This is a genomic window from Pseudomonas sp. B21-047 (assembly GCF_024748775.1).
In the GTDB taxonomy this organism is placed as follows: Bacteria; Pseudomonadota; Gammaproteobacteria; order Pseudomonadales; family Pseudomonadaceae; genus Aquipseudomonas; species Aquipseudomonas capeferrum.
Map to the genome: position 1 here is coordinate 4,789,792 of NZ_CP087169.1, position 55,137 is coordinate 4,844,928.

The window sequence follows — 55,137 nt, forward strand, 5'->3', positions numbered from 1 at the left end:
TGCCAGCGGTGCAGCAGATCGGCCAGGCAATGGGATTCGCGGCTGGCCATCAGCACCACGCGTTTTTTCTGCGCCGAGTCGGTCACCCGCCAGGTCATGGAGAACTCTTCGGCGATCGGCGCGAACGCCTCGCGAAATGCCTCGATACCGAATGGCAGGGATTCGGCACGGATTTCATGACGCATGAAGAACCAACCACTCTGTTCATCGGAGTGGTGGCTGGCTTCGTTGATCCAGCCATTGTACAAGGCCAGGAAATTACTGACTTTCGCCACGATGCCAACACGGTCGGGGCAGGCGATCACCAGACGATAGGTGCGCATGAATGAGACTCCAGAACTTCGCAAAGGCGCTCATTCTAGCGGCCCGCCAGAAAAAACGCAGTATGGATTGCACGGCGCGTCTTGTGCGCACCTGCCCACACACACGGCAAGCCGCCGCGCATCGCCATGACAAAAAGCAGGGGCTTATGTAAATTTTTGTTCACGTGGAGAAATGTTGTCACAGCTTAATTAACAGTTAATTGCCCAATTCCATGTTTACTTGCGAGTATGGCCTGTCTATTATTGGCCCACACATTTCTGAACACGTATTAAAGGAACACTCCATGTCCCTGATTAACGAGTACCGCGCCACCGAAGAAGCCATCAAGGAACTTCAGGCCCGCCTGGCCAACCTGTCCCAGGATGACAAGCTGAAGCAAGAGCTGGAGTTCGAAGGCAAACTGCGCACGCTGATGGGCGAGTACTCCAAGTCGCTGCGTGATGTGATTGCCCTGCTCGACCCAGAGTCGAAACTGAGCAAAGCGCCACGTGGCGCGGTCAAGGTCACCGCCACTAAGCGTGCGCGCAAGGTCAAGCAATACAAGAACCCGCACAATGGTGAAGTGATCGAAACCAAAGGCGGCAACCACAAGACCCTGAAAGAATGGAAAGCCAAGTGGGGTGGTGACGTGGTTGAAAGCTGGGCGACCCTGCTGGACTGATAGTCCGCACGCTCACATTGCTTGACGCAACAAAAACGCCGGCTCGATGCCGGCGTTTTTGTTTGTCCGTTCAGGGCGCAATTGCAAATTGTGTCTTCAGTTTACCGGCGTGTTCCTGCCAGGCGTTCAATACCTGGCGGCCCGCCTCGTCGGCGCTTTCCCAGGCACGCTGGCGCGCCTGCTCGAAATCACCCAGGGTATTCGGCGCGCCCCACTGCGGGTCGCTCAGACGTTGCTGACAGAATGCATACCAGCGCTGGCGCTCTTCGCTATTCAAGGTGTCAGGGAAGTTGCGTGCCCGATAACGGAACAACAGTTCAGGCATGCGCGGGTCATCGAACATCCAGTGCCCCTGGCCCAACTGCGCGGGTTCCAGCGTGCGAACTTGCTCGCACAAACGGCGGTCGCGGTCCCCTAGAAAACCGTCATACAACTGTTGTTCAGGGTCTTCACTTGGCGTGAAATCATCGTTGCCATAAATGTGCGCCAGCTTGTCTTGCCAGTCCGCCTGTTGATTGGCCAATTGCTCGCCGCGCCATTGTAACAACGTCAAGTCCACACCCAAGCGCTGTTGATCGGCCGGGCGCAATACCGAGAGCGGTGCCAGCACCGGGCAACGGTTGATCTGCACCAATTTAAGCGGAACGGGTAATTCACCTTCGGCCAGATCTTCATGCCGGGTATACAAGCGCTGGCGAAGAACTTCGGCACTTTCCCGTATTAACGGTAGGGTTTCCTGATGGAGGTCGCAGACAATCAGGGCATTGCGATTGCGCGGGTGCCACGCCAGCGGCAGGACCACCCCCAGGTAATTACGCGCCGCCGAAAATCGCCCAGAGATATGGACCAGTGGCTGCAACAAACGAACCTGCTCCATCACTTTATGTTTGCTGCGCAACTGAAACAGCCACTCATACAACTTCGGTTGTTTTTGACGAATCAAGCGCGCCAGGGCAATAGTGGCCCGCACGTCGGAAAGTGCTTCGTGGGCATGGCCATGGTCGATGCCATTGGCTTTGCTGAGCAGTTCAAGGCGCAGGCTGGTGCGGCCATCCTGCTGCGGCCACTCGATGCCTTCAGGGCGCAGTGCATAGGCCGTGCGCACGATGTCGATCAGGTCCCAGCGGCTGTTGCCGCCCTGCCATTCACGGGCGTAAGGGTCAAAAAAGTTGCGGTACAGGCTGTAACGCGTCACCTCATCGTCGAAACGCAAGGTGTTGTAGCCGGCACCACAGGTGCCAGGGCGCGCCAGTTGCTCGTGCACGCGGGTCATGAACTCGGCTTCGCACAGCCCCTGGGCTTGCAGTTGCTGCGGGGTGATACCGGTTACCAGGCAGGCGGCCGGGTGCGGCAGGATGTCGTCGGAGGGGTTGCAAAAGAGGCTGATCGGTTCTTCGATCTCGTTGAGGTCGAAATCGGTGCGTACACCGGCCACCTGCAGTGGCCGGTCGCAGCGCGGGTTGATGCCAGTGGTTTCGTAGTCGTGCCAGAAAATGCTGGAGCTCACGGGGTCGTCCTGTATCAAGGTCGACCCGATTCTAGCGCGATTCTCGCGCGCCAAGGCTCAGGGGGGGGGGTCAGGCGGATGCGTTGGCGGGGCGGAAACTGAAATAGTCGCGCAACGAGCGGACGAATTCATCGTACTCGCGGGGCGCCTGCAGCAACATGAAGCCAGAATCGTAGTTGCCGGGCGTCTGGTCTTCGCGGCACCACAGGCAACTGGCGGTGAGGTTGATGAACTGATACCCGCCACCGGCCAGCGGCAAGCGCAGTTGCAGTTCGTAGTCTGGCCCGACCAGTACCGGCAGCTGGCTGATCAGCATCAGCCCATCTTCGGAGGCATTACCCAGCTGGCCGATCGCCTGATCGGTAAAACGGTTGAAGACCTTGAGAACGCAGGGCAACTGATGGCGTTCGATATGCCGCTTGTTGAACATGATCACAAGTGCAGTCCGTACCCGGTGCCAGGAATGCGAGGTACTGGCGGTTGTTGTAACAACTGAGTTACAGATTAGCGCAGCGCGCACGGTAAATCCCGTGAAATAAATCACACCTTCGCATTAACGCCAAGGGGTGGCCTTCACCGGGTTGGCCACGGCCGCTTCGGCACCGCGGTAATGGCCAAGCTGCTCCAGTGTTTGCAGGCGAGCCTGGGCACGGTACGCGTATTCGTTGCCGGGGTACTGCTGGATCAGGTACTCGTAGGTCTGCGCTGCATCCACGAACAACTTCTGGCGCTCCAGGCACTGGCCGCGTAGCAGCGACACCTCCGGGTGGACGAACGGTCGCGCGCGGCTGGTGCGGTCAACCTGCGACAGCTCCAGCATGACCCGCTGGCAATCGCCGCGGTCATAGGCACGGTAGGCGTTGTTCAAGTGGTGGTCCATGGACCAGCGGGTGCAGCCGACGGCGCTGGCCGCCAAGGCTAAAACGATCAGGGCTCGCATGGGGGGTCTCCTTTGATGCCAGTGTATCGGCCTTTGCCGATAAATCTTCACACCCTTTTGCAAGGATGGCCTGACCGTTCAAACGCCACCCTGCCTCGCTCGCAGGTAGTGCAACGGAACAATGACTACAGCGCGATTCAGGAGTAGCCTTTCGCTGCGCTTCACTATAGGAGTCTGTGCATGACCATCCGCCGTACCAAAATCGTCGCCACCCTTGGCCCCGCCAGCAACTCGCCGGAAGTGATCGAACAACTGATCCTTGCCGGCCTGGACGTGGCACGTCTGAACTTCTCCCACGGCACCCCGGACGAGCACAAAGCGCGCGCCCGCCTGATCCGTGACATCGCCGCCAAGAACGGCCGCCATGTCGCTTTGCTGGGCGACCTGCAAGGTCCGAAGATCCGCATCGCCAAGTTCAGCAACAAGCGCATTGAATTGAAGATCGGTGACACGTTCACCTTCTCCACCGCCCACCCGCTGACCGAAGGCAACCAGGACATCGTCGGTATCGACTACCCCGACTTGGTCAAGGACTGCGGCGTTGGTGACGAACTGCTGCTCGACGATGGCCGTGTGGTCATGCGCGTCGAGACCGCTACCGCTGATGCACTGCACTGCGTGGTGATCATCGGTGGCCCGCTGTCGGACCACAAAGGCATCAACCGCAAAGGTGGCGGCCTGACCGCGCCGGCCCTGACCGAAAAAGACAAGGCCGACATCAAGCTGGCCGCGGAAATGGACCTGGACTACCTGGCCGTATCGTTCCCGCGTGACGCCAGCGACATGGAATATGCCCGCAAGCTGCGTGACGAGTCCGGCGGCAGCGCCTGGCTGGTGGCCAAGATCGAGCGTGCCGAAGCCGTTGCCGACGACGAGACCCTCGACAAGCTGATCGCCGCCTCCGACGCAGTGATGGTTGCCCGAGGCGACCTGGGTGTGGAAATCGGCGACGCCGAGCTGATCGGCATCCAGAAAAAGATCATCCAGCACGCCCGCCGCAACAACAAGGCGGTGATCGTGGCGACCCAGATGATGGAGTCGATGATCCAGAACCCGATGCCGACCCGCGCTGAAGTGTCCGACGTGGCCAACGCCGTGCTCGACAACACCGATGCGGTGATGCTGTCGGCCGAAAGTGCTGCCGGTTCCTACCCGATCGAAGCCGTACAGGCCATGGCGCGGATTTGCCAAGGTGCCGAAAAGCACCCGACCAACCAGAAATCCAGCCACCGCCTGTACACCACCTTCGAGCGTTGCGACGAAAGCATCGCCCTGGCGGCCATGTACACCGCCAACCACTTCCCGGGCGTCAAGGCGATCATTGCCCTCACCGAAAGTGGCTACACCCCGCTGATCATGTCGCGCCTGCGTTCGCACGTGCCAATCTTCGCCCTGTCGCCGCACCGCGCTACCCAGGCTCGCGCCTCGATGTTCCGTGGTGTCTACCCGATCGCCTTCGACCCGGCTTCGCTGCCGGCCGACAAGGTGAGCCAGGCGGCGGTCGACGAACTGCTCAAGCGTGGCCTGGTGCAACAGGGTGACTGGGTGATCCTGACCAAGGGCGACAGCTACCACACCATCGGTGGCACCAACGGCATGAAGATCCTGCATGTCGGTGATCCGCTGGTCGGCTGATAGCCTTCCTGGGGGGGCCGCTCTGCGGCCCCTTCGCGGGGCAAGCCCGCTCCCACAGTTACCCTTCTGAACTCAGGCGCAGTCAGGTCCCTGTGGGAGCGGGCTTGCCCCGCGAAAGGGTCGGCATAGGCGCGCAACATTCCTCAGGCATGCTCGACAAACACATCGGCAAACACCTGGTTCCTCGGCACACCCGCAATAAACAGCCGCCGCGCAAACCGCTCGACACTCCCCGGCGAGCCACACAGCAGCGCGATGGTCTGCCGTGATGACGGCCGCAACGCCGCCAGCGCTTCATCCAGCTGCTCCGCCAGCACCTGCTCGACACGCACCCCGTCCATTGCCAGCAACGGCTCAGCCAGGTAATGCCCGGCGTGCTCACGCGCCACATGCAGCACCCTGATCTCACCCCGATGCCCCTGGCGCAGCGCCTCGCGCAAGATGCCCCACAATGGCGCAAGCCCCGTCCCGGCCGCCAGCAACCACAGCGCACGGTCCTGCCAGTCCGGGTCATAATGCAACGCCCCGCCCCTCAGCTCGCCCAGACGCAGTTCATCGCCAACCCGCAAGGCCCGGGCCTGGTCACAGAAAGCCCCTGGCCGCTGGCAATCGACATGAAACTCCAGCAAGGCGTCTTCACCCGGCAGGCTTGCCAAGGAATACGGTCGCGCGACCGCACCGTTCCACAGCACCAGATGCTGGCCGGCCTGATACCGCAGCGCCCGCTCCGGCCGCAGGCGCAAGCGCAACACATCGCCAAACCAGTCCAGTTCACACACCGTTGCGGGCACCCCTTCGAGCTGCGGGTCGTACACCGCCACGCGCAGGTCGTCCACCACCCGGCACTGGCAGGCCAGGCGCCAGCCCTGTGCGTGCTTGTCCAGCGCCAACGCCTCGGGCAGGGCATCCACCGGTTGCCCATCCAGGCAATGCACCAGGCAGGCGTGGCAACTGCCCGCACGGCAGCTGTAGGGCACATTCAAGCCTGCCTCGTTCAAGGCATCGAGCAGGTTACTGCCGGTGGGCACCGTCCAGCGGCGCTCGCCCACACAGAGTTCAGGCATGGTCATTACTTCCTTGGTCTACATCGCCACTCTAAGGCAAGCCGCTATCGGCAGCAAAAAGGATGCCCGCCGCACTGCCGACCATGGTCCAGACCACGCGCAGGTGTTTCGCACGGTGAGGCGCGCTATACTGCCGCGCCTTTTTACGTCGGCCTGACCTGCCGACGCCTTGCCAGGCGTTTCGACACACAGGTGTGCAGTGTCGGAAAGCCTTTACGAATGTTCCCGTCTTTAAGAGGAGCGCGCTGCATGACCGTGATCAAGCAAGACGACCTGATTCAGAGCGTCGCCGACGCCCTGCAATTCATTTCGTACTACCACCCCGTCGATTTCATCCAGGCGATGCACGAGGCCTACCTGCGTGAAGAGTCGCCTGCCGCGCGCGACTCCATCGCCCAGATCCTGATCAACTCGCGCATGTGCGCCACCGGCCACCGCCCGATCTGCCAGGACACCGGTATCGTCACCGTGTTCGTGCGTGTGGGCATGGACGTGCGCTGGGACGGCGCCACCCTGAGCGTCGACGACATGATCAACGAAGGTGTGCGTCGCGCCTACAACCTGCCTGAGAACGTCCTGCGCGCCTCGATCCTGGCCGACCCGGCCGGTGCCCGCAAGAACACCAAGGACAACACCCCGGCCGTCATCCACTACTCGATCGTCCCTGGCGACAAGGTCGAAGTCGATGTCGCAGCCAAAGGCGGTGGCTCGGAAAACAAGTCGAAGATGGCCATGCTCAACCCGTCCGACTCGATCGTCGACTGGGTGCTGAAGACCGTCCCGACCATGGGCGCCGGCTGGTGCCCACCTGGCATGCTCGGCATCGGCATCGGCGGCACCGCCGAAAAAGCTGCGGTCATGGCCAAGGAAGTGTTGATGGAGTCCATCGACATTCATGAACTCAAAGCCCGTGGCCCGCAGAACCGCATCGAAGAGATCCGCCTGGAGCTGTTCGACAAGGTCAACCAGCTGGGCATCGGCGCCCAGGGCCTGGGCGGCCTGACCACCGTGCTCGACGTCAAGATCATGGACTACCCGACCCACGCCGCCTCCCTGCCGGTGTGCATGATCCCGAACTGCGCCGCCACCCGTCACGCGCACTTCGTGCTCAACGGCAGCGGCCCGGCCGAGCTGGAAGCGCCATCGCTGGACGCCTACCCGGAAATCGTCTGGGAAGCTGGCCCAAGCGCCCGTCGCGTCGACCTCGACTCGATCACCCCGGAAGAAGTCGCCAGCTGGAAGCCAGGCGAGACCATCCTGCTCAACGGCAAGATGCTCACCGGCCGCGACGCCGCGCACAAGCGCATGGTCGAGATGCTCAACCGTGGCGAAGAACTGCCGGTCGACCTGAAAGGCCGCTTCATCTACTACGTCGGCCCGGTCGACCCGGTCGGTGACGAAGTGGTAGGCCCAGCCGGCCCGACCACTGCTACCCGCATGGACAAGTTCACCCGCCAGATCCTCGAGCAGACTGGCCTGCTGGGCATGATCGGCAAGTCCGAGCGTGGCCCGACCGCTATCGAAGCGATCAAGGACAACAAGGCCGTGTACCTGATGGCCGTCGGCGGCGCCGCCTACCTGGTGGCCCAGGCGATCCGCAAGTCCAAGGTCCTGGCGTTCGCCGAGCTGGGCATGGAAGCGATCTACGAGTTCGAAGTGAAGGACATGCCGGTCACTGTCGCGGTGGACAGCAACGGTGAGTCGGTGCACATCACCGGCCCCGCGCTGTGGCAGAGCAAGATCGCCGAAAGCCTGGCGGTTGAAGTGAAGTGATTCACCCTCCGGCCTGATCGAAAACGCCCGGCATCTGCCGGGCGTTTTCATTTACAGGCTGCGCTCGAACTGCGCTGGCCAGTCGCGCCGGGTAAACACCTGCCCCTGCTCCCTTACCCGCCGCACCGCCGCCAGGTCCACGTCACAGATCAGCCACTGGCTGCCGGCCGGGTCAAGCTCGGTACTCAGGGCCACCACTCCGTCCTTCGGCATGCCATGGTCCGGCGGCACAAACAACCCGGCGCGCCCAATGTTCTCATCCAGCGCCTGCGACCACGCGGCCAACCCCACCGTGGGGCTCTGCAACACGGCAATCTGGTTTTCCAGGGCCCGCGCCTGGGCACCAATGCGCACCCGGTGGTAACCGGCTTCGGTATCGGTGCAGCTCGGTGCCAGAATCAGGTCGGCGCCCCCTTCTGCCAGGCGCCGTGCCAGCATCGGGAATTCGTTGTCGTAGCAGATCAGAATGCCCAGCCGCCCCAGCTGGGTGTCGAACACCTTCAGGCCATCGCCCGGGGCAATGTCCCATTGTTCCCGCTCGAAGCGCGTCATCATCAGCTTGTCCTGATGCCCCAGTTCACCCTCGGGGCCAAACAGCCAGGCACGGTTGCGATAGCGGCCATCGCTGTCCTGCACCGGCAGGCTGCCGGGCTGCAGGTAGACGCCCCAGCGCCGGGCAATACGCTCGCACAGCGCTTTCCAAGGTTCGATCAAGGGCTGGATACCGGCGATAGAAGCCTTCAAATCACCCCGCTGCTGCGCAGGTAACAGCCCGCTGAGTACCAGGCCCGCGTACTCCGGCAACAGCAGCAGCTGAGCGCCGGCCTCGGCCGCTTCGGCGCACAGGCCCTGCAGATGATCGACGTAGGCATCCCAGGTCTTGTGCAGCTCGATGGCGTACTGGCAGGCCGCGAGGCGGATCATATCGGCAGTTCCTTGAGCCAGAACGACATGATCTTTTCAGACGATTCCTGTTCATCCAGGTCGCGCCAGGCGTAGTGGGTGCGCAACGAGGGGTCGTGCAGGAACCCACGATTGCGCCAGAACCCCTGCAAGGGCTTGTAGTGCGCCGGGCGCAGCGGGTGCACGCCCGGCCGTTCCACGGCACAGAAGGCGCAATAATCGAACTCGGCGAGTTTGTGGGCGTAGGACTCGCGCTCGATGAAAAAACGCACCCCCAGCCCTTGGCCACGGTATTCCGGCAGCACCACCGACTCACCGAAGTAGTACACGCTGGCCGGGTCACGCCCCTGGGCCAGGAACGGCTGCTGGAACTCGGCGGCAACGTCCACCAGCGGCAGGCTGGTGGCGGCACCCACCACCTGGCCGGCGTCCAGCGCCAGTACCACCAGGCTGCGCCCGGAGCGGGCATAGGTAGATAAGTAGTCGGCCTCGTACTCCGGCGTACCGTCGTACAAGTAGGGAAACTCGCGGAACACGGTCAAGCGCAGGCGAGCGAGGTCATCGATGTAAGGCGCGATAGCGGCGCCGTGCAACAGGCGGATTTCCATGCTTGGCGGTCGTTTTGTCGATGTGGATGACGCGCTCGGCTAAGCCGGGCTTGAGGGGAAACCCTATCATCCAAGCCAACGCACCGCCTTTTCCCAACACGACAGGAATTGTTCCATGACCGCTACCGAACTGGTAAATGCCTACTACGCCGCCTTCAATGCCGGTGACATGCCCGGCTTTCTCGCACTGCTGAACGAAGATGTGATCCACGACATCAACCAGGGCGAGCGGCAGATGGGCAAGGCCAGGTTTGCCGCGTTCATGGACAAGATGAACCGCTGCTACCGCGAGCGCCTGGCCGATATCGTGGTCATGCAGAATGCCGACGGCAGCCGCGCAGCCGCGGAGTTCACCGTGCATGGCGAGTACATCGCCGATGACGAAGGCCTGCCCGCGGCCAACGGGCAGACCTATGTGCTGTCGGCGGGGGCGTTCTTCTATATCCACTGCGGCAAGATTGCCCGGGTGACCAACTACTACAACCTCAATGACTGGGTCGAGCAGGTCGGCTGAATCTGCGTACGCTTTTGTAGGAGCGGCCGTGTAGATCAGGCGATACGTGTACCCAGCACCTTGAGGAAAGCCGCCAGCCAGGCCGGGTGGGCAGGCCATGCCGGCGCTGTCACCAGGTTGCCTTCCACATGCGCCTGGTCCACCGCGATATCGATGAACGTCCCGCCCGCCAAACGCACCTCCGGCGCACAGGCAGGGTAGGCACTGCATTCGCGACCTTCCAGCACACCCGCCGCTGCCAGCAACTGCGCGCCATGGCACACCGCCGCAATCGGTTTGCCTGCCTGGTCGAACGCCTTGACCAGCTCCAGCACCCGCTCATCCAGGCGCAAGTATTCCGGGGCACGGCCACCGGGGATCAGCAAGGCGTCATAGCTTTCGGCACGCACCCGCACAAAGTCATAGTTCAGGGCAAAGTTGTGCCCCGGCTTTTCGCTGTACGTCTGCTCACCCTCGAAATCATGGATCGCGGTGCGCACGGTCTGGCCCGCAAGCTTCTCGGGGCAGACAGCGTGCACCGTATGGCCAACCATGCTAAGGGCCTGGAACGGCACCATCGCTTCGTAATCCTCGACGTAGTCGCCAACCAGCATGAGAATTTTCTTCGCCGTCATCGCATCCACTCCTTCCATTGCTTGTGAACAGTCACTGCACGATAGTCGCTCTCAGTCACGCCGGTCGAGCAGGTTGACCACCAGACGGTCGAGCCAACCCCATACCCGCTGCTTCACCCGTCGCCACAGCGGCCTGGCGTTCCAGTGGTCGAGGTCGACCTCTTCGCTCAAGGCGAAGTCACGCTCGAAACTGGCCACCACGGCAGCGGTCAGCGGCGGGTCCAGGGCCTCGATATTGGCCTCAAGATTGAAACGCAGGTTCCAGTGGTCGAAGTTGCACGAACCAACGCTCACCCAGTCGTCCACCACGGCCATCTTCAAGTGCAGGAAACACGGCTGGTACTCGAAAATCTTTACCCCGGCGCGCAGCAGGCGCGGGTAGTAACGATGCCCGGCATAGCGCACCGAGGGGTGATCGGTGCGCGGCCCGGTCAGCAGCAGGCGCACGTCCAGGCCCTTGCTGGCCGCGCGGCGCAACGAGCGGCGCACACTCCAGGTCGGCAAGAAATAAGGCGTCGCCAGCCACACCCGCTGCTTGCCGCTGTTGAGCGCGCGCACCAGCGAATGCAGGATGTCCTGATGCTGCCGGGCGTCGGCATACGCTACCCGGCCCATGCCTTGCCCCTGCGCAGGCACCTTGGGCAGGCGCGGCAGGCCGAAACCTTCAGCTGGGCGCCAGGCGGTGCGCCGGTTGTTGGCGTGCCATTGGCGGTCGAACAGCAACTGCCAGTCGCTGACCACCGGCCCCTGCATCTGCACCATTACCTCGTGCCATTCGCTGGTAGCGCTGGCCGGCGTCCAGAACTCGTCGGTGACGCCCGTGCCCCCCACCACTGCCCAGCGCTCGTCCACCAGCAGCAGTTTGCGGTGATCGCGATACAGGTTGCGCAAGCCACGCTTCCAGCGCAGGCGGTTGTACCAGCGCAGGTACACGCCTGCTTCCAGCAGCCGCTGGCGCAGGGCACTGTTGAAGGCCAGCGAGCCATAGTCATCGAACAGGCAGCGTACCCGCACACCGCGCCGGGCGGCGTGCTCCAGCGCTGCGACGACCGCTTCGGCGCAGGCGCCAGCCTCGACCAGATACAGTTCGAGGTCGACCTGGAACTCGGCGCGGGTGATCGCCTCGAGCATGCGAGGGAAGAATTCGGGGCCGTCGATCAGCAGTTCGAACTGGTTGCCATCCCGCCAGGGGAAGACCGGCCCCGGCATGTCAGCGGGCGGTGAAGATCAGCACCGCATTGACCGGTACCGATGGGTTGATGGACTTGAGCCCGGCAAACTTGCGCAGGCTCTCCAGGCCCGGCATCAGGCCAAAATCCTCGGCGCGCAGTACCAGGGGCTCCAGGGTCACCACCTGGAAGCGCCGCTCGTCCAGCCGCGTGGCCAGCAGCAAGGCGTTGTAGCGGTGGGACTGGCCATGCAGGGTAACGGTCAGCGGCAGGCGCAGTTCGATTTGCGCACCGCTGGCCAGGTCGTTGATCGGGCGCAGGTCCAGTTGCGCCTTCACCGTCGCCTCGGCAAAACGCTCGACCTCGAACAGACCGTCGCGCATGCGTTCGTCGCGCAAAGGGATGCCGCTGCTCACCGAGTCCATCTCGATGCGCAGGCCGGCCGCGCCCTTGCGGTCTACCGTGCCATGCAGCACCAGGAAGCGATGGACTTCGGCGGTATCACCGTTCTTGCCGGTGATGAACGACAGGCGCGATGACTCGCCATCGAGGTGCCAGTTGGCGTGGGCGGGCAGGCATAGAGCCAGCAACAAGGCGGGCAGCAGGCGGGGCAACTTGAACATGACAGATCTCGTAAAACAAGACCGCAACCTTACCCGCCCGCCATCATGGCAGCAAGCGGCAGCCCACGCGTGCGCCCTGCCATGCGGCCTGGTTACGCCGGCCCAGGCCCTGGGCCGTGACCAGGCGCTGCGCACTGTTTTCCGCCAGCAGGCCAAGGGGCAGCCATTGCTTCACGTACCCCCGGCAATACGCCGGGTCAAACCCCATGACGAAGCGGCATGAGCAGTACTCCTTGGCCGAGTAGGCCGAAAGAATGCCCGGGAAGTCCGCCAACGCCTGACGTGCCTGCCAACCGCTCCATCCCAACGACACGCCAAGCAGCGCCAACAGCACCAGCAGCACCCGCCTCATGCGCCCTCCCCGGACAGCGCCGCCAGTACCCGTTCGAGCAGTTGGTCATGCTGGTAACTGTCGCCTCGGTCATCGGCATAGCGAACGATCACCAGCTTCTGCGTCGGCAACACGTACAGCGCCTGGCCCCAATGACCGAGCGCGGCGTAGGTGTCAGCCGGCGCATGCGGCCAGGGACGAGCCCCGCCTGGCGACGCGGTGTTGAGCCACCAGTGGCCGCCTGGGTTGGCCTCACCGGGTACAGCCTCGGCCTGGGCAAACGGCGTGCGGTTGAACGCCACCCATGTCGCAGGCACCAGTTGGCGCTCGCGCCAGCGCCCGTCGCGCTGCATCAGCAGGCCGATGCGCGCCAGGTCACGGGCAGTGAGGTACAGGTACGAAGACCCGACATAGCTCCCCGCGCCATCGCGCTCCCACACTGCGCTGTTGATGCCCAGCGGCGTGAACAGCGCCTGCCACGGGTAGTCGGCATACTGCCCGGCATCGAGCATGCCGCGCAGGGCCGCTGCCAACAGGTTGCTGTCGCCGCTGGAGTAGAGAAAGCGCTGCCCCGGTAGCTGCGCCGCAGGCCGCGCTGCGGTATAGGCCGCCATGTCCTCACGACCACGGGTGTAGAGCATGGCCACCACCGAGGAGTGCAACGGTGCGTATTCGTAGTCTTCCTGCCAGGCCAGGCCGCTGGCCCAGTGCAGCAGGTCTCCCAGGCGCACCTCTGGGTGTGCCTGCATCGGGGGGTAGAAGCGGGCTACCGGGTCCTGCAGCTGGAAACGCCCTTCGCCTTGGGCCACGCCCAGTAGCGTGGCCAGCACGCTCTTGCTCACCGACCAGGTAAGGTGCGCGGTGCTGGCGGTGGTGGGCGCGGCGTAGCGTTCATGCAGGATGCGGCCGTCGCGGATGATCAGCAGGGCGTCGGTGCGCAGGCTGCCGTCAGGGGGGAAGGCATAGGCGTCGACGGCTTGCCAGTCGATGGGGGTGGGGTCGGTTTGCCAGTCGGGGGCCGGCCAGTCTTCGGCCCAGGCTGGGGCCACTGCCAGGCTGAGGGTTGACAGTAGGGCTTTCAGGGTATCGAGCACTTGGGCCTCGGCGCCATGGGGCCGCTTTGCGGCCCCAGCATTCAATGGTTCACCGAGTCTGCCTGCCCTTCATGACAATCCCGCAGCCGCCCAGGCCTTGGCCAAACGTTTCTCCCGCGCTGCCGCCGCCAACGCCAACACCCCCTGATCACGCTGCCAGAGCTGCGCCCACTGCGCGGGCCCCGCCAGCAACGCCTCATCGATGTCGGCGCGCAGCGCCTGAAACTGGCCAAACAACCCCGCCAGCAGCAAATGGCAACCGACACTGTCGGCACACTGGCGGCTACCCTCGGCACAGCCGGCCAGTACGCCCAGCAAACGCAGACGCAACGCCTGCGGCCACGCACATTCCTGGCCGACGCCATACAGCCAGGCCGTCAACGCGGCGAGCACGTACAGGTCTTCCAGCGAGCGGAACGGTTTGACGTAAGCATCCCAGCCATCGCCTGCCAACAACTCGCAAGCCGCCTGCTCCAGGTGCAGGCGGCCATGGCCGACTTCGGGCATCAGCGGCAAGGTCGGCAACGCTTCCAGCGTCACGCCCGGCTCCCCCGGGTACACCACCGCCAGGTTCAGCCGCACTGCCTCGCCTGGCGCTTCGCTGCGCGCGGCCACCAGCAGCCACTCCGCCTCAAGGCCGGCGGTGACGAAATCCTTGCTGCCGCCAAGGCGCAAACCGTCGAGACGGGTGCGCATGTCTGCCGGCCGCACGCTGCGCCGTTCGGTCGCGCACAGTGCGCCGAGGCTGGGTGGCGCACTGGGCCAGAGCACTCGCAAGGCGGCCTGGTAGCCAACCAGAAACGCCAGGCCCGGTGTGGGCATGGCGCGCCCGCCAAGCACCGCCAGTTCGAACGGGGCTACCTGGCCAAGGCGCTCGAGCAGCGCGGCGTAGGTTTCACCCAGGGTGCCGGCCATAGGGAGACGCAGCGGGTCGTTGAGTCGTTGTAGCCAAGCCATCGCAGGATGCTCCTTGCTGGGGCGTGTGGGAGGGTGTCACGCAAGCATCACCAAAGATTCACAGGGGTGACACCCCGTCTACCTAGGCTGACTTTGCACAACAAAGCCGACCGGCCGCAACCCTTCATGGCTGGCTTATGGAGACTCGTAATGACTCGGATCGCTCACGCTGGCGACACCAGCACTGCACGCCGTCTGCAAGCCGAACGCCTGGTCGGCGCCACGGCCCTGCAGGAAGCCCAGGCCCTGCGCTACAAAGTGTTCAGTGCAGAATTCAAGGCCAAGCTCAAAGGTGCCGAACACGGCCTGGACATGGACGACTACGACCCGCACTGCCGCCATATCGGTGTGCGCGACCTGAGCACCGGCGAGCTGGTAGCCACCACCCGGTTGCTCGACCACCAGGCGGCCAGCAGCCTGGGCCGTTTCTACAGCGAAGAAGAGTTCAGCCTGCACGGCCTGGTGCAGTTGCAAGGGCCGATCCTGGAGCTGGGGCGCACCTGCGTGGCCGCCGACTACCGCAACGGCGGCACCATCGCCGTGCTCTGGGGCGAGCTCGCCGAAGTACTCAACGAAGGGCGCTACAGCTACCTGATGGGCTGCGCCAGCATCCCCATGCAGGACGGTGGCGTGCAGGCCCATGCGGTCATGCAGCGCCTGCGCGAGCGTTACCTGTGCACCGATCACCTACGTGCCGAGCCGAAAAACCCCCTGCCAAGCCTGGCCCTGCCCAACAACGTCATCGCCGAAATGCCACCGCTGCTCAAGGCCTACATGCGCCTGGGTGCGAAGATCTGCGGCGAGCCGTGCTGGGACGAAGACTTCCAGGTTGCCGACGTGTTCATCCTGCTCAAGCGCGACGACCTCTGCCCGCGCTACGCCCGCCACTTCAAGGCGGCGGTCTGATGCCCCAGCTGCGGGTACTGGCCCGCCTGACACGGCTGCTTCTGGTCCTGCTGCTCGGCATGCTGATGGCCAGCGTGATCGCACTTGGCGAACGCCTGGGCCTCAAAGCCTCCATCGAGCGCCGGCAACGTTGGAGCTGCCTGTTCATGAAGCACCTGGTGGCCGCCTTGCCGTTCAAGGTGCGGGTAATCGGCCAGTTGCCGCAGCGGCCGATGTTGTGGGTCAGCAACCACGTCTCCTGGGCCGACATCCCACTGCTCGGCATGCTGCAGCCGCTGTCTTTCCTGTCCAAGGCCGAAGTCCGTCACTGGCCGGTGGCCGGCTGGCTGGCAGAGAAAGCCGGCACGCTGTTCATCCGCCGCGGCGGTGGCGACAGCCAGCGTCTGCGCGAGCAAATCAGCACGCAACTGGGCGAAGCCCGGCCACTGTTGATCTTCCCGGAGGGTACTACCACCAACGGCCATGGCCTGCGAACGTTCCACGGCCGGCTACTGGCAGGCGCCATCGACCAGGGCGTGGCCGTTCAACCCGTGGCGATCCAGTACTTGCGCGATGGCGTGATCGACCCGATTGCGCCTTTCATTGGCGATGATGATCTGGTGTCGCACCTGCTGCGTCTGTTTGCCCAGCCGCGTGGCGAGGTGTGCATTCACCTGCTGCAACCGATTGCCAGCGCGCAGAAAGAGCGAGCGGTACTGGCCTTGCAGGCGCAGCAGGCCATTCATGGGGCGTTGTTCGGGGTTGAAGAGGAAGAGAGGGTGCCACAGCGGCAGGCGCGGGCTGCCTGATTGGCTTGGGCTGCCTGTACCCGCGAAGAGGCCGGGGCAGGCAATACATGACTAACTGCCCGGCACCCGCCCCACCGCCGCAAACGCCTGCAACTGTGGATAGAACTCACGAAAGTCCGCCAGCAACGGCTCATACAAGCGCTCCAGCTCCGGCATCACCCCGCTCATCCCCGCCGGCCGCGACAGCCGCCGCGCAATGCCGTTGAACACCTGCTCCAGCGTCGCAAAATCGCCATACGCCCCCAGCCAGTCATCCGCCGCCATGAACGGCGCAATGCGCGCCAGGCGCCCCGGCAACTCAGGTTCAGCCAGCAGCACCCGATAAAAATTGCCGGTGAACTGCGCCAACGGCTGCTCGGCATAATCCGCCCAATGCTGCGCCAGGCAGTGGTCGAAAAAACACATCGAGGACAATGCCGGCAAAGCGCCGTCGCTGTGCGGGGAAACGTGCCAACGCTGCCAGTACCACGGGATGGCGGTCGGTATAACTGTCGATGTGCCGGTGCAGGCGGATCGCCGCTTCCAGTGCCGGCGCAAAGCGCCCTTCCAGCGTGCCCTTGACGAAATCGCCATACAGGCTGCCGAGCAATTGCTGCGGCGCAGGGCCGCCCAGGTGCAGGTGTGCGAGGTAGTTCATGGCGCAAGTCTAGCACCGCCCAGGCCTATATCGTCATCACACGATATAGCAATTGGTGCTCAGCTCAGAACGTCTTCATATTTGTATATCGCGAAATACCGATTTACATTTCGCCCTACCGCGATTTACCGCTTCACCACGAGCCCCACCCCATGCCCCTCGATCTGGACGAAATAATAAAAGCCCTGGCCCACCCGGTACGGCGACAAATCCTCGACTGGCTGAAGGACCCGGCAACGCAGTTTCCTGACCAGCACCACAGCACCGAACACGGCGTCTGTGCCGGGCAGATCGACCAACGCTGCGGCCTGTCGCAGTCGACCGTCTCTGCGCACCTGGCCATCTTGCAGCGCGCCGGCCTGATCAACAGCCAGAAGATCGGCCAATGGCACTTCTTCAAACGCAATGAGGAGACCGTTCAGGCCTTCCTCGCACAGTTGAGCCGAGCGCTCTGAAAAGGAAACCGCATGACTACGCTCTTCGACCCGATCACGCTGGGCGACCTGCAACTGCCCAACCGCATCATCATGGCCCCGCTGACCCGCTGCCGCGCCGATGAAGGCCGGGTGCCAAACGCACTGATGGCCGAATACTACGTGCAGCGCGCCAGCGCCGGGCTGATCCTCAGCGAAGCGACTTCGGTCACGCCGATGGGGGTCGGCTACCCCGACACCCCAGGCATCTGGAACGATGAACAGGTGCGCGGCTGGAACAACGTCACCAAGGCCGTGCATGGCGCCGGCGGGCGCATATTCCTGCAACTGTGGCATGTCGGCCGCATTTCCCACCCCAGCTACCTGAACGGCGAGCTGCCCGTGGCACCCAGCGCAATCAAGCCCAAGGGCCATGTCAGCCTGGTGCGTCCGCTCACCGACTACCCCACACCGCGCGCACTGGAAACCGAAGAGATCGTCGACATTGTCGAGGCATACCGCAGCGGCGCCGAAAATGCCAAGGCCGCCGGTTTCGATGGTGTCGAGGTGCATGGCGCCAATGGCTACCTGCTCGACCAGTTCCTGCAAAGCAGCACCAACCAGCGCACCGACCGCTACGGTGGTTCGCTGGAAAACCGCGCACGTTTGCTGCTTGAGGTGACCGACGCCGCCATTGAAGTGTGGGGGGCAAACCGCGTGGGCGTGCACCTGGCGCCGCGTGCCGACTCACACGACATGGGCGACGCCGACCGGGCCGAGACCTTCACCTACGTCGCCCGTGAACTGGGCAAGCGCGGCATCGCCTTCATCTGCTCGCGGGAGAAAGACGCCGACGACAGCATCGGCCCACTGATCAAGCAAGCGTTCGGCGGCCCCTACATCGTCAACGAGCGTTTTGACAAAGCCAGTGCCAATGCCGCGTTGGCCAGCGGCAAGGCCGACGCCGTGGCGTTCGGCGTGCCATTCATCGCCAACCCAGACCTGCCGGCGCGCCTGGCGGCAGATGCCCCCTTGAACCCGGCACACCCGGAAACGTTCTACGGCAAGGGGCCGGTGGGGTACATCGATTACCCGCGCTTGTAAGCGGATCGGCCGCCGGGGCGCGTTGCCCCGGCGGTAAGGCTCAAGGCCGCGCGTTGATCTGCTGTTGCAGGTTCTGGACCTGGCTTTGCAACGTATTCAGGCTGCGGGTCATCTGCCCACGGAACGCATCGAACTCCTGCACCGAAGCACCGCTCGATGACGGCGCAGCAGCCGGGCGATTGTCGATCTGACTCTTCAACACCAGCATGTCCTGCTCCAGGTTCTGGATCGCCGCACTCGGGTTGCCCTGCTTCTTCAGCGCCGCCACATCGCTGCCCAGGCTCTTGAGCTGAGTATCCAGCTTGCCGCCATCCACCTGCGCCGCTTTCAAGGCGGCCACATCCGTGGTCAACGTCTTGAACTGGGCATCCAGCTTGCCGCCATCGACCTGGCTGGACTTCAGCGCAGCCAGTTCGCCATTCACCAGCTTCAACTGCGCCTGCAACTGGGTCTGCAGCTCAGTCACGGCTTTTTGCTGTTCACGGGTATCGGCCAGCACCTGCTCCAGACGCTTGCCCAGGTCACCGGTCTGCCCGGCCACCCCTTGCTGCAACTGGCGGATCTGCAGTTTCAAGGCCTCGCTGCCGGTCGTGACCGTCGATTCGCTGGCCGCCACCTTGCCGCTGATGGCCTGCAGCCGCCCGGCCGCCTCTTCGCTGATGCGGGCAAAGCTTTCCTGGGTCGCGACCAGTTGCTGCTCCATCAGCGATATCTGCTGAAAGCTCCACCAGCCCAACCCCACCAAGGCGATGAACGACGCCCCCAGCAGCGCCCACAAAGGCGCGGTGCTGGCCCCACGCTCGGCTTTCTGGCGATTGCGCACCACGTGCGCTGGCATCAGTTCGTCATCGTCGGGGGTGCCGGCCCTCAGGGTAGGCACATCATCGTAATCGTCGTGAGCATGGTTACGCATGGATACATTCAACCGCAGTAGTCGCAAAGAGGCACGAGTATAAACTGCAAGCGCGGCACGTTGATGACCATCATCAGCCTCAGCCGAACTTCAGGCCTTCGGGCTGGTGCTTCCACCAGGCGCAGAACTCGTCCAGTGCCGTCCACAGGCTGACCTTGGGCTGGTAGTCCAGGTATTGCCGGGCGCGGCTGATGTCCAGGGTGAAATCACGGCTCATCACCTGCATGCCCAGGCGCGACAAGGTCGGCTGCGGGCGCCCCGGCCACAGCATGCAGGCCGCCTCGTTCAACGCGGCCAGGCTGTAGGCCAGGCCATAGGAGCGGTAACGGGTAACCTGCGGCAGTTGCATCTGGCGCATCACGTAATTGACCACATCCCACAGTGGCAACGGCTGCCCATTGCTGATGTTGTAGGCCTGGCCCAGCGCGCGGTCGTCGGCGAACAAGGCGCTGAGCAATGCTTCGTTGAGGTTGTGCACGCTGGTGAAATCGACCTTGTTCAGGCCATTGCCGATGATTGCCACGCGGCCCTTGCGCTGCATCTGCATCAGCCGCGGGAAGATGCTGGCATCACCGGCACCGGTGACAAAGCGCGGGCGCAGCGCCAGCACCTCCAGGCCAAACTCCTGGGCACCGAACACCTTCTGCTCGGCCAGGTGCTTGGTCAGTGCGTAGTGATCATGAAAGCGCCGCGGCACCTGGTCTTCACGGATGTCCAGGCGCGAGCGGCCATTGAAGTAGATCGACGGCGACGACAGGTGCACCAGGCGCCGCACATGCTCCTTCAGGCAACCTTCGACCACGTTTTCGGTGACCACCACGTTGCCCTGGTGAAAGTCCTGGAAGCGCCCCCAGTTACCCACCGCACCCGCGCAATGCACCACCGCTTCGACGCCCTGGCACAGGCGCCGGGCCAGTTCGGCATCACCCAGGTCGCCAGGGATGAACTGCGCACCGCGCTTGACCAGGTGCTCGACACCTTCGGCACGTCGGCCGCTGACCCGCACGTCCAGGCCCTGCTCCAGCGCCAGGCGCGCAAAGCGCCCGCCGATGAAGCCGCTCGCGCCAGTGACCAGAATTCGCATGTAAGACTCCGCCTTGCCAGATTTCAGATGCAACTGACGCCAGCCGTGGCTACAACGGCACCAGCCATTGCCGTGCCGTGTGCCGCAGGTGATCGGTCAGTTGCGCGAGCAAGTGCCCGCCATTGCGCCAATGATGCCAGTACAGCGGCACATCGATGGGAGTATCGGCGCATATTTCCACCAATTGCCCGCTGGACAGTTGTTCGCGTGCCTGCAACTCAGGCACCAGCCCCCAGCCAAGCCCCGCTTCGGTCATGCGCAGAAAACCTTCGGACGACGGGCACAGGTGATGCAGGAAACCGCCTTCGATACCCAGCGATGCCAGGTAGCGGTGTTGCAGAAAGTCGTCCGGGCCATACACGATCGCCGGCGTGCGGGCCAGGCGCCTGCCCTCGAAACCCTGCGGGAAGTGCCGCGCCATGAACACCGGGCTGGCCAGCGCGCGATAACGCATCGCACCCAAAGGCAGGCTGCGCGCGCCGGCCACCGGCCGTTCGCTGCCACACAGGCAGGCCGCCACTTCGCCCGCCCGCATGCGTTTAAGGCCCACTTCCTGGTCTTCTACCACCAGGTCGGTGAGCAGGTTGTGCTCAGCGCAAAACGCGCCTACCGCGCCCGCCCACCAGGTGGCCAGGCTGTCGGCGTTCAGGGCAATGCGCAAACGCTCGGGCATGCCCTCCTCGTCCAGCGCCGGCACCTGGCGTTGCAAGTCGCGTTCGAGCAGGCGCACCTGCTGCACATGGTTGAGCAACTGGCGCCCGACCTCGGTCGGGCTCGGTGGCGTGGCACGCACCAGCACCGGCTGGCCGACCCGTGCTTCAAGCAGCTTGATGCGCTGGGAAATGGCCGATTGCGAAAGCCCCAGCACCTGCGCCGCGCGCTCGAAGCCGCCTTGCTCGATCACCGCCGCAAGGGCGGCTAGCAGCTTGTAGTCGAACATCGATTTCCCTAATGCCGGATCAGCTTTATTTGTTTTTCTTATACAGCGGCTTTATCCACAATGGCCAGCATCTTCTTTCGTTGAACAACGCCCGTGTCCCGTGGCGTCAGTGGAGTATCCCGCCATGTGGCAAAGTTATTTGAACGGCATGCTGGTGGCCTTCGGCCTGATCATGGCCATTGGCGCGCAGAACGCCTTCGTCCTCGCCCAGAGCCTGCGCCGCGAGCATCACTTGCCAGTGGCTGCCCTGTGCATCGTCTGCGACGCCCTGCTGGTGGCTGCCGGGGTATTCGGCCTGGCCACGGTACTGGCGCACAACCCGACACTGCTGGCCATCGCTCGCTGGGGCGGCGCGCTGTTCCTCTTGTGGTATGGCGCCAAGGCCTTGCGCAGCGCCTGTTCCAAGCAGAGCCTGCAGCATCAGCAAGGCCAGGGCGTGCGTTCGCGCCGCGCGGTGCTGCTCAGTGCCCTGGCGGTGACCTTGCTAAACCCCCATGTGTACCTCGACACGGTGCTGTTGATCGGCTCGCTCGGTGCCCAGCAGACGGTGCCTGGGGCCTACGTGGCGGGGGCGGCCAGTGCGTCGTTGCTGTGGTTCTCGAGCCTGGCGATCGGCGCGGCCTGGCTGGCACCGTGGCTGGCACGGCCAGCGACCTGGCGGATGCTCGACCTGATGGTGGCGGTGATGATGTTCGCGGTGGCGGCGCAGTTGATCTTTAGTTGAGTTTTGGGGGGCTTGTCACAGCAGGTTTGTCGCCTGTGAGATCGAGCGCCGCCCGCGCGGCGCATCGCGACGCAAGGCCGCTCCTACATTTGTTTCGGGCCAATTATTCCTGAGGCATGGCGCGCGGCCCCGTGGTGCCCGTCTCAATCTCGCGTCGGACAAACAAGGCGGTCGCGCGCAAATGCCACAGGCCTCACTGGCCCGAAAAAAATGTAGGAGCGAGCTGGCTCGCGATGCGCCGCGCGGGCGGCGCTCGTTCTCACAAGCGATGCGAGGGCTGCGGCGAACACCATTGGTCGGCAGCGCCCAACCGCTCTGGAACCTCTATTCCCTATGTTTGTTGCGTGGTTATGCGCCGGGCCCGGTGCTATGATCCAGCCCTTGCGTCGCAAAGAGTACAAACTCGCCGACGCTTATCGGGCCGCCCGTGATCGGCCTTGCGCAAACCGCAAATAGACCTGAATCAGGAGATCCACCATGGCTTTTGAATTGCCGCCGCTGCCGTACGCCCACGATGCCCTGCAGCCGCACATCTCCAAGGAAACCCTGGAGTATCACCACGACAAGCACCACAACACCTATGTCGTGAACCTGAACAACCTGGTCCCAGGCACCGAATTCGAAGGCAAGACCCTGGAAGAGATCGTCAAGACCTCTTCGGGTGGCATCTTCAACAACGCCGCTCAAGTCTGGAACCACACCTTCTACTGGAACTGCCTGGCCCCGAATGCCGGTGGTCAACCGACCGGTGCCCTGGCTGAAGCCATCAACGCCGCCTTCGGTTCCTTCGACAAGTTCAAGGAAGAGTTCACCAAGACTTCGGTTGGCACCTTCGGTTCCGGCTGGGGCTGGCTGGTGAAGAAAGCTGACGGTTCCCTGGCCCTGGCCAGCACCATCGGCGCCGGCAACCCGCTGACCAACGGCGACACCCCGCTGCTGACCTGCGACGTCTGGGAACACGCCTACTACATCGACTACCGTAACGTACGTCCGAAGTACGTCGAGGCGTTCTGGAACCTGGTCAACTGGGCATTCGTTGCCGAACAGTTCGAAGGCAACACCTTCAAGGCCTGATGTTTATTCAGCCTTGAACGAAGAACCCGGCCCTGGTGCCGGGTTTTTTTATGCGCAGGTCATGGCCTCTTGCTCAGCCAGGATTGCGCGCTAACATCAAACCTCTGGAAAGTTGATACAGCGCACTCAAGTTGCAGGGCCAGGCGACCGATATACTGCCAAGGACAACCCCGCTCCTCGCGCTGTGTCCGTGGCACACCGGCCGATAGTGTATTGGTTTCATTGATGGCAAAATGATGCCATGCGCATGGATTAAGGAAACCCCATTGAAGCTGGAATTGCGGAACAGCTTGTCGGTCAAGTTGCTCAGGGTCGTGCTGCTGTCGGCGCTCGCAGTGGGCGTCGTACTCAGTTGTGCGCAAATCGTCTATGACACCTACAAGACCCGCCTGGCTGTCAACAGCGATGCCCAGCGCATCCTCGACATGTTCCGCGACCCTTCGACCCAGGCGGTGTACAGCCTTGACCGGGAGATGGGCATGCAGGTCATGGAAGGCCTGTTCCAGGACGAATCGGTACGCATGGCATCCATCGGCCACCCCAACGAAACCATGCTGGCAGAAAAGTCCCGCCCGCTGCAGGACATGTCCATGCGCTGGCTGACCGACCTGATTCTCGGCCAGGAACGCACCTATACCACCCAACTGGTCGGCCGCGGCCCCTACAGCGAATACTACGGCGACCTGAGCATCACCCTCGACACCTCGTCCTATGGCGAAGACTTCCTGATCAATGCAGTGATCATCTTCATCTCCGGCGTGCTGCGTGCCCTGGCCATGGGCCTGGTGCTGTACCTGGTCTACCACTGGCTGTTGACCAAGCCGCTGTCGAAGATCATCGAGCACCTGACCCAGATCAACCCCGACCGCCCCAGCCAACACCAGATTCCCCTGCTCAAGGGCCACGAGAAAAACGAACTGGGGCTCTGGGTCAACACCGCCAACCAATTGCTGGCGTCCATCGAGCGCAACACCCACCTGCGCCATGAAGCCGAGAACAGCCTGCAACGCATGGCCCAGTACGACTTCCTCACCGGCCTGCCCAATCGCCAACAACTGCAGCAACAACTGGACAAGATCCTCGTCGATGGCGGCCGCCTGCAGCATCGCGTGGCGGTGCTGTGCGTGGGCCTGGACGACTTCAAGGGCATCAACGAGCAGTTCAGCTACCAGGTCGGTGACCAGTTGCTGCTGGCCCTGGCCGACCGCCTGCGGGCCCACAGTGGCCGTCTGGGGGCGCTGGCGCGGCTGGGGGGCGACCAGTTCGCCCTGGTCCAGGCCAATATCGAGCAACCTTATGAAGCGGCCGAACTGGCCCAGAGCATCCTCGACGACCTGGAAGTGCCGTTCGACCTCGACCACCATCAGATCCGCCTGCGCGCCACCATCGGCATCACCCTGTTCCCTGAAGACGGCGACAGTACCGAGAAGTTGCTGCAGAAAGCCGAACAGACCATGACCCTGGCCAAGGCCCGCTCGCGCAACCGCTACCAGTTCTACATCGCCAGCGTCGACAGCGAGATGCGCCGCCGCCGCGAGCTGGAAAAAGACCTGCGCGAAGCGCTGCCGCGCAATCAGCTGTACCTGGTGTACCAGCCGCAGATCAGCTACCGCGACCACCGCGTGGTCGGCGTCGAGGCCCTGCTGCGCTGGCAGCACCCGGAGCTGGGCATGGTCCCGCCCGACCAGTTCATCCCGCTGGCCGAGCAGAACGGCAACATCATCACCATCGGCGAATGGGTGCTCGACCAGGCGTGCCGGCAGCTGCGCGAATGGCACGACCTGGGCTTCAGCGACCTGCGCATGGCGGTCAACCTGTCGACCGTGCAACTGCACCACAGCGAGCTGCCGCGGGTGGTCAACAACCTGCTGCAAGCCTATCGCCTGCCACCGCGCAGCCTGGAGCTGGAAGTCACCGAGACCGGCCTGATGGAAGACATCAGCACGGCCGCCCAGCACCTGCTCAGCCTGCGCCGCTCCGGGGCACTGATCGCCATTGACGACTTCGGCACCGGCTACTCCTCGCTCAGCTACCTGAAGTCGTTGCCGCTGGACAAGATCAAGATCGACAAGAGCTTCGTCCAGGACCTGCTCGACGACGATGACGACGCCACCATCGTCCGTGCCATCATCCAGCTGGGCAAGAGCCTGGGCATGCAGGTAATCGCCGAAGGCGTTGAAACCGCCGAGCAGGAGACCTACATCATCGCCCAGGGTTGCCACGAGGGTCAGGGCTACCACTACAGCAAGCCACTGTCGGCCCGCGAGCTGACCAACTTCCTCAAGCAGGCCCAACGCAACCAGGTCTCGATGTTCTAGCCGCTGGCGCCCCCGGTTACAGGCCGTGACCGGCATTTACATGAATTGCGCGTTCGCCCCTTTACAGCAAATGCAAATCTTTCGCATGATGTTGCGGTTTCGCGTGCCACGCCGCACGGTCCAACCACACGACGCAGGGAAACCAACAATGATTCGAACGCCTCTGGCCTCCGCCAGTCTGCTGGCCATCGCCATCGCTCTCGCCGGTTGCGGCGAAAAAGATGACAAGGCTGCCGCTCCGCAAGCTCAGGCACCTGCTGCCGCCAGCACCCCCGCTGCGGCGCCTGGGGCTGTCGATGAAGTGGCTGGCAAGGCGGTGGTCAAGCACTACGCCGAACTGGTCTACGCCGTGTACAGCGACTCGCTGAGCACCGCCAAGGCCCTGCAGACCGCTGTCGACGCGTTCCTTGCTCAGCCCAACGACGAAACCCTGAAGGCCGCCAAGGAAGCCTGGTTCGCCTCGCGCGTGCCGTACCTGCAGAGCGAGGCCTTCCGCTTCGGCAACACCATCATCGATGACTGGGAAGGCCAGGTTAACGCATGGCCGCTGGACGAAGGCCTGATCGACTACGTCGACAAGAGCTACGAGCACGCCCTGGGCAACCCGGCCGCCAGCGCCAACATCATCGCCAACACGGAGATCCAGGTCGGCGAAGAGAAGGTCGACGTCAAGGACATCACCCCAGAGAAGCTGGCCAGCCTGAACGAGCTGGGCGGCTCCGAAGCCAACGTCGCCACCGGCTACCACGCCATCGAATTCCTGCTCTGGGGCCAGGACCTGAACGGCACCGGCCCGGGCGCCGGCAACCGCCCAGCCTCCGACTACCTGGAAGGCAACGGCGCCACCGGCGGCCACAACGACCGCCGTCGTGCCTACCTGAAAGCGGTCACCGACCTGCTGGTCAAGGACCTCGAAGAGATGGTCGGCAACTGGGCACCGAACGTCGCCGACAACTACCGCGCCAAGCTGGAAGCCGAGTCGGTCAACGACGGCCTGCGCAAGATGCTGTTCGGCATGGGCAGCCTCTCGCTGGGCGAACTGGCGGGCGAGCGCATGAAGGTCTCGCTGGAAGCCAACTCGCCTGAAGACGAGCACGACTGCTTCAGCGACAACACCCACTACTCGCACTTCTACGACGCCAAGGGCATCCGCAACGTCTACCTGGGCGAGTACACCCGCCCGGATGGCAGCAAGGTGACCGGCCCGAGCCTGTCGTCGCTGGTGGCCAAGGTTGACCCGGCCACCGACGCCACCCTGAAGGCCGACCTGGAAGCCACCGAAGCGAAGATCCAGGTGATCGTCGACCACGCCCTGAAGGGCGAGCACTACGACCAGCTGATCGCCGCCGACAATGCGGCCGGCAACCAGATCGTGCGTGATGCCATCGCCTCCCTGGTCAAGCAGACCGGTGCGATCGAGCAAGCCGCAGGCAAGCTGGGCATTACCAACCTGAACCCGGACACGGCCGATCACGAATTCTGATCCCTGCTGTAGCGGTTCTGAAGAAGGCGGCCCTCGGGTCGCCTTTTTTGTTTTGTCCTTCCTGACACTGATTTCATCCAGCAATTGCAAATTGCTCTTATTCAAACATCCCCACTTTGCTAAGCTTGCACGCCGGTTTTTCGCTCACGCCCAGGGTTCTAGATGTCCTCGTCGCTGTTCCGACTCTCTCCTCTGCTGCTGGCCTTTGCCCTCGGTGCCTGTGATGACGCCCCGCGTTTCACCCAGGCCGAGCCCGGCGAAGCGCTGTCGGGTGGCAAGGCGACGGTCCAGCGCAGTGATCGCAATGCCTACTCCCTGCCTTCGGCCAACCTCTCGCCCGAGCGGCGCCTGGACTTTGCCGTCGGCAACAGCTTCTTTCGCAACCCGTGGGTGATCGCCCCGTCCACCACCACCGCGCGCGATGGGCTCGGCCCGCTGTTCAACACCAATGCCTGCCAGAACTGCCACGTACGCGATGGCCGTGGCCACCCGCCAGCGCTCGATGACAGCAACGCGGTGTCGATGCTGGTGCGCCTGTCGATCCCCGACCAGCCTTACCTGGCCAAGGTGATCGAACGCCTGGGCGTGGTCCCCGAGCCGGTGTACGGCACCCAGCTGCAGGACATGGCCATCCCCGGGGTAGCACCGGAGGGCAAGGTGCGGGTGACCTACGTCAACCAGCCCGTCACCTTCAAGGACGGCCATCAGGTCGAGCTGCGCCGCCCAAGCCTGCAGATCACCCAGCTTGGCTACGGCGCGATGCACCCCGACACCCGTTTCTCGGCCCGCGTGGCGCCGCCGATGATCGGCCTTGGCCTGCTCGAAGCCATCCCCGAAGCCGATATCCTGGCCAACGAAGACCCGGACGACCGCAACCGCGACGGTATCCGTGGCCGTGCCAACCGGGTCTGGGACGACGCCCAGGGCAAAACCGTGGTTGGCCGCTTCGGCTGGAAAGCCGGGCAACCCAACGTCAACCAGCAGAACGTCCATGCGTTTGCCGGCGACATGGGCCTGACCACCACCCTGCAACCCAAGGACGACTGCACCGCGGCGCAAGTCGACTGCCTGGCCGCCCCCAACGGCGATGGCATCGGCGGCGAAAAGGAAGTCAGCGACAACATCCTGCGCCTGGTGACCTTCTACACCCGCAACCTGGCAGTGCCTGCCCGTCGCGACGTGGGTTCGCCGCAGGTGCTGGCGGGCAAGAACCTGTTCTTCCAGGCCGGTTGCCAAGGCTGCCATACCCCGCAATTCACCACCGCCGCAAACGCCGCAGAGCCTGAGCTGGCCGGCCAAGTGATCCGCCCCTACAGTGACCTGCTGTTGCATGACATGGGGCCGGGCCTGGCCGATGAACGCACCGAATTCGCCGCCAATGGCCAGGACTGGCGCACCCCGCCGCTGTGGGGCATAGGCCTGAGCGAAACGGTCAGTGGCCACAGCCAGTTCCTGCACGACGGCCGTGCCCGCAACCTGCTCGAAGCCGTGCTCTGGCACGGTGGCGAAGCGCAAGCGGCGCGCAACTTCGTACTCACCTTCAATGCCGAGCAGCGCGCCGCGTTGCTGGCTTTCCTGAATTCACTTTAAACGCGCAAGGAGCCGGGCATGTTCCGACCTAAACTGTTGTTCACCAGCCTCGCCGCACTCGCCCTCGGCGCCTGCTCGCCGCAGGACCCGCAAGCGGTGACCTCCGCCGCCATCGCCAAGCAGGTGATCCTGCCCACCTACAGCCGCTGGGTCGAAGCCGACCGCCAGCTGGCCGTCAGCGCCTTGGCCTATTGCGAAGGCAAGGCCAGCCTGGACACCGCCCGCGCCGACTTCCTTACTGCGCAAAAGGCCTGGGCCGAGCTGCAACCCTTGCTGGTCGGCCCACTGGCCGAAGGCAACCGTCCTTGGCAGGTGCAGTTCTGGCCCGACAAGAAGAACCTGGTCGGCCGCCAGGTCGAGCAACTGGTCAACGCCGACAAGCCCGTCGATGCCGCTACCCTGGGCAAGGCCAGCGTCGTGGTACGCGGCCTGTCGGCCTACGAGTACATCCTCTTCGACAGCAAGCCGGATGTTGCCACGCCTGAACAGAAGGCCCGCTACTGTCCATTGCTGGTGGCCATCGCCGACCACCAGAAGGCCCTGGCCGAAGAGATCCTCAAGGGCTGGAACAGCACCGACGGCATGCTCTCGCAGATGACCAAGTTCCCCAACCAGCGCTACGCCGACTCCCACGAGGCCATCGCCGATCTGCTGCGCGCACAGGTCACCGCCCTGGATACCCTGAAGAAAAAGCTTGGCGCCCCCATGGGCCGGCAGAGCAAGGGCATCGTCCAGCCGCTGCAGGCCGAAGCCTGGCGCAGCCATTCTTCGCTCAAAAGCCTGGAGGCCAGCCTGAAGGCTGCCCAGGCGGTCTGGGTCGGGGTCGACAACCAGGGCTTGCGCGGCCTGCTGGGCAGCGACCAGAAGGCCTTGGCGTGCAAGATCGACGAGGCTTACGCTACGTCCATCAAACTGCTGGCCGACAACCAGAAGACCCTCGGCGAGCTGCTGGCCGATGACGCCGGCAAGCAGACCCTCAACCAGATCTACGACAGCCTCAACGTCGTCCACCGCCTGCACGAAGGCGAGCTGGCCAAGGCGTTGAATATCCAGCTGGGCTTCAATGCCAACGACGGTGACTGATCATGCTGCGACGCCAGGCCCTCAAACTCGGTAGTGTATTGCTCAGCGCCCTGACACTGGGCGGCTGGAGCCTGTTGCGCAACAAAGGCGGCGAACCTCTGCTGCTCTCCGCGCGTGACGACGGCGATGGCAAGCATTATGCCGTCGGGTTTCGCCTGGACGGCACCCAGGTGTTCAGCACCCAGGTTGCCCAGCGTTGCCACGCCATCATCAACCACCCCGAGCTGCCCATCGCCCTGTTCGTCGCCCGTCGCCCAGGTACCGAAAGCTACCTGGTCGACCTGCGCGACGGGCGTCTGCTGCAAACCGTGACCTCGCAGCCCAACCGCCACTTCTATGGCCACGCGGTCATCCACAAGCATGGCGAGTGGCTGTACACCACCGAGAACGATACCCGCGACCCTGGGCGCGGCGTGCTCGGCGTCTACCGTTTCGAGGGCGAACGCCTGGTGCACAGTGGCGAGCTCTCGACCCACGGTATCGGCCCGCATGAAGTCGCCTGGCTACCAGACGGCGAGACACTGGTGGTGGCCAACGGCGGCATCCGCACCGAGGCCGAAAGCCGCGTGGAAATGAATCTCGACGCCATGCAACCGAGCCTGGTACTGATGCAGCGCGACGGCACCCTGCTGAGCAAGGAAACCCTCGCCCAGCAGATGAACAGCGTGCGTCACCTGGCTATTGGCGACGACGGCACCATCGCCGCCTGCCAGCAGTTCATGGGCGACGCCGATGAGACGGCCGAGCTGCTGGCCATCAAGCGCCCGGGCGAGCCATTCAAGGCCTTCCCGGTGCCGGAGCGGCAGTTGCAGGCCATGGCCCAGTACACCGCCAGCGTTGCCATTCACAGCGACTTGCGACTGGTGGCGCTGACGGCGCCGCGGGCCAACCGCTTGTTCGTCTGGGACCTGGACAGTGGCGCGGTGAAGCTGGATGCACCAATGCCCGATTGCGCTGGGGTGGGTGCGGTGAAAGATGGCTTTGTCGTGACCTCCGGGCAGGGGCGTTGCCGCTTTTACGATTGCCGCAAGGCCGAGCTGATCGGGCAACCGATGCAGCTGCCTTCCGGGTTCTGGGACAACCACCTGCACCTGGCCTGAGGTTCACCCGTGTAGGAGCGGCCTTGCCGGGGCGCCGGACCGGTCGGAAAGGGCTGCGCAGCGGCCCCAGCAATTTTTGCCTGTACGCTCAGATCCTGGGGCTGCTGCGCAGCCCTTTCCGACCGGTCCGGCGCCCCGGCAAGGCCGCTCCTACACAGAGGCGGTGCGAATACATCCCCCATCCTGCCAAAAACAGTCAATACTTGCCCCATCCACACGTGGGCAGGGTCGCCCGTTGTCGTGTCAAAACGAATAACAACCACGTATCCAAGGAACCGGACCTATGCTGCGCCGCCGCATGCTCATCATGTTGGCCGTCGTTCTGCTGATCGTGTTGGCCTTGGGGGGCTACAAGGCCTACTCGATCTACCAGCAGATCCAGGTGTTCACTGCCCCCAAACCGCCCATCACCGTGGCAGCGGCGCTGGCAGAAGAACGCCAGTGGCAAGAGCGCCTGCCCGCCGTCGGCAGCCTCAAGGCATTGCAAGGCGTCGAGCTGAGCCTTGAAGTCGAAGGCATCGTCAAAAGCCTGCACTTCGACTCCGGCCAGAAGGTCAAGGCCGGACAACTGCTGCTGCAACTCAACGACGACCAGGAAACCGCCCTGCTCGGCACCGCCCAGGCCGACCTGGGCCTGGCCAAGGTCGATTTCGGCCGGGGCAGCCAGCTGGTGGTCGACTCGGCCATTTCCCGTGGCGAGTACGATCGCCTCACCGCCCAGTACCGCCGTAATCAGGCAGTGGTCGATCAGCTCAAGGCCTCGAAGACCAAGAAAAGCATCAGTGCCCCCTTCAGCGGCACCATCGGCATCCGCCAGGTCGATGTCGGCGACTACCTGGCAGCCGGCACGGTGATCGCCACCCTGCAAGACCTGTCCAGCCTCTACGTCGACTTCAACGTGCCCGAACAGGCCCTGCCGCACCTGAGCCTTGGCCAGCAGGTGCTGCTGCAGGTGGCGGCCTACCCCGGCCAGACCTTCCCCGCCAGCCTCAGCGCCATCAACCCCAAGGTCGAGGAAACCACCCGCAACCTGCTGGCCCGCGCCACCCTGGCCAACCCTGACGGCAAGCTGCTGCCGGGCATGTTTGCCAACTTGCTGATCCTGTTGCCCGACCCGCAGCCGCGCGTGGTGGTGCCGGAAAGCGCCATCACCTACACCCTGTATGGCAACTCGGTGTATGTCGCCACGCCCAAGCAAGGCGAGGACGGCACCGCAGAGAAAACCGACGATGGCCAACCCCGGCTCAGCGCCGAGCAACGCACCGTGCAGACCGGCGAGCGCCGCGACGGCGTGGTGGTGGTCAGCAAGGGCCTGAAGGCTGGCGAGCAGGTGGTCACCGCCGGGCAGCTGAAACTGACCCCGGGCGCGGCGATCCGCATCGGCCAGGACAAGGCGCTCACGCCTGATCACGGCACCCCGCACAACGACTGACAGGAGGCAGGCATGGCGTTCACCGACCCGTTCATCCGCCGCCCGGTCCTGGCCAGCGTCGTCAGCCTGCTGATTTTGCTGCTGGGCTTTCAGGCCTGGAGCAAACTGCAGATCCGCCAGTACCCGCAGATGGAGAACGCCCTGATCACGGTGACCACCGCCTACCCGGGTGCCAACGCCGAAACCATCCAGGGCTATATCACCCAGCCCCTGCAGCAAAGCCTGGCCAGCGCTGAAGGCATCGACTACATGACCTCGGTGAGCCGGCAGAACTTCTCGATCATCTCTATCTATGCGCGCATCGGCGCCGACAGTGACCGTTTGTTCACCGAACTGCTGGCCAAGGCCAACGAGGTGCGCAACAAGCTGCCGCAAGACTCCGAAGACCCGGTGCTGAGCAAGGAGGCCGCCGATGCCTCGGCGCTGATGTACATCAGCTTCTACAGCAAGGAAATGAGCAACCCGCAGATCACCGACTACCTGTCACGGGTGATCCAGCCCAAGCTTGCCACCCTGCCGGGCATGGCCGAGGCCGAGATTCTCGGCAACCAGGTGTTCGCCATGCGCATCTGGATCGACCCGGTGAAGCTGGCCGGCTTCGGCCTCTCGGCAACCGACGTGACCAGCGCCGTGCGCCGCTACAACTTCCTCTCCGCTGCCGGCGAGGTGAAGGGCGAGTACGTGGTCACCAGCATCAATGCCAGCACCGAGCTCAAGTCTGCCGAGGCATTCGCCGCCCTGCCGGTCAAGACCAGTGGCGACAGCCGGGTGTTGCTGGGTGATGTGGCACGGGTCGAGATGGGCGCAGAAAACTACGACACGGTCAGCTCGTTCGACGGCATCCCCTCGGTGTACATCGGCATCAAGGCCACACCGGCCGCCAACCCGCTGGAAGTGATCAAGGAAGTCCGGCGCATCATGCCGGAGCTTGAGAGCCAGCTGCCCTCGGCGCTGAAGGTGTCGATTGCCTACGATGCCACGCTGTTCATCCAGGCCTCCATCGACGAAGTGATCAAGACCCTCGGCGAGGCGGTGCTGATTGTCATCGTCGTGGTGTTCCTGTTCCTCGGTGCCCTGCGCTCGGTGCTGATCCCGGTGGTGACCATCCCGTTGTCGATGATAGGCGTGCTGTTTTTCATGCAGATGATGGGCTACTCGCTCAACCTGTTGACCCTGTTGGCGATGGTGCTGGCGATCGGCCTGGTGGTGGACGACGCCATCGTCGTGGTGGAAAACATCCACCGGCACATGGAAGAAGGCAAATCGCCGTTCGATGCGGCGCTCGAAGGTGCCCGGGAAATCGCCATGCCGGTGGTCTCGATGACCATCACCCTGGCGGCGGTGTATGCCCCTATCGGCTTTTTGACCGGGCTTACAGGAGCGCTGTTCAAGGAGTTCGCGCTGACCCTGGCCGGTGCAGTGATCATCTCCGGCATCGTCGCGCTGACCCTTTCACCCATGATGTGCGCGCTGCTGCTGCGCCCGGAACAGAACGCCACAGGCCTTGCCCACCGCCTCGACCGGCTGTTCGAGCGCCTCAAGGTGCGCTACCAGCGCCTGCTGCACGCCACCCTGAACAGCCGGCCGGTGGTGCTGGTGTTCGCGGTGATCATCCTGTGCCTGATCCCGGTACTGCTCAAGTTCACCCAGAACGAGCTGGCGCCCAACGAGGACCAAGGGGTGATCTTCATGATCAGCAGCTCGCCGCAACCGGCCAACCTCGACTACCTCAATGCCTACACAGACCAGTTCACGCCGCTGTTCAAAGCCTTCCCCGAGTACTACTCGTCGTTTCAGATCAACGGCTTCAACGGTGTGCAGAGCGGCATCGGCGGCTTCCTGCTCAAGCCGTGGAACGAGCGCGAACGTACGCAGATGGAGCTGCTGCCGCTGGTGCAGGCCAAGCTTGAGGAAATCGGCGGCCTGCAGATCTTCGGCTTCAACCTGCCGTCGCTGCCCGGCACCGGTGAGGGCCTGCCGTTCCAGTTCGTGATCAACACCGCTGGGGATTATCCGGCACTGCTGGAAGTGGCCCAGCGCATCAAGGCGCGCGCCCAAGCGTCTGGCAAGTTCGCCTTCCTCGACATCGACTTGGCCTTCGACAAACCTGAGGTGGTGGTCGATATCGACCGCGCCAAAGCGGCGCAGATGGGGGTTTCGATGGATACCCTGGGCGGCACCCTGGCGACCTTGCTGGGCGAGGCGGAAATCAACCGTTTCACCCTGGAGGGCCGCAGCTACAAGGTGATTGCCCAGGTCGAGCGGCCGTACCGCGACAACCCCGGCTGGCTGAACAACTACTACGTGAAGAACGACCAGGGCCAGTTGCTGCCCCTGTCGACCCTGATTACCCTCAGCGACCGCGCCCGCCCGCGCCAGCTCAACCAGTTTCAGCAGTTGAACTCGGCGATCATCCAGGGCGTGCCCATGGTCAGCCTGGGCGAGGCCCTGCAGACCGTGCAGGCCATCGCCCGCGAAGAGGCCCCGGAAGGTTTCGCCTTCGACTATGCCGGGGTGGCACGCCAATACGTCCAGGAAGGCAGCGCCCTGTGGGTGACCTTCGGCCTGGCGCTGGCGATCATCTTCCTGGTGCTGGCCGCGCAATTCGAGAGCTTCCGTGACCCCCTGGTGATTCTGGTGACGGTGCCGTTGTCGATCTGCGGTGCGCTGCTGCCGCTGTTCCTGGGTATCTCCAGCATGAACATCTACACCCAGGTGGGGCTGGTGACCCTGATCGGGCTGATCAGCAAGCACGGTATTCTGATCGTCGAGTTCGCCAACCAGTTGCGCGAAGAAAAAGGCTTGAGCGTGCGCGAGGCGATCGAGGAAGCGGCAGCCATTCGCCTGCGGCCGGTGCTGATGACCACCGCGGCAATGGTGTTCGGCATGGTGCCGTTGATCCTGGCGACCGGTGCGGGGGCGGTGAGCCGGTTCGATATTGGGACGGTGATTGCGACCGGGATGTCGATCGGGACGCTGTTTACCTTGTTTGTGCTGCCTTGCATCTACACCTTGCTGGCACACAAGACCCAAGCCAAGGAAACATCGATCGCCTGAAGCGGCCCACAAAAAAAGCCAGAGGCCCCGCGATACGGGGCCTCTGGCTTTTTACACTCAACCAGGGTTCAGCCGAACGGCCGCAACCCCTGACGCAAGCCGAACAGGAACAGCAACAGGTCCTGATCTGGCTTGGCCTGCGCTTGCTGCTTTGCCACCCGCGGCAATGCGCACTGGTCCACCCTCTCGGCCTTGCTGAACACCATCGGCTTCGGCTCTTCCCAGGCGGCCACCGCCACGGTGGTCACGGCCAACCCGGCGACCAGGAACAAAGCTCGAGCGATTTCTAGTTTCATTGCTCTAACCCTTTGACAACGCTGCCAAACGCCATCTGGTAAAAGTAGAGCAATGTTTTCCATTCCGCATCATTCAACGACGAGTGGCGGCGCAGCTGACGCAGGTCGTTACCGGCCGCGCGCTGGCAGCTGATACGCCGCCGGCACTTCTCCAGGTCCAGCAGGGCGACTTCGACCCGCGCCTGTTCGCCCTCGCCGATGACCTTGATGAAGACATGCTTGCCATACAGGCAGCCGTGCTGCCAATGCCCCAGGTGCATGCGCGCCAGGTTATCGGCCAGGTCCTTGAGCATGCGCTCATGCACCACCTGCGGATAACGCTCGCGAGCACCTTCGGCATGCCAGGTGTCGAGTTCGATGAAGCCATCCAGCGCTTCGCTGACCAGCAGCGCCCGCCATTGATGATCGGCATCGCGCTCGGCACCACAAAAGACGATGCGCGGCACACGCACACCCAATTGCTCGAAGCTGTTGAGCGCATCGAGTTCACGCAATACGGTCGGCCGGCCAAAAGGGTGCAGCAAGCTGCGGTAGATGTGCCCGACCTGGCGCTTGGCATACAGCAATTTGCCGCTGGCGTCGTTGAGGCGCTGCACGCCACTCTCGCCACCCCGCCGCTGGTTGGGTTCCTCGACCCACTCACCCTGCTGGCGCCAGTAAAAATCGAACCGCGATTCCCCGTTCCGGGCTACAGCCATCAAACACTACCCCTTGCGCAATACATAGACTCGCCACATGGCATAGAACGGCAGGAAGTCCAAGCGTTCCTGAATTCTGAAGCCGGCTGCCTTGAATTCTTCTTCGACCGTATCCGCTGGTAACACGAAACGGTTCTGGTAATTGTCCTGCTCAGTCTTGGCGCTACGGCGCTGCTCGAGCTTTTTCCGGCGCCAGGCCTTGAAGTTGCCATCCACCCACAGCGACAGGATCACACTATCACGGCTAACCCGTTGAAATTCCGAAAGAATCGTCTTTCTGTGGGCGGCTTCGCCAATGTGGTGGAACAACCGCATGCAAAAAATGCTGTCGACCGAATTGTCCGGCAGGTCGATGGCGAACGCTGAAGTCTGCAAGGGCCGTACCCGTGCGACTACCTCTGGCGGTTGCGCAGCACAGGCTGTCTCGATCATCGCCTCGGAGTTGTCGGCACCGATGATCACCCGGTTGGGTTTTTCCGCCAGCAGCGGCCAGAAGCGCCCCGCACCGCAGGGCAGGTCCAGCACCAGGCCCGGCTCACCGGCCAAGGCCAGGGCGCGACGCGCCAACTGCTCGTCACGTTTGTGGGAAAGGCGACGTGCCAGGCCATCCTGATGCTTGAGAAAATATTCGCGCGCGTGTTCTTGGTCGTATTTCTCGGAAAATTCAAGCTTGATGGGGCTACGCATTGGGCATCTCCTGACTCCAGTACGCCCACTTTAGGAAAGCAAGCGTTGGAATCAGGTTATGCCAATGTGAAAAAAGTGTTAGTCCTTTCGAGAGGTATTACCAAACATTACCCAATGAGCGACGAAGGGTCACCCACCTCCACACTTTTGCTGAGGTCCACCTGGAAGCGGCAGCCGTGCGGCAAGGTCGATGTCAGGGTGACCCGCCAGCCCTGGTCGTCACAGATGCGCTGCACCAGTGACAGGCCCAAGCCCAGCCCTTCGCCCCGCCGTTCGGCGCCGCGCACGAAGGGTTTGAACATCGCCTCGCGCTGCTCTTCCGGAATGCCTACACCACTGTCTTCCACGCTGAACCCATTGGCTTCAAGGCTCAGGCGAATGTAACCGCTGTCGGTGTAGTGCGCGGCGTTACGCAGCAGGTTGCCCATCACCGACTGCAGGAAGGTGGCGTTGTACAGCACCGGGCTGGCGCTGACTCGACCATCGAAATAGAGGGTGAGCCCTTTCTGCTCGATGGTATCGCGCCACACGCCGGTGAGTTCGTCGGCCACCTCGCGCAGGGTTGCCTTCGAGGCCACGGCGCCCTCGTCGCGCTGGGCACGGGCCAGCATCAGGAAGGTCTTGACCAGTTCGCGCATCTCCTCGGTAGCCCGGGCGACCCGCTCGACCTGGCTGCGCGCACGCGGGTCCAGTGTCTGGTTCTCCATCAGCAGTTCGCACGACGTGGCCAGCACCATCAACGGCGTGCGCAGTTCGTGGCTGACGTCGCTGGTGAACAGACGCTCTCGGGTCAAGGCATCGCGCAGACGGCCCAGCGTGTCGTCGAAGGCAACGGCCAACTGGCCGACTTCGTCTGCCGCATAATCGGGCGCCAAGGGCGGCGCCAGGCCAAGCAGCTGGTCACGATGACGTACCTGACGCGCCAGGCGGATCACCGGCGCCATCACCCTGCGCGCCACCAGCCAGCCAAGGATGACGGCCAGCACCAGGCTGAGCAGAAAGCCCACGACCACCACAGCAAACAGCACGCGCTCGCGCTCTTCGAAATCGCTCTGATCCTGCAGTAGCACATAACGGCGCCCGTCGACGATCTCGACCATCGCGTGGTACGACAGCTGATCGCGAAACACCTCATGGAAGCCGCTGTCTAGATGGCGCAAGTCTTTGGGCAACTCGAAATCATCACGCCCGCCGCTGAAATAGAACAGCTGGTCAGGGCGCGGTCGATGGCTCCAGTCGCTCACGCTGTCCATGCGCAACAGGCGCTGCAGGTCGCCCCCCAGCACCGTGGAAATCAGCCGTTCTTCAACCAGGTGCACGGTGGCGACGATGCCGAAGGCGAAGGCCCCGGCGACCAGCGCACTCATCAACGCAAAGGCGATGATAATGCGCTGGGCAAGGCTTTGCTTAAACTCCATCGCGGCCCTCGGCGAGGCGATAGCCGACGCCATGGACGGTATGCAGCAGCGGTTTTTCGAACGGTTTGTCGATCACCTGACGCAACTGGTGCACATGGCTGCGCAGGCTGTCGCTGTCTGGGCAGTCGTCGCCCCACAGGGCTTCTTCAAGTACCTCGCGACGCAGCACGTGCGGGCTTTTCTGCATCAGCACGGCAAGCAGCTTGAGGCCGACCGGGTTGAGCTTGAGCAGGCGCCCCTGACGCGTGACTTCCAGGGTGTCGAGGTCGTAGCTGAGGTCGGCGACCTGCAAGGTGCGCCGGCCTCCGCCCTGGGCGCGGCGCAGCACCGCTTCGATGCGGGCGGCCAGCTCCGACAGGGCAAAGGGCTTGAGCAGGTAATCGTCGGCCCCGGAGCGGAAGCCTTGCAGGCGGTCGTCCAGTTGATCGCGGGCGGTGAGCATGATCACCGGGGTGTCACGCCGGGCATCTTCTCGCAGGCGCTTGCACAGGGTGTAGCCATCAATGCCGGGCAGCATGATGTCGAGCACGATCAGGTCGTAATGCTCGGTGGCCGCCAGGTGCAAACCTGACAGACCGTCCTGGGCGCAGTCGACGGTGTAGCCTTTCATGCCCAGGTAATCAGCCAGGTTGGCAAGGATATCGCGGTTGTCTTCAACCAATAGAATGCGCATCGGGGTCTCCTGTGCGGCGCTTCGCTGTGGTGCGCGGCAGGCGCAGCTTAAGGCCAATGCCTGCACTGTGCCACCCCCAGGCGAAATTCGCCGCCGTTGACAGTTTTTTCACTGATCCTTCACGGACACAGGATAGCGGCCACTCGATAATGCCCGATCTTTTTTGCGCCCTGGAGTCGTCATGCACGAACGTAGCCGCCCTCGCCCGATCAACCTCTGGGTGTACCTGGGCATCCCGCTGGTGACGGCAGTGGCCTTGGTCCTGCTTGAGCTGACCTCGGTCGACATGGACGTGGCCAACCTGTTCTTCGACCCGGCCGCCGGGCAATTCATCGGGCGCCACAGCTACTGGCTGGAGAACGTGCTGCATGACGGGGTCAAGCAGGCGGTGATCCTGCTGGGCTTGCTGGCGTTGCTGACATTTGCCCTGAGTTTCTTCTGGAAACGCTTGTTTGGCTGGCGCCGAGAACTGGGCTGCCTGGTGCTGGCGTTGAGTTTGTCCACAGCGTTCGTCACACCGCTTAAAAAGGTCACCCAGGTCCAGTGCCCGTGGAGCCTGAGCCAGTTCGGCGGCAAGGAAACCTACAGCAAGCTGCTGGAAGCGCGGCCCGCTACCGACAAGCCCGGGCTGTGCTGGCCAGGCGGGCATGCCGCGACCGGTTTTTGCCTGTTTGCGCTGTTCTTCGCGCTGCGCGACCGTCGCCCGCGACTGGCCCGGGTGGCATTGGTGGTGGCGGTGGTGGCCGGTTCAGTGTTGTCGGTTGGGCGGATGATGCAGGGCGCCCACTTTCTGTCGCACAACGTGTGGACGGCGGTGTTCTGCTGGTTGATCGGGTTGGGCTCGTACTACCTGGTTCTGTATCGGCGGGGCATGGTCGAGGCGCCTGCCGCTGAGCGCCGCGTTGCCTGAGTGAGGGGCCGCAGAAGAACGAAAAAGCCCCGGCTCTCGCGAGCCGGGGCTTTTTCATGCTGCTAGGGGGTAAGGCTGGCTTACATCATGCCGCCCATGCCACCCATGCCGCCCATGTCTGGCATACCACCGCCAGCTGGAGCGTCGCTCGGAGCATCAGCAATCATGGCTTCGGTGGTGATCATCAGACCGCCAATCGAAGCAGCAGCTTGCAGTGCCGAACGGGTGACCTTGGCTGGGTCCAGGATGCCCATCTCGATCATGTCGCCGTACTCACCGGTAGCAGCGTTGTAACCGAAGTTGCCCGAACCCTGCTTGACCTTGTCGGCCACAACGCTTGGCTCGTCGCCGGCGTTGGCAGTGATCTGACGCAGCGGCGATTCAACAGCGCGACGCAGCAGTGCGATACCGACGTTCTGGTCTTCGTTGTCACCTTTGAGGTCAACGATAGCGTTCAGAGCACGTACCAGGGCAACACCACCGCCAGGCACCACGCCTTCTTCAACGGCTGCACGGGTAGCGTGCAGGGCGTCTTCAACGCGTGCTTTCTTCTCTTTCATCTCGACTTCGGTGCCAGCACCGACCTTGATCACGGCAACACCGCCAGCCAGTTTGGCCAGACGCTCTTGCAGCTTCTCACGGTCGTAGTCCGAGGAAGTCTCTTCGATCTGGGCACGGATCTGCTTGACGCGTGCTTCGATCTCGGTGTCGGCGCCAGCGCCGTCGATGATGGTGGTGTTTTCCTTGGACAGGATGACGCGCTTGGCGTTACCCAGGTGCTCCAGGGTAGCGGTTTCCAGGGACAGGCCGATTTCTTCGGAGATGACCTGGCCGCCGGTCAGGACAGCGATGTCCTGCAGCATGGCCTTGCGACGGTCGCCGAAGCCCGGTGCCTTGACCGCAGCAACCTTGACGATGCCGCGCATGTTGTTGACTACCAGGGTAGCCAGCGCTTCGCCTTCAACGTCTTCTGCAACGATCAGCAGCGGACGGCCGGCTTTGGCAACGGCTTCCAGTACTGGCAGCAGCTCGCGGATGTTGGAGATCTTCTTGTCGACCAGCAGCAGCAGCGGGCCTTCCAGCTCGGCAACCATGGTGTCCGGCTTGTTGACGAAGTACGGCGACAGGTAGCCACGGTCGAACTGCATGCCTTCAACGACAGACAGTTCGTTTTCCAGGCCCGAGCCTTCTTCAACGGTGATCACGCCTTCTTTACCGACTTTTTCCATGGCTTCGGCGATGATTTCACCGATGGAGCTGTCGGAGTTGGCGGAGATGGTGCCTACCTGAGCGATGGCCTTGGAGTCGGCGCATGGCTTGGACAGGTTTTTCAGCTCGGCGACGACAGCGGCGGTAGCCTTGTCGATACCGCGCTTCAGGTCCATCGGGTTCATGCCGGCAGCGACGGCTTTCAGGCCTTCGTTGACGATGGACTGAGCCAGAACGGTAGCGGTGGTGGTGCCGTCACCGGCTGCATCGTTGGCCTTGGAAGCGACTTCCTTGACCAGCTGGGCGCCCATGTTCTCGAACGCGTCTTTCAGCTCGATCTCTTTGGCAACGGAAACGCCGTCCTTGGTGATGGTCGGTGCGCCGAAGCTCTTGGCCAGGACCACGTTGCGGCCTTTCGGGCCCAGGGTCGCTTTTACCGCGTCAGCCAGAACGTTGACACCAACCAGCATTTTCTTACGGGCGGAATCGCCGAATTTTACGTCTTTAGCAGCCATGATCGTTTAATCCTTGAAATGCTTTGGAATAACGGGAAGTCGGGGAAATCAGCCTTCGATAACGGCGAGAATCTCGTTCTCGGCCATTACCAGCAGGTCTTCGCCATCGACTTTCACGGTGTTGCTGCCCGAGTAAGGGCCGAAAACCACTTTGTCACCCACTTTCACGGCCAGCGCACGCACTTCGCCATTTTCCAGGATGCGACCGGTGCCGACGGCAACAATTTCGCCGCGGTTAGGTTTTTCAGCGGCCGAACCCGGCAGGACGATACCGCCAGCGGTTTTCGATTCTTCTTCGCTGCGACGGATGACTACGCGGTCATGCAGAGGACGAAGCTTCATTGTCGATCTCTCCCAAATTGTGGTTTTCATCGGCCGGTATCGACACCGGCGGGTTGATGCGGTCCGGCGTTGCCGGGGGTGGCCCGCGCAGGGCGGACCACCTGAGTCATGTCTGGTGTTGCCACCAGAAACCTTGCGGTGACCCATACATGAGGCCGCCATATGCAATTACAAGGCTTGATACGTAAAAATTTTCATCAAAGGCATAACGTGAAAACAACAGGGGCCGCGAAGCGGCCCCGGCAGGTTACTTGTCGCGACGCTCGTATTCGCCCTCGATCACATTCGGCCGGTGGCCGGCGTCACGAGGCGGCTGCGCCTGGAACGGATCGTCCTGAAACGCCCGCTGGCGCAGGGCCTGCTCCTCGGCACGCTGGCGCATCTTGCGCGCGGCCAGGTGACGGGTGAATGGCAACAGGCAAATCAGGCCCAGCACGTCACTGATGAAGCCCGGCAGCAACAGCAGGCCACCACCCACCGCCATCATCAAACCCTGGAACATGTCCTCAGCGGGCAGTTCGCCGCGCTGCAGGCTTTCACGGGCACGCAGTGCGGTGGCCAGCCCGGCCACCCGCATAACCAGCACACCCAGCGCGGAACCGGCGATGATCAGCAGCAGTGCGGGGAAAAACCCGATCGCCGCGCTGACCTTGACGAAGACGAACAGCTCCAGCACAGGAAACAGCAAAAACAGCAGTAGAAAAGCACGCATCAAAGATTCCTCGACGGAAGAGAACCTCCCAATAAGACCTCAGATGGATGCGCAAGCTTCCAATTTCAACCCTCGACTTCAGCCGCAACCGGCCACTGGTCGGCGTGCGCCAGCAAAACCAGGGCTTCGCGCACTTGTGTCGGCGTATTGCATGGGCTCGGGAACGCCAGCCAATGGACCGCCTGGCCAATGCGCAGGTGCATGCCCTCGCTGTCGATACCGACCATGTGCGCCGGCACAGAGCGTGGCAGCTCGGTCAGTTCGACGTAGTGGGCAATGGCCTTGGCGTGATCGCTGTTCATATGCTCGATCATGCTCGCCTCGGCCTTGCCCGCGAACGGGTTGGCCAAGGTCACCTGGTCAAGCCAGTGGATGGCGCCAAAACCACCGATGTAGCGGTGACGCACCGGCTGCAACACCCAGAAGTCGAAGTCGTGGGCCTTGTGGTAGTTGCCGGCGTCGGGGAAGTAGCGGTAGTAGCGCTCGGCGGCGGCTTCGATGGCAGCTTCGTCCACCAGCTTGTGCGCCTCGGCCATGACCGTCAGGCGGCCGACTGCCTGAACATCCTCTGCTTCGCGTTCACCAACCAGCAGCGAGCACTTGGGGTCTTTTTGCAGGTTGTGGGTGTGTTGGGCAATGCGGCTGATAAGGATCAGCGGGTTGCCCTGTGCATCCAGGCAATACGGCACGACCGAGCCGAAAGGGAAGCCGGGCATGGACTTGGAGTGGGTCGAGAGCACGCCGCGGTATTCCTTGAGCAGCAGTTCCCGGGCGGGGCGGATGGCATTGGTACTCACGAAGGGCGCTCCTGGCAGCGGACTGGATGGGTGACAAGATAAGCATTATCACCCGCCGCCGCCACAGGAGCCGCTGACGCCTACACGGATCGCGTCTTTACCAGGTCACGCCAAAGCCTGCGGTGTAACGGGTTTTGTCCAGGTCACTGTCACGTGTACCGCTGATGATGTCCTTCTCTGCCTTGAGGTTGAGCGAGGCCCATTCGGTGACCTTGTAGCGCAAGCCGATTTCGGCATCCAGCGAGTAGTTGGCCACGCTGCCCAGCGGCTTGGCGACTTCGCCATTGGTGAACAGCTGCACATTCTTGCCGATCAGGTAGCGGGTGTAGTCCCACTTGACCGCCGCGGCATAAAAGTTGTCCTTGGCGCCGTCCTGGTATTCGAAGTCGGTACGGTTGATCAGCGAACCCAGCGAGAACGCGCCCAGCTCGTCGTCCCAGAACTGGTAGCCCGGGCCGGTACCCACGGTGCGCTGGCGGGCCAGGTCCTCGATGCGGTCGCGCTTGTACTCCATGCGGCCCTGCCAGAACCACTTCTCGGTAATGAAGCGGTCAAGGGCGTACTCGGCACTCCAGTTGTCGGTGGTGGTGACGTCGTCCTTGGTCTCGCGGTTGTACTCGCCCTCGGCGTTGTGGCGCCAGCGGCCATGGCGGGCGGTGGTCTTGAAGCTGACGTCGTAGTCGTCGGTGTCATTCTCGGCACGCTTGTAGTCCAGGGCGACGTCGACGTTGCCTTTCCAGACCAGGTCCTCGACCACCGGCTTGGGCTTCATGATCTGCTCGATGCTGGCCAGGTCGACGGTCTTGGGCGCCTCGCCGTTGGCCAGGGTGACCTTGCCGGCTTCGGCGGCTTTCAACGACTTGGCCCGCTCCCCGCTGTAGGCATCCTGCTTGACCAGCATTTCCTGGTCGCTTTCCAGGGTCTGGACTTCTTTCCAGTCCAGCGCGATAGAGCCGCCATAGGGGGTCTCCAGCAGCAGCTTGCCGCCATCGAAGACTTTGATCTTGCCGCTCAGGCGGTCACCGTTCTTCATCCACACGGTGTCGGCAAACGCGGGCGCGGTGCACAGGGAGACAGCTAACAGGCACAACAGGGATCTAGAATACATAGGCGGACTACGGGTTCGATTCGTCGAAAAAGCCGGGCATTATCCAGATACGGACAACCAGAGCAAGGAAAGACCGAGCACATGCCGTTGAGTTCAACTCGCATTTGCCTCGCCGCTGGTCCGGTTTCATCCACAAGCCACGGGGTCACTGATGTCTGAGGCATACGGGCACACACTGGAAACACCACAAGCCCGACGAACGGCGCTGTATTCGGTGCTCGGGCAAGTGCCCGCGGGCAAGGTCGTCAGCTACGGCCAGCTTGCCGAGCTGGCCGGCCTTGGCCGCGCGGCACGTTGGGTTGGGCGCACCCTCGGGCAACTGCCAGGCGATACCCGCCTGCCCTGGCACCGGGTACTCGGTGCGGGCGGGCGCCTGAGCCTGGCATTGGGCACGCCGTCAGGCGACGAACAACGGGCGCGGTTGCGCGCAGAAGGCGTGAATGTAACCAATAATCGTGTGGATATGACGCGCCATGGCTGGCGCCCGATGGAGCACAGCGGTTAGAGTGCGCGCTTTGTTTTCGAAAACTTGAGGCAGATGTTGGCCCATGCCCCGTAAAACCTGGCGCGCTGCGCTTGCTGCCTATGCCAGCCCGTCAACCCTGGTACTGCTGCTGCTCGGCTTTGCCGCCGGCCTGCCCTACATGCTGGTGTTCTCGACCCTTTCGGTATGGCTGCGCGAAGCAGGTGTGGCCCGTGAGACCATTGGTTACGCGAGCCTGATCGGCCTGGCCTATGCCTTCAAATGGGTCTGGTCACCGCTGCTCGATCAATGGCGCCTGCCACTGCTTGGTGGCCTGGGGCGCCGCCGCTCATGGCTGCTGCTGTCCCAGGCGCTGGTGGTGGTCGGGTTGGTCGGCATGAGCCTGTGCGACCCGCAGCAACACCTGTCGTGGCTGATTGCCATGGCCGTGCTCGTGGCGTTTGCCTCGGCTACCCAGGACATCGCCGTTGATGCCTATCGCCTGGAAATTGCCGATGACCAGCGTCAGGCCGCGCTCGCCGCCAGCTACATGGCCGGCTACCGGGTAGCGGCCCTGCTGGCCACGGCAGGCGCGCTGTTCTTCGCCGAATGGTTCGGCTCCACCGGGTTCAGCTACCTGCACAAGGCCTGGGCCGGCACCTACATCATGTTCGCCCTGCTGATGCTGCCCGCGCTGTTCACCACCCTGGTCATGCGTGAACCCTCGGTGCCGCTGCGTACCCAGCTGTCGGCGGCGCGTTATGGCCTGGTCCACCAGCTGGCGTCGGTATTCGTGCTGATCTTGCTGTTGGTGTCGGTACCTGCCAGCTTCACCCAACTGTTCAATACCGACTGGGCCAGCGTGATTTTCGGTGACGCCACCCCGCTGGACCTGCTGCTGGAAGACCGCGCCTTCCTGCGCCTGATTCTGTACGTGCTGCTGACCTGGGCGTGCCTGTCGACCATGGGCCGTCGCGGCCTTGCCCCGGTGCTGACCCCGGTCAACGACTTCATTGCCCGCTACCGCTGGCAGGCCCTGCTGCTGCTGGGGCTGATCGCCACGTATCGCATGTCGGACACGGTCATGGGCGTGATGGCCAACGTGTTCTATATCGACATGGGCTTCACCAAGGACCAGATCGCCAGCGTCAGCAAGATCTTCGGCCTCATCATGACCTTGGTCGGTGCCGGTGTCGGCGGCCTGCTGATCGTGCGTTTCGGCATCATGCCGATCCTGTTCATCGGTGGCGTGGCCTCGGCGGCGACCAACATTCTGTTCCTGATGCTGGCCGACATGGGCCCGAACCTGGACATGCTGGTGGTCACCATCTCGCTGGACAACTTCAGCTCCGGCATGGCCACCTCGGCGTTCGTCGCCTACCTGTCTAGCCTGACCAACCTGAAGTTTTCGGCCACCCAGTACGCGCTGCTCAGCTCGATCATGCTGTTGCTGCCACGGCTGATCGGCGGCTACTCGGGGGTCATGGTGGAGAAGTTCGGTTACCACGACTTCTTCCTGATCACTGCCCTGCTGGGCGTGCCGACGCTGATTCTGATCGCCCTGCAGTGGCGTCAGGAAGCCGGGCCCGGCAAACCGGTGCCCGAGGAGAACCCAGCGGCCGAACGGCCCTGAGGGTACCTCGCCGCCTGTACCGGCCTCTTCGCGGGTGAACCCGCGCCCGCAGAGGCGGTACAGGCGACGAATGCTACTGGGCTACGGCGCCTTCCCCAGACCGCCCACCCACAACGAACCACAACGGCCAGAGCGCCAGCGCCCCCGCCACACTGGCCGCCAAGGCAAAGTGCAGCAAACTGGCACCCGCCCCGATCATCGCCATGACTGCGCCGCCCAGGCCCAGCAAGGCAATGGTGATCATCCCCAGCATGGCCGAGACCAGCCCTTTGCTCTGATCGCTGGCGAACAGCGTCATGCGGTACAGCACGGCGTTGGCCACCCCCAGCCCCAGGGCATACAGCGACATACCGGCCACCACGCTGGTCACGCTTGGCCAGTACCAAGTCGCCAGCACCATCAGCGACAGGCCCGCCAGGTAGGGCCACAATGCGCCACGCACCAGGGCTGGCAGCGAGTAACGGTCGGCAATACGGTTGATGATCAGGTTGCCGAGAATCAGCCCGCCAAACACCGGCAGCTGCCATAGCGCATATTCCATCGTGCTCAACCCTTCGTCATGGATGAGCAGCACCGGCGACAGGCCGATCCAGCCAATCAAGGGCAGGCCGACCAAGCCCAGGGCGGCGCTACCGGCGACAAAGCGACGGTTGGCCAGCAGCTGGCCGTAGCCAGACAACAACGGCAGCAAATGGATCGGCGTAAAGGGCAGCCGCGAACCGTCGCGCCGCTCCACGCCCAGTGTTTCCGGCATCAACCGGTACAACAGCACCCAGGCCAGCACCGCACCGATGGCGAAGGCCACGAACAGCCAGCGCCAGTCCAGCCATTGCAGCAGCAAGGTGCCCACCAGGGGGCCGAGCAGCGGCGAAAGCAGGGCAATGTTGGCCAGCAAGGCCATCATGCGCACTGCGTCGGCTTCGCTGAACGCCTCGTTCAAGGCCGGGTAGCTGACCGTGACGACAAAGCCCAGGCCAATGCCCTGCAACAGGCGCAGCAGGTTGAACAGGCCGATGTCGTGTACCCAGAACGTCGCCAGGCACGCCACGCCGAAGAACACGCAACCGCTCAACAGCAGCGGGCGGCGGCCGTAGCGGTCGGCCAGAGGGCCAATCAACCACTGCAGCACCACGCCACCGAGCAGGTACAGGTTCAGGGCGTGGGGGATGTATTCGGGGCTGGCATCGAGGTCGCCGACCACCACGGGCATGGCCGGCATCACAGCGTCGCTGGCCAGGTAGGTGAGCAACTCGAACAGGGCCAGGGTCAGGCCGAACAACAGGGCTCGGAGGGGGGTGATGTACAGCAGTGGTTTCATGGTGAATTTCAGCGGGAACAGGTGGGGTCAGCCTGTATGCCAGAAATGGCAGGGCTTGGCTGTGAACAAGTGTAATAGGCGCGGAAAAAGCTAGGGCCGCTGTGCGCCCCTTCGCGGGGCAAGCCCGCGAAGGGGCGCACAGCGGCCCCAGCGTTGAAGCGTTGCTTACTGCGTGGCCGTCTCCTGCACCACACGAATCACCCGCTGCGGAAACGGAATGTCGATACCCTCGGCCTTCAACCGGTCACGGGCATGCTCGTTGAGCATGAACATCACATCCCAGTAGTCCGAGGTCTTGGTCCAGATGCGCAGCGACACGGTGATCGAGCTGTCGCCCAGCGTCGAAACCACTGCCTGCGGCGCGGGGTCGGCCAGCACACGTGGGTCCTGGGCCAGTTCCAGCAGCACATTACGCGCCTTTTGCAGGTCGGCGTCGTAATCCACGCCCACGTCGAATACCACCTTGCGGGTCGGCTGGCGGTTGGTGTTGGTGATGATGCCGTTGGACAAGCTGCCGTTGGGCATGATCACCGTCTTGTTGTCACCCGTGCGCAGCACGGTGTGGAAGATCTGAATGCTATCCACGGTGCCACTGACACCCTGCGCCTCGATCCAGTCACCAATGCGGAACGGGCGGAACATCAAGATCAGCACGCCACCGGCGAAATTCGCCAGGCTGCCCTGCAAGGCCAGGCCGATGGCCAGGCCCGCGGCACCGATAGCGGCGACGAAGGAGGTGGTCTCGATGCCGATCATCGACGCCACGCTGACGAACAGCAGAATCTTCAGGATGATATTGGCCAGGGTGCTGATGAACCCCTGCAGCGCCAGGTCGGCGTTGCGCAGGCCGACCAGCTTGCCCAGGCGCGCGCTGAGCTTGTTGACGATCCACCAGCCGATGGCCAGGGTCAGCAACGCCAGGCACACCCGGCTGCCGTATTCCATGATCAAGGGGATCCAGGTCTGCGATTGGCGGACCAGCTGATCGACTTCAGCGTTCAAATCCATGTTCATCTCCTGATGCCGAACGGCATGTGCACGGTAAAACTGGCCGCGGGCATTTCCGCGGCCACGGCCCCCATGGACATCATTGCGCCATCGAGGTTCCTGGCAACGCCCCGATCAATCGCGGAAGTTGTTGAACTGCAGCGGCATGTCGAATTCCTTGGCGCGCAGGGCGGCGATCGCCTCTTGCAGGTCGTCACGCTTCTTGCCAGTGACACGCACCTGCTCACCCTGGATGGCGGCCTGAACCTTGAGCTTGGCATCCTTGATGTGAGCGACGATCTTCTTCGCCAGCTCCTTGTCGATGCCCTCGCGGAATTTGGCTTCCTGTTTCATTTCCTTGCCGGACGGGTAGGCGTCCTTGGTTTCCAGGCATTTGACGTCGATCTTGCGCTTGACCAGCGCACCGCGCAGGATCTCGATCATCGCCTCGAGCTGGAATTCGGCTTCGGCGGTCAGCAGCACGGTCTGGTCCTTGTCCTTGAACTCGAAGTTGCCTTTGCCCTTGAGGTCATAACGGCGGTCGAGTTCCTTGACGGCGTTGTCTACAGCGTTCTGCACTTCGTGCTTGTCCAGTTCCGATACCACGTCGAACGAAGGCATGGTTTTTCTCCAAAAATAAAAGCGCGCTCGGCCTGAAGATGGAGCACGCTGAGTTAGACGGTTAAAATGCGGACTCATTATAACGGGTTGCGAAACGCATATGAGCAGCACCTGGCATATTCTCGGCGCGGGTAGCCTGGGCAGCCTCTGGGCTTGCCGCCTGGCGCGCGCGGGCAAGGCGGTACGCTTGATCCTGCGCGACGCGCAACGACTGCAGGCCTATCAGCAGGTAGGCGGCCTGACGTTGCACGAACAGGACACCGCCAACCACTACGCGATCCCCGCCGAAACCGCCGAGGGCGACGGCCCGATCCACCGGCTGCTGGTGGCCTGCAAGGCGTATGACGCCGCACCGGCCATCGCGCGCCTGGCCCCCAGGCTGGCCGACGGCGCCGAGCTGGTGCTGCTGCAGAACGGCCTCGGCAGCCAGGACGAAGTCGCCGACCAGGTCCCCCATGCCCGTTGCATCTTCGCTTCCAGTACCGAAGGGGCTTTTCGCGAGGACGACTGGCAAGTGCGCTTCGCCGGCCATGGCTTCAACTGGCTGGGTGACCCGCTGAAGCCGGCGCTCCCGGAATGGTTCGATGACCTGCACGACGCCGGCATCCCGGCCGAATGGACCGTGGATATCCTCACCCGCCTGTGGCGCAAGCTCGCGCTCAATTGCGCGATCAACCCGCTGACGGTGCTGCACGAGTGCCGCAACGGCGGCCTGCTGGAGCACCTGGGCGAAGTGACTGCCCTGTGCGACGAGCTGGCCGAGCTGCTGCGTCGCTGTGGCCAACCCCAGGCTGCCGAGGACCTGGACGAAGAAGTGCAACGGGTGATCCTCGCCACCGCCGCCAACTACTCTTCCATGTATCAGGACGTGCGAGCCGGGCGGCGAACCGAGGTCCATTACCTGCTCGGCCACGCCTGCCGCGCCGCCGATCGCCATGGCCTGCAGCTACCGCAGCTGGAACGCCTGCACCGGCGCCTGGTCGATAACCTGCAGGCACGTGGCTTACCCAGCGCCTGACGCTGGCCCTTTCAACCGGAGACGGACATTGCCTTGCCCATGACCCTGCGCCAACGCCTGGAAAACCTCCCGGTCGGGCAGAAGCTGCTGGCGGCCCTGCTGGTGCTGCTGGTGACCATTCTGCTGGTGGCCAACCTGACCTTCATCAGCGCCGCCTACTGGATCACCCAGGAAAGCATGGCGCCCCAGGCCCTGCAGACCATCGGCCGGCTGGTGTCCAACCCACAGCTGGCGACCCGGGCAGGCGACACCCCGGAAACCGCCAGCGCCCTGCTCAAAGAGCTGGACAGCTACACGCCATTACGCGCGGCGGCGGTGTACGGCGGCGATGGCCGCATGCTGGCACAACTCCAGCACGGCGAACCGTTGGCGCTGCCCAGGCGCTTTCGCGACATCGACGGCTGGCGCCTGATGGAGTTTCGCAGCACGCAGCTGATCCGTATCCCTCGCGACGCCAACCCACCCGCACACCTGCTGCTGGTGGCCAGCAGCGAACTGCCCACCGCCTTCTACACCGGCACGCTCAGCGCCAGCCTGGGCATCCTGGTGTTCAGTATCCTGCTGTGGATCGTCGTGGCCCGGCAAATCAAGCGTTTGATCACCCAGCCGATCAACCAGCTCGAAGAACTCAGCCGCCAGGTCACCCGCGAAGAGAGCTACGCCCTGCGTGCCCGGCGCGGCAACGACGACGAAATCGGCAGCCTGGCCGAGGCGTTCAATACCATGCTCTCGCGCATCGAAGCCCGCGAGCAGCAGCTCAAGCGCACCCGCGATGAATTCCAGACCGCCTATGACCAGGCCCAGGGCCTGGCCGAAGAAACGCGTCACACCAACCGCAAGCTGGAGCTGGAAGTCCAGGTGCGCAGCAAGATCGAGAAAAAGCTCACAGGCTTCCAGAATTACCTCAACAGCATCATCGACTCCATGCCCTCGGCCCTGATCGCCCTCGACGAGCAGCTCTACGTCACCCAGTGGAACCACGAGGCCACCGTGCTCTCCGGGACGCCGCTGGACGAGGCCCTGAACCAGCCGATCTTCATCGCCTTCGAGCCGCTCAAGCCGTTCTTGCCGCAGCTCAAGGAAACCGTGGAAAAACACCGGGTGGCGAAAATCGAGCGCGTCACCTGGCCCAAGGGCGATGAACTGCGCCACTACGCCCTGACCTTCTATCCACTGATGGGCGGTGGCGGCCGCGGTGTGGTGATCCGGATCGACGACATCACCCAGCGCCTGTCCCTGGAAGAGATGATGGTGCAGTCAGAGAAAATGCTCTCGGTAGGTGGCTTGGCCGCCGGCATGGCCCACGAGATCAACAACCCGCTGGGGGCCATTTTGCATAATGTGCAGAATATCCGTCGGCGTCTGTCGCCGGAGTTACCGCGCAACCAGGAGCAGGCCGAAGAGCTGGGCATCGACCTGCCCACCGTCAACCGCTACCTGGACAGCCGCGAAGTACCGCAGCTGCTCGACGGGATTCAGCAGGCCGGTGCGCGGGCCGCCAAGATCGTCACCCACATGCTCAGTTTCAGCCGGCGCAGCAATCGCCAGCTGGCACCTTGCGACCTGCCGGCACTGATCGACCAGGCCTTGGAGATCGCCAGCAACGACTTCGACCTGGCCATCGGCTTCGACTTCAAGGGCCAGGCCATCGTGCGCCAGTTCGACCCACACCTCGGGCCGGTGCCGTGCACCGCCAACGAGCTGGAACAGGTGCTGCTCAACCTGCTGAAGAACGCTGCCCAGGCCATTCACCTGCGCCCGCAACCCAGCGAGCCTGGGCGCATCACCCTGCGCACCCGGCTCAACCCGCCCTGGGCCGAAATCCAAGTCGAGGACAACGGCGTGGGCATGCCCGAAGCCGTGCGCAAGCGCACCTTCGAGCCGTTTTTCACCACCAAGGAGATCGGCCAGGGCACCGGCCTGGGCCTTTCGGTCTCGTATTTCATCATCACCAACAACCACAAGGGGCAGATGGAGGTGCAGTCCACGCCCGGCCAGGGCACGTGCTTCACCCTGCGCCTGCCCCTCGGCCAGCCGGCAGCGACGGCACCGAACACCACGGAGGCATGACATGGGCTACCGCCTGTCGAAGATCTACACCCGCACTGGCGACCAGGGCGAAACCGGCCTGGGCGACGGCCGTCGGGTGCCCAAGGACCACCCACGCATCGAAGCGATTGGCGAGGTGGACAGCCTCAACAGCCAGCTGGGGCTGCTGCTGGCAGGGCTGGATGAGCAAGGGCTGGCTGAGGTCAGCGAGGTGCTGGCGCCTTGTCAGCACCGCTTGTTCGACCTCGGTGGCGAACTGGCGATGCCCAGTTACCAAGCCTTGAACCTGGCCGAAGTGCAGCGGCTGGAAGCGGCAATCGATGTCTGGAACGAGGAGCTGGGGCCGTTGAAGAACTTCATCCTGCCCAGTGGCTCGGCATTGGTGGCGCAGGCGCATGTGTGCCGTTGCCTGGCGCGCAGCGCAGAGCGCCGCTGCCAGCAGTTGAACGCAGTGGAACCACTGGAAGGGGTGGGGTTGGCGTATATCAATCGGCTGTCGGATCTATTGTTCGTGGCAGCGCGGATCATTGGCCGCCGGCAGGGGGTTGCCGAGGTGCTATGGCAACCCGCAGAAAAGCCTCAAAGCTGAGAGCGCCAAGGCAGGACAAGCCCACTCCCACAGGTACTGCGCGAACCTCGTGTGGGAGCGGGCTTGCCCCGCGAATGGGCCGCAAAGCGGCCCCAGTACTGGCGACTCAAATCTCAGGCCAGAACGCCCGAATCCCGGCAACGCCTTGCGCGCCGACTTCCCAAGCGCGCTCACGCTCACCCGGCCCGACACCACCCAGCAAGAACACCGGCCGGCTGAAGCCCGCAATCAACCGTTGCGCCTCATCCCAGCCCAGCGGCACGGCCTCGGGGTGCGTCTGCGTCGCCTGCACCGGCGACAGGGTGACGAAGTCGACCCCCATCTGTTCCGCCAGCGCCAGCTCTTCTGCACTGTGGCAGGACGCCGCCAACCAACGGTGCTCAGGGAATGGCCGCCCCTTGGCCGCATACTTGCGCAGCTGTGCGGCCGTCAGGTGCCAACCCGCAGACGGGAAATCGCCCAGCCACTCCAGCGGCCCCTTGAGCATCAGTTGGGCCTTGCCGCCACACAAGCCAACCGCATCCACCGCCACGTCGCGGTACTTGGGGTCGTACATGTCCGGCGCGCGCAACTGAATCAGGCGTATGCCGCTGGCGACCGCCTTCTGGATGCCCTTGAGCATCTCAGGCACTTCAAGGCCATCGGGGGTGATCAGATACTGGTCCGGCAGGCGCGCGGCGGCGACAATCGGCTTGTTGGCCTCGGGGAAGTCGTACTGCGGCAGTTCGCGTGGTGTTACCCAGGCCAACGGCTGGCCCTCGGCACCATGGGGCTCGCCGGTGAATGCCTCGACCTCGCGAACCTCCAGCAACACCTGTTTGTCCGGGTAATCGTGGCTGACCTTGATCAGCGCCCGTGAACGGGTCACTTCGATACCCAGCTCCTCACGAAGCTCGCGGGCCAGCGCCGCTTCGACGCTCTCGCCCTCTTCCACCTTGCCGCCCGGGAATTCCCAAAGGCCACCCTGGTGCTGGGTATCAGCCCGTCGCGCGATAAGAATGCGGCCATCGGCGCCGCGGATCACTGCGGCCACTACATGAATACGTTTCACCCTGCTCGCTCCGCCAGGCCAGCCTGTTGCCAGGCCTTGAAGGCCGGCCACTGGTAAATGGTCTCGATGTACGTTGCCGCCTCTGCAGGCACCTCAACGCGGTAGGTGCGCAAGCGCACAGCCACCGGGGCGAAGTAGGCGTCGGCCAAGGTCGGCTTGCCGAACAGGAACGGCCCACTGTCTTTGGCAACCAAGCGGCACTCGGACCACAGCGCGACGATACGGTCGATATCGACCTGCACGTCCAGCGGCACGTTCTCCAGGGCTTCATCACGGGCCAGGTCGAACGGCATCGCCCCGCGCAGGGCGAAGAAGCCACTGTGCATCTGCGCGCAGGCCGAACGGGCCTGAGCACGGGCAGCGACATCGGCAGGCCACAGCTGGGCCTCTGGGTGGCGTTCGTTGAGGTATTCGGCGATAGCCAGCGAGTCGGCGATCACACCGTGCTCGGTCTTGAGCAATGGCACCTTGCCGGTGGCCGAGTAAGCGAGCAGGCGTTGGCGGGTGTCGGGCTGGTTGAGTTTGATCAGGGTTTCTTCGTAGGCAACGCCAGCCAGCTCAAGGGCCAGGGCGCCGCGTAGCGACCAGGAGGAATGCAACTTGTCGCCGATGATCAGTTGGTAGCTCATGGTTCGGCTCCATTTGTCTGGGGTTATGGGGCCGCATGCGGCCCCACATGC

54 protein-coding genes and 1 pseudogene (1 of these 55 only partly in view) are annotated in these 55,137 nt (G+C 63.4%); 23 read left to right on the forward strand and 32 right to left on the reverse strand.

The features are described from left to right. Positions 1-323, reverse strand: the start of a protein-coding gene (gene purU, locus LOY26_RS21625) for a formyltetrahydrofolate deformylase (protein ID WP_033702772.1). It extends 529 nt beyond the left edge of the window; the window shows 323 of its 852 coding nt (coding positions 1-323); it begins with the start codon at positions 321-323; the stop codon falls past the left edge of the window. Between the two features lie 284 nt (positions 324-607). Between purU and mvaT the strand changes: the two genes are divergently transcribed. Beyond that, positions 608-985: a histone-like nucleoid-structuring protein MvaT gene (gene mvaT / locus LOY26_RS21630; RefSeq protein ID WP_033702773.1), complete on the forward strand. Its 378-nt coding sequence runs from the start codon at positions 608-610 to the stop codon at positions 983-985. A gap of 70 nt (positions 986-1,055) precedes the next feature. Here the strand turns inward: mvaT and sbcB are convergent, their stop codons facing one another. The 3 genes from sbcB to LOY26_RS21645 form a co-directional block, all read right to left on the reverse strand. Next, positions 1,056-2,492 carry an exodeoxyribonuclease I gene (sbcB, locus tag LOY26_RS21635; protein WP_186663400.1) on the reverse strand — a complete coding sequence of 479 codons (1,437 nt, stop codon included), beginning with the start codon at positions 2,490-2,492 and terminating at the stop codon, positions 1,056-1,058. A gap of 70 nt (positions 2,493-2,562) precedes the next feature. After that, positions 2,563-2,922: a PilZ domain-containing protein gene (locus LOY26_RS21640; protein WP_033702999.1), complete on the reverse strand. Its 360-nt coding sequence runs from the start codon at positions 2,920-2,922 to the stop codon at positions 2,563-2,565. Positions 2,923-3,045: 123 nt separating this feature from the next. Then, on the reverse strand, positions 3,046-3,432 hold the full coding sequence (locus LOY26_RS21645) for a tol-pal system YbgF family protein (protein ID WP_095064207.1): 387 nt from the start codon (positions 3,430-3,432) through the stop codon (positions 3,046-3,048). 180 nt (positions 3,433-3,612) lie between these two features. Between LOY26_RS21645 and pyk the strand changes: the two genes are divergently transcribed. Continuing rightward, complete coding sequence (gene pyk / locus LOY26_RS21650; RefSeq protein ID WP_258714076.1) at positions 3,613-5,067, forward strand: pyruvate kinase; 1,455 nt, start codon at positions 3,613-3,615, stop codon at positions 5,065-5,067. A 143-nt stretch (positions 5,068-5,210) separates the two neighbouring features. Here pyk and LOY26_RS21655 read toward each other — a convergent pair whose 3' ends face one another. Next, positions 5,211-6,131: an iron-sulfur-binding ferredoxin reductase gene (locus tag LOY26_RS21655; protein WP_156310244.1), complete on the reverse strand. Its 921-nt coding sequence runs from the start codon at positions 6,129-6,131 to the stop codon at positions 5,211-5,213. A 249-nt stretch (positions 6,132-6,380) separates the two neighbouring features. On the opposite strand from LOY26_RS21655, the gene LOY26_RS21660 reads away from it, so the two are divergent. Further along, positions 6,381-7,904 (forward strand): fumarate hydratase, encoded by a 1,524-nt coding sequence (locus tag LOY26_RS21660; protein ID WP_258714077.1) that lies wholly within the window; start codon positions 6,381-6,383, stop codon positions 7,902-7,904. A 51-nt stretch (positions 7,905-7,955) separates the two neighbouring features. On the opposite strand, the gene LOY26_RS21665 is transcribed toward LOY26_RS21660, so the two are convergent. Together LOY26_RS21665 and LOY26_RS21670 are read right to left on the reverse strand one after the other, a co-directional pair. Then, the gene (locus LOY26_RS21665; RefSeq protein WP_186659632.1) at positions 7,956-8,828 is read right to left on the reverse strand and encodes a carbon-nitrogen hydrolase family protein; all 873 of its coding nucleotides are present in this window, start codon (positions 8,826-8,828) and stop codon (positions 7,956-7,958) included. After that, on the reverse strand, positions 8,825-9,415 hold the full coding sequence (locus LOY26_RS21670) for a GNAT family N-acetyltransferase (RefSeq protein WP_186659634.1): 591 nt from the start codon (positions 9,413-9,415) through the stop codon (positions 8,825-8,827). Before LOY26_RS21670 ends, LOY26_RS21665 begins: the two co-directional genes overlap by 4 nt. Positions 9,416-9,530: 115 nt before the next feature. Between LOY26_RS21670 and LOY26_RS21675 the strand changes: the two genes are divergently transcribed. Beyond that, positions 9,531-9,929, forward strand: coding sequence for a nuclear transport factor 2 family protein (locus LOY26_RS21675; protein ID WP_033702781.1), 399 nt, complete (start codon positions 9,531-9,533; stop codon positions 9,927-9,929). 35 nt (positions 9,930-9,964) lie between these two features. Here the strand turns inward: LOY26_RS21675 and LOY26_RS21680 are convergent, their stop codons facing one another. The 6 genes from LOY26_RS21680 to LOY26_RS21705 form a co-directional block, all read right to left on the reverse strand. Further along, a complete protein-coding gene (locus LOY26_RS21680) occupies positions 9,965-10,543 on the reverse strand; it encodes a DJ-1/PfpI family protein (protein ID WP_033702782.1) in 579 nt (192 codons plus the stop codon). 51 nt (positions 10,544-10,594) lie between these two features. Continuing rightward, entirely contained in the window at positions 10,595-11,752 is a 1,158-nt protein-coding gene (locus tag LOY26_RS21685) for a phosphatidylserine/phosphatidylglycerophosphate/cardiolipin synthase family protein (protein WP_186659636.1), read from the reverse strand. Position 11,753: 1 nt separating this feature from the next. After that, the gene (locus LOY26_RS21690) at positions 11,754-12,335 is read right to left on the reverse strand and encodes a YceI family protein (RefSeq protein ID WP_033702784.1); all 582 of its coding nucleotides are present in this window, start codon (positions 12,333-12,335) and stop codon (positions 11,754-11,756) included. 43 nt (positions 12,336-12,378) lie between these two features. Then, the gene (locus tag LOY26_RS21695; RefSeq protein ID WP_186663396.1) at positions 12,379-12,687 is read right to left on the reverse strand and encodes an amidase; all 309 of its coding nucleotides are present in this window, start codon (positions 12,685-12,687) and stop codon (positions 12,379-12,381) included. Beyond that, positions 12,684-13,748: a serine hydrolase gene (locus LOY26_RS21700; protein ID WP_258714923.1), complete on the reverse strand. Its 1,065-nt coding sequence runs from the start codon at positions 13,746-13,748 to the stop codon at positions 12,684-12,686. The genes LOY26_RS21695 and LOY26_RS21700 overlap by 4 nt, the downstream gene beginning before the upstream one ends. Before the next feature lie 81 nt (positions 13,749-13,829). Next, positions 13,830-14,717 (reverse strand): acyl-CoA dehydrogenase, encoded by an 888-nt coding sequence (locus LOY26_RS21705; protein ID WP_186659641.1) that lies wholly within the window; start codon positions 14,715-14,717, stop codon positions 13,830-13,832. 150 nt (positions 14,718-14,867) lie between these two features. On the opposite strand from LOY26_RS21705, the gene olsB reads away from it, so the two are divergent. Further along, entirely contained in the window at positions 14,868-15,623 is a 756-nt protein-coding gene (gene olsB, locus LOY26_RS21710) for an L-ornithine N(alpha)-acyltransferase (RefSeq protein ID WP_258714078.1), read from the forward strand. Next, a complete protein-coding gene (locus LOY26_RS21715; protein WP_186659647.1) occupies positions 15,623-16,411 on the forward strand; it encodes a lysophospholipid acyltransferase family protein in 789 nt (262 codons plus the stop codon). The genes olsB and LOY26_RS21715 overlap by 1 nt, the downstream gene beginning before the upstream one ends. A gap of 51 nt (positions 16,412-16,462) precedes the next feature. Here LOY26_RS21715 and LOY26_RS21720 read toward each other — a convergent pair. Continuing rightward, positions 16,463-17,048: pseudogene (locus LOY26_RS21720) on the reverse strand (ACP phosphodiesterase). 152 nt (positions 17,049-17,200) lie between these two features. Between LOY26_RS21720 and LOY26_RS21725 the strand changes: the two are divergent. Together LOY26_RS21725 and LOY26_RS21730 are read left to right on the forward strand one after the other, a co-directional pair. After that, positions 17,201-17,503, forward strand: a complete 303-nt coding sequence (locus tag LOY26_RS21725) for a helix-turn-helix transcriptional regulator (RefSeq protein WP_033702790.1) — start codon at positions 17,201-17,203, stop codon at positions 17,501-17,503. A gap of 12 nt (positions 17,504-17,515) precedes the next feature. Then, on the forward strand, positions 17,516-18,565 hold the full coding sequence (locus tag LOY26_RS21730) for an alkene reductase (protein ID WP_186659652.1): 1,050 nt from the start codon (positions 17,516-17,518) through the stop codon (positions 18,563-18,565). 40 nt (positions 18,566-18,605) lie between these two features. Here LOY26_RS21730 and LOY26_RS21735 read toward each other — a convergent pair whose 3' ends face one another. The 3 genes from LOY26_RS21735 to LOY26_RS21745 form a co-directional block, all read right to left on the reverse strand. Next, positions 18,606-19,478 carry a hypothetical protein gene (locus tag LOY26_RS21735; protein WP_033702792.1) on the reverse strand — a complete coding sequence of 291 codons (873 nt, stop codon included), beginning with the start codon at positions 19,476-19,478 and terminating at the stop codon, positions 18,606-18,608. A 79-nt stretch (positions 19,479-19,557) separates the two neighbouring features. Next, entirely contained in the window at positions 19,558-20,562 is a 1,005-nt protein-coding gene (locus LOY26_RS21740; RefSeq protein WP_033702793.1) for an NAD(P)-dependent oxidoreductase, read from the reverse strand. Positions 20,563-20,611: 49 nt separating this feature from the next. Continuing rightward, positions 20,612-21,502 (reverse strand): LysR family transcriptional regulator ArgP, encoded by an 891-nt coding sequence (locus tag LOY26_RS21745; protein ID WP_033702794.1) that lies wholly within the window; start codon positions 21,500-21,502, stop codon positions 20,612-20,614. 124 nt (positions 21,503-21,626) lie between these two features. On the opposite strand from LOY26_RS21745, the gene LOY26_RS21750 reads away from it, so the two are divergent. The 9 genes from LOY26_RS21750 to LOY26_RS21790 all read left to right on the forward strand — a co-directional run bounded on the left by LOY26_RS21750 (position 21,627) and on the right by LOY26_RS21790 (position 35,363). Beyond that, complete coding sequence (locus LOY26_RS21750) at positions 21,627-22,226, forward strand: LysE/ArgO family amino acid transporter (protein WP_033702795.1); 600 nt, start codon at positions 21,627-21,629, stop codon at positions 22,224-22,226. 477 nt (positions 22,227-22,703) lie between these two features. Further along, positions 22,704-23,300, forward strand: a complete 597-nt coding sequence (locus tag LOY26_RS21755; RefSeq protein ID WP_095064204.1) for a superoxide dismutase — start codon at positions 22,704-22,706, stop codon at positions 23,298-23,300. Positions 23,301-23,566: 266 nt separating this feature from the next. After that, positions 23,567-25,618, forward strand: a complete 2,052-nt coding sequence (locus tag LOY26_RS21760) for a bifunctional diguanylate cyclase/phosphodiesterase (protein ID WP_186659660.1) — start codon at positions 23,567-23,569, stop codon at positions 25,616-25,618. A 148-nt stretch (positions 25,619-25,766) separates the two neighbouring features. After that, on the forward strand, positions 25,767-27,101 hold the full coding sequence (locus tag LOY26_RS21765) for an imelysin family protein (RefSeq protein ID WP_258714079.1): 1,335 nt from the start codon (positions 25,767-25,769) through the stop codon (positions 27,099-27,101). 162 nt (positions 27,102-27,263) lie between these two features. Then, on the forward strand, positions 27,264-28,691 hold the full coding sequence (locus LOY26_RS21770) for a di-heme oxidoredictase family protein (RefSeq protein ID WP_258714080.1): 1,428 nt from the start codon (positions 27,264-27,266) through the stop codon (positions 28,689-28,691). An 18-nt stretch (positions 28,692-28,709) separates the two neighbouring features. Continuing rightward, a complete protein-coding gene (locus LOY26_RS21775) occupies positions 28,710-29,774 on the forward strand; it encodes an imelysin family protein (protein ID WP_258714081.1) in 1,065 nt (354 codons plus the stop codon). Positions 29,775-29,776: 2 nt separating this feature from the next. Then, positions 29,777-30,874 carry a DUF1513 domain-containing protein gene (locus LOY26_RS21780; RefSeq protein ID WP_258714082.1) on the forward strand — a complete coding sequence of 366 codons (1,098 nt, stop codon included), beginning with the start codon at positions 29,777-29,779 and terminating at the stop codon, positions 30,872-30,874. Between the two features lie 283 nt (positions 30,875-31,157). After that, positions 31,158-32,306, forward strand: coding sequence for an efflux RND transporter periplasmic adaptor subunit (locus LOY26_RS21785; protein WP_186659664.1), 1,149 nt, complete (start codon positions 31,158-31,160; stop codon positions 32,304-32,306). A gap of 12 nt (positions 32,307-32,318) precedes the next feature. Then, complete coding sequence (locus LOY26_RS21790; protein ID WP_047582693.1) at positions 32,319-35,363, forward strand: multidrug efflux RND transporter permease subunit; 3,045 nt, start codon at positions 32,319-32,321, stop codon at positions 35,361-35,363. A 68-nt stretch (positions 35,364-35,431) separates the two neighbouring features. On the opposite strand, the gene LOY26_RS21795 is transcribed toward LOY26_RS21790, so the two are convergent. The 5 genes from LOY26_RS21795 to colR all read right to left on the reverse strand — a co-directional run bounded on the left by LOY26_RS21795 (position 35,432) and on the right by colR (position 39,135). Further along, positions 35,432-35,659 (reverse strand): hypothetical protein, encoded by a 228-nt coding sequence (locus tag LOY26_RS21795; RefSeq protein ID WP_186659666.1) that lies wholly within the window; start codon positions 35,657-35,659, stop codon positions 35,432-35,434. Further along, positions 35,656-36,357, reverse strand: a complete 702-nt coding sequence (locus LOY26_RS21800; RefSeq protein WP_033702805.1) for a lipopolysaccharide kinase InaA family protein — start codon at positions 36,355-36,357, stop codon at positions 35,656-35,658. The genes LOY26_RS21795 and LOY26_RS21800 overlap by 4 nt, the downstream gene beginning before the upstream one ends. Before the next feature lie 6 nt (positions 36,358-36,363). Next, on the reverse strand, positions 36,364-37,044 hold the full coding sequence (locus LOY26_RS21805) for a class I SAM-dependent methyltransferase (RefSeq protein ID WP_033702806.1): 681 nt from the start codon (positions 37,042-37,044) through the stop codon (positions 36,364-36,366). Positions 37,045-37,151: 107 nt separating this feature from the next. Continuing rightward, positions 37,152-38,462, reverse strand: a complete 1,311-nt coding sequence (locus LOY26_RS21810; protein ID WP_033702807.1) for a HAMP domain-containing sensor histidine kinase — start codon at positions 38,460-38,462, stop codon at positions 37,152-37,154. Next, the gene (colR, locus tag LOY26_RS21815; protein ID WP_003255215.1) at positions 38,452-39,135 is read right to left on the reverse strand and encodes a two-component system response regulator ColR; all 684 of its coding nucleotides are present in this window, start codon (positions 39,133-39,135) and stop codon (positions 38,452-38,454) included. The genes LOY26_RS21810 and colR overlap by 11 nt, the downstream gene beginning before the upstream one ends. Positions 39,136-39,316: 181 nt before the next feature. Here colR and LOY26_RS21820 point away from each other — a divergent pair, with 181 nt between their 5' ends. Next, positions 39,317-40,045: a phosphatase PAP2 family protein gene (locus LOY26_RS21820; RefSeq protein ID WP_033702808.1), complete on the forward strand. Its 729-nt coding sequence runs from the start codon at positions 39,317-39,319 to the stop codon at positions 40,043-40,045. An 80-nt stretch (positions 40,046-40,125) separates the two neighbouring features. On the opposite strand, the gene groL is transcribed toward LOY26_RS21820, so the two are convergent. The 5 genes from groL to LOY26_RS21845 all read right to left on the reverse strand — a co-directional run bounded on the left by groL (position 40,126) and on the right by LOY26_RS21845 (position 44,728). Next, positions 40,126-41,769: a chaperonin GroEL gene (gene groL, locus LOY26_RS21825; protein ID WP_033702809.1), complete on the reverse strand. Its 1,644-nt coding sequence runs from the start codon at positions 41,767-41,769 to the stop codon at positions 40,126-40,128. Positions 41,770-41,817: 48 nt separating this feature from the next. After that, the gene (locus LOY26_RS21830) at positions 41,818-42,111 is read right to left on the reverse strand and encodes a co-chaperone GroES (protein WP_033702810.1); all 294 of its coding nucleotides are present in this window, start codon (positions 42,109-42,111) and stop codon (positions 41,818-41,820) included. A gap of 247 nt (positions 42,112-42,358) precedes the next feature. Beyond that, complete coding sequence (locus LOY26_RS21835) at positions 42,359-42,823, reverse strand: FxsA family protein (protein WP_033702811.1); 465 nt, start codon at positions 42,821-42,823, stop codon at positions 42,359-42,361. Positions 42,824-42,888: 65 nt separating this feature from the next. Then, positions 42,889-43,620, reverse strand: a complete 732-nt coding sequence (locus LOY26_RS21840) for a HugZ family protein (protein WP_186663386.1) — start codon at positions 43,618-43,620, stop codon at positions 42,889-42,891. 97 nt (positions 43,621-43,717) lie between these two features. Then, a complete protein-coding gene (locus LOY26_RS21845; RefSeq protein WP_186659679.1) occupies positions 43,718-44,728 on the reverse strand; it encodes a DUF481 domain-containing protein in 1,011 nt (336 codons plus the stop codon). Positions 44,729-44,879: 151 nt separating this feature from the next. Between LOY26_RS21845 and LOY26_RS21850 the strand changes: the two genes are divergently transcribed. Both LOY26_RS21850 and LOY26_RS21855 read left to right on the forward strand, forming a co-directional pair. Next, positions 44,880-45,233, forward strand: coding sequence for an MGMT family protein (locus tag LOY26_RS21850; RefSeq protein ID WP_033702814.1), 354 nt, complete (start codon positions 44,880-44,882; stop codon positions 45,231-45,233). A gap of 43 nt (positions 45,234-45,276) precedes the next feature. Continuing rightward, on the forward strand, positions 45,277-46,824 hold the full coding sequence (locus LOY26_RS21855; RefSeq protein WP_033702815.1) for an AmpG family muropeptide MFS transporter: 1,548 nt from the start codon (positions 45,277-45,279) through the stop codon (positions 46,822-46,824). Between the two features lie 73 nt (positions 46,825-46,897). Here the strand turns inward: LOY26_RS21855 and LOY26_RS21860 are convergent, their stop codons facing one another. The 3 genes from LOY26_RS21860 to LOY26_RS21870 form a co-directional block, all read right to left on the reverse strand. Then, on the reverse strand, positions 46,898-48,142 hold the full coding sequence (locus LOY26_RS21860) for an MFS transporter (protein WP_186659681.1): 1,245 nt from the start codon (positions 48,140-48,142) through the stop codon (positions 46,898-46,900). Positions 48,143-48,307: 165 nt separating this feature from the next. Next, a complete protein-coding gene (locus tag LOY26_RS21865) occupies positions 48,308-49,150 on the reverse strand; it encodes a mechanosensitive ion channel family protein (protein ID WP_186659683.1) in 843 nt (280 codons plus the stop codon). A gap of 114 nt (positions 49,151-49,264) precedes the next feature. Then, entirely contained in the window at positions 49,265-49,750 is a 486-nt protein-coding gene (locus tag LOY26_RS21870; RefSeq protein ID WP_033702818.1) for a YajQ family cyclic di-GMP-binding protein, read from the reverse strand. Positions 49,751-49,850: 100 nt separating this feature from the next. Between LOY26_RS21870 and LOY26_RS21875 the strand changes: the two genes are divergently transcribed. From LOY26_RS21875 to LOY26_RS21885, 3 genes are read left to right on the forward strand one after another with little or no spacing between them, the layout of a single operon-like run. Further along, positions 49,851-50,768 carry a putative 2-dehydropantoate 2-reductase gene (locus tag LOY26_RS21875; RefSeq protein WP_186663383.1) on the forward strand — a complete coding sequence of 306 codons (918 nt, stop codon included), beginning with the start codon at positions 49,851-49,853 and terminating at the stop codon, positions 50,766-50,768. Positions 50,769-50,807: 39 nt separating this feature from the next. After that, positions 50,808-52,838 carry an ATP-binding protein gene (locus tag LOY26_RS21880; RefSeq protein ID WP_033702820.1) on the forward strand — a complete coding sequence of 677 codons (2,031 nt, stop codon included), beginning with the start codon at positions 50,808-50,810 and terminating at the stop codon, positions 52,836-52,838. A 1-nt stretch (position 52,839) separates the two neighbouring features. After that, complete coding sequence (locus LOY26_RS21885; RefSeq protein ID WP_186663381.1) at positions 52,840-53,406, forward strand: cob(I)yrinic acid a,c-diamide adenosyltransferase; 567 nt, start codon at positions 52,840-52,842, stop codon at positions 53,404-53,406. 106 nt (positions 53,407-53,512) lie between these two features. Here the strand turns inward: LOY26_RS21885 and LOY26_RS21890 are convergent, their stop codons facing one another. Together LOY26_RS21890 and LOY26_RS21895 are read right to left on the reverse strand one after the other, a co-directional pair. Further along, positions 53,513-54,457: a Nudix family hydrolase gene (locus LOY26_RS21890; RefSeq protein ID WP_186659688.1), complete on the reverse strand. Its 945-nt coding sequence runs from the start codon at positions 54,455-54,457 to the stop codon at positions 53,513-53,515. Continuing rightward, on the reverse strand, positions 54,454-55,086 hold the full coding sequence (locus tag LOY26_RS21895; protein WP_186659690.1) for a glutathione S-transferase family protein: 633 nt from the start codon (positions 55,084-55,086) through the stop codon (positions 54,454-54,456). Before LOY26_RS21895 ends, LOY26_RS21890 begins: the two co-directional genes overlap by 4 nt. Positions 55,087-55,137: the final 51 nt, after the last annotated feature.

What these genes read in the sequence shown, in the direction of transcription:
- LOY26_RS21690 (WP_033702784.1), bottom strand. Translation starts at nt 12,335, where the DNA reads ATGTTCAAGTTGCCCCGCCTGCTGCCCGCCTTGTTGCTGGCTCTATGC.
- pyk (WP_258714076.1), top strand. Translation starts at nt 3,613, where the DNA reads ATGACCATCCGCCGTACCAAAATCGTCGCCACCCTTGGCCCCGCCAGC.
- groL (WP_033702809.1), bottom strand. Translation starts at nt 41,769, where the DNA reads ATGGCTGCTAAAGACGTAAAATTCGGCGATTCCGCCCGTAAGAAAATG.
- LOY26_RS21665 (WP_186659632.1), bottom strand. Translation starts at nt 8,828, where the DNA reads ATGATCCGCCTCGCGGCCTGCCAGTACGCCATCGAGCTGCACAAGACC.
- LOY26_RS21750 (WP_033702795.1), top strand. Translation starts at nt 21,627, where the DNA reads ATGTGGCAAAGTTATTTGAACGGCATGCTGGTGGCCTTCGGCCTGATC.
- LOY26_RS21805 (WP_033702806.1), bottom strand. Translation starts at nt 37,044, where the DNA reads ATGCGTAGCCCCATCAAGCTTGAATTTTCCGAGAAATACGACCAAGAA.
- LOY26_RS21865 (WP_186659683.1), bottom strand. Translation starts at nt 49,150, where the DNA reads ATGGATTTGAACGCTGAAGTCGATCAGCTGGTCCGCCAATCGCAGACC.
- LOY26_RS21765 (WP_258714079.1), top strand. Translation starts at nt 25,767, where the DNA reads ATGATTCGAACGCCTCTGGCCTCCGCCAGTCTGCTGGCCATCGCCATC.
- LOY26_RS21680 (WP_033702782.1), bottom strand. Translation starts at nt 10,543, where the DNA reads ATGACGGCGAAGAAAATTCTCATGCTGGTTGGCGACTACGTCGAGGAT.
- LOY26_RS21775 (WP_258714081.1), top strand. Translation starts at nt 28,710, where the DNA reads ATGTTCCGACCTAAACTGTTGTTCACCAGCCTCGCCGCACTCGCCCTC.
- LOY26_RS21780 (WP_258714082.1), top strand. Translation starts at nt 29,777, where the DNA reads ATGCTGCGACGCCAGGCCCTCAAACTCGGTAGTGTATTGCTCAGCGCC.
- LOY26_RS21885 (WP_186663381.1), top strand. Translation starts at nt 52,840, where the DNA reads ATGGGCTACCGCCTGTCGAAGATCTACACCCGCACTGGCGACCAGGGC.
- LOY26_RS21870 (WP_033702818.1), bottom strand. Translation starts at nt 49,750, where the DNA reads ATGCCTTCGTTCGACGTGGTATCGGAACTGGACAAGCACGAAGTGCAG.
- LOY26_RS21850 (WP_033702814.1), top strand. Translation starts at nt 44,880, where the DNA reads ATGTCTGAGGCATACGGGCACACACTGGAAACACCACAAGCCCGACGA.
- LOY26_RS21640 (WP_033702999.1), bottom strand. Translation starts at nt 2,922, where the DNA reads ATGTTCAACAAGCGGCATATCGAACGCCATCAGTTGCCCTGCGTTCTC.
- mvaT (WP_033702773.1), top strand. Translation starts at nt 608, where the DNA reads ATGTCCCTGATTAACGAGTACCGCGCCACCGAAGAAGCCATCAAGGAA.
- LOY26_RS21790 (WP_047582693.1), top strand. Translation starts at nt 32,319, where the DNA reads ATGGCGTTCACCGACCCGTTCATCCGCCGCCCGGTCCTGGCCAGCGTC.
- LOY26_RS21745 (WP_033702794.1), bottom strand. Translation starts at nt 21,502, where the DNA reads ATGTTCGACTACAAGCTGCTAGCCGCCCTTGCGGCGGTGATCGAGCAA.
- LOY26_RS21715 (WP_186659647.1), top strand. Translation starts at nt 15,623, where the DNA reads ATGCCCCAGCTGCGGGTACTGGCCCGCCTGACACGGCTGCTTCTGGTC.
- LOY26_RS21655 (WP_156310244.1), bottom strand. Translation starts at nt 6,131, where the DNA reads ATGCCTGAACTCTGTGTGGGCGAGCGCCGCTGGACGGTGCCCACCGGC.
- LOY26_RS21795 (WP_186659666.1), bottom strand. Translation starts at nt 35,659, where the DNA reads ATGAAACTAGAAATCGCTCGAGCTTTGTTCCTGGTCGCCGGGTTGGCC.
- LOY26_RS21685 (WP_186659636.1), bottom strand. Translation starts at nt 11,752, where the DNA reads ATGCCGGGGCCGGTCTTCCCCTGGCGGGATGGCAACCAGTTCGAACTG.
- colR (WP_003255215.1), bottom strand. Translation starts at nt 39,135, where the DNA reads ATGCGCATTCTATTGGTTGAAGACAACCGCGATATCCTTGCCAACCTG.
- LOY26_RS21845 (WP_186659679.1), bottom strand. Translation starts at nt 44,728, where the DNA reads ATGTATTCTAGATCCCTGTTGTGCCTGTTAGCTGTCTCCCTGTGCACC.
- LOY26_RS21860 (WP_186659681.1), bottom strand. Translation starts at nt 48,142, where the DNA reads ATGAAACCACTGCTGTACATCACCCCCCTCCGAGCCCTGTTGTTCGGC.
- LOY26_RS21770 (WP_258714080.1), top strand. Translation starts at nt 27,264, where the DNA reads ATGTCCTCGTCGCTGTTCCGACTCTCTCCTCTGCTGCTGGCCTTTGCC.
- LOY26_RS21660 (WP_258714077.1), top strand. Translation starts at nt 6,381, where the DNA reads ATGACCGTGATCAAGCAAGACGACCTGATTCAGAGCGTCGCCGACGCC.
- LOY26_RS21735 (WP_033702792.1), bottom strand. Translation starts at nt 19,478, where the DNA reads ATGCGTAACCATGCTCACGACGATTACGATGATGTGCCTACCCTGAGG.
- LOY26_RS21670 (WP_186659634.1), bottom strand. Translation starts at nt 9,415, where the DNA reads ATGGAAATCCGCCTGTTGCACGGCGCCGCTATCGCGCCTTACATCGAT.
- LOY26_RS21855 (WP_033702815.1), top strand. Translation starts at nt 45,277, where the DNA reads ATGCCCCGTAAAACCTGGCGCGCTGCGCTTGCTGCCTATGCCAGCCCG.
- LOY26_RS21800 (WP_033702805.1), bottom strand. Translation starts at nt 36,357, where the DNA reads ATGGCTGTAGCCCGGAACGGGGAATCGCGGTTCGATTTTTACTGGCGC.
- LOY26_RS21810 (WP_033702807.1), bottom strand. Translation starts at nt 38,462, where the DNA reads ATGGAGTTTAAGCAAAGCCTTGCCCAGCGCATTATCATCGCCTTTGCG.
- LOY26_RS21880 (WP_033702820.1), top strand. Translation starts at nt 50,808, where the DNA reads ATGACCCTGCGCCAACGCCTGGAAAACCTCCCGGTCGGGCAGAAGCTG.
- LOY26_RS21830 (WP_033702810.1), bottom strand. Translation starts at nt 42,111, where the DNA reads ATGAAGCTTCGTCCTCTGCATGACCGCGTAGTCATCCGTCGCAGCGAA.
- LOY26_RS21695 (WP_186663396.1), bottom strand. Translation starts at nt 12,687, where the DNA reads ATGAGGCGGGTGCTGCTGGTGCTGTTGGCGCTGCTTGGCGTGTCGTTG.
- LOY26_RS21820 (WP_033702808.1), top strand. Translation starts at nt 39,317, where the DNA reads ATGCACGAACGTAGCCGCCCTCGCCCGATCAACCTCTGGGTGTACCTG.
- LOY26_RS21755 (WP_095064204.1), top strand. Translation starts at nt 22,704, where the DNA reads ATGGCTTTTGAATTGCCGCCGCTGCCGTACGCCCACGATGCCCTGCAG.
- LOY26_RS21730 (WP_186659652.1), top strand. Translation starts at nt 17,516, where the DNA reads ATGACTACGCTCTTCGACCCGATCACGCTGGGCGACCTGCAACTGCCC.
- LOY26_RS21705 (WP_186659641.1), bottom strand. Translation starts at nt 14,717, where the DNA reads ATGGCTTGGCTACAACGACTCAACGACCCGCTGCGTCTCCCTATGGCC.
- LOY26_RS21645 (WP_095064207.1), bottom strand. Translation starts at nt 3,432, where the DNA reads ATGCGAGCCCTGATCGTTTTAGCCTTGGCGGCCAGCGCCGTCGGCTGC.
- LOY26_RS21740 (WP_033702793.1), bottom strand. Translation starts at nt 20,562, where the DNA reads ATGCGAATTCTGGTCACTGGCGCGAGCGGCTTCATCGGCGGGCGCTTT.
- LOY26_RS21875 (WP_186663383.1), top strand. Translation starts at nt 49,851, where the DNA reads ATGAGCAGCACCTGGCATATTCTCGGCGCGGGTAGCCTGGGCAGCCTC.
- LOY26_RS21725 (WP_033702790.1), top strand. Translation starts at nt 17,201, where the DNA reads ATGCCCCTCGATCTGGACGAAATAATAAAAGCCCTGGCCCACCCGGTA.
- LOY26_RS21895 (WP_186659690.1), bottom strand. Translation starts at nt 55,086, where the DNA reads ATGAGCTACCAACTGATCATCGGCGACAAGTTGCATTCCTCCTGGTCG.
- LOY26_RS21785 (WP_186659664.1), top strand. Translation starts at nt 31,158, where the DNA reads ATGCTGCGCCGCCGCATGCTCATCATGTTGGCCGTCGTTCTGCTGATC.
- olsB (WP_258714078.1), top strand. Translation starts at nt 14,868, where the DNA reads ATGACTCGGATCGCTCACGCTGGCGACACCAGCACTGCACGCCGTCTG.
- LOY26_RS21675 (WP_033702781.1), top strand. Translation starts at nt 9,531, where the DNA reads ATGACCGCTACCGAACTGGTAAATGCCTACTACGCCGCCTTCAATGCC.
- LOY26_RS21835 (WP_033702811.1), bottom strand. Translation starts at nt 42,823, where the DNA reads ATGCGTGCTTTTCTACTGCTGTTTTTGCTGTTTCCTGTGCTGGAGCTG.